49 protein-coding genes, 1 tRNA gene and 1 pseudogene (1 of these 51 cut by a window edge) are annotated in these 57,671 nt (G+C 64.9%); 28 read left to right on the plus strand and 23 right to left on the minus strand.

Going from position 1 to position 57,671, the window contains the following annotated elements; all coding sequences use genetic code 11:
- On the plus strand, positions 1-407 hold the 3' portion of the coding sequence (locus AC5Y6X_RS12810) for a molybdopterin-dependent oxidoreductase (protein WP_499987043.1). The gene continues 1,021 nt to the left of window position 1, outside the view; only the last 407 of its 1,428 coding nucleotides appear in the window; its start codon lies off the left edge, out of view; the stop codon is at positions 405-407.
- A 37-nt stretch (positions 408-444) separates the two neighbouring features.
- Here the strand turns inward: AC5Y6X_RS12810 and AC5Y6X_RS12815 are convergent, their stop codons facing one another.
- Positions 445-750 carry a hypothetical protein gene (locus tag AC5Y6X_RS12815; RefSeq protein WP_499986785.1) on the minus strand — a complete coding sequence of 102 codons (306 nt, stop codon included), beginning with the start codon at positions 748-750 and terminating at the stop codon, positions 445-447.
- 153 nt (positions 751-903) lie between these two features.
- Here AC5Y6X_RS12815 and AC5Y6X_RS12820 point away from each other — a divergent pair, with 153 nt between their 5' ends.
- The gene (locus tag AC5Y6X_RS12820) at positions 904-1,371 is read left to right on the plus strand and encodes an LppP/LprE family lipoprotein (RefSeq protein WP_499987044.1); all 468 of its coding nucleotides are present in this window, start codon (positions 904-906) and stop codon (positions 1,369-1,371) included.
- Positions 1,372-1,457: 86 nt separating this feature from the next.
- Here the strand turns inward: AC5Y6X_RS12820 and AC5Y6X_RS12825 are convergent, their stop codons facing one another.
- The 3 genes from AC5Y6X_RS12825 to AC5Y6X_RS12835 form a co-directional block, all read right to left on the minus strand.
- On the minus strand, positions 1,458-3,401 hold the full coding sequence (locus AC5Y6X_RS12825) for an acyl-CoA dehydrogenase family protein (protein WP_499986786.1): 1,944 nt from the start codon (positions 3,399-3,401) through the stop codon (positions 1,458-1,460).
- 61 nt (positions 3,402-3,462) lie between these two features.
- On the minus strand, positions 3,463-5,829 hold the full coding sequence (locus tag AC5Y6X_RS12830; RefSeq protein WP_499986787.1) for an ATP-binding cassette domain-containing protein: 2,367 nt from the start codon (positions 5,827-5,829) through the stop codon (positions 3,463-3,465).
- Positions 5,830-5,938: 109 nt separating this feature from the next.
- Complete coding sequence (locus tag AC5Y6X_RS12835; RefSeq protein ID WP_324680953.1) at positions 5,939-6,436, minus strand: MarR family winged helix-turn-helix transcriptional regulator; 498 nt, start codon at positions 6,434-6,436, stop codon at positions 5,939-5,941.
- Positions 6,437-6,623: 187 nt separating this feature from the next.
- Here AC5Y6X_RS12835 and AC5Y6X_RS12840 point away from each other — a divergent pair, with 187 nt between their 5' ends.
- Positions 6,624-8,594 (plus strand): DUF2232 domain-containing protein, encoded by a 1,971-nt coding sequence (locus AC5Y6X_RS12840; RefSeq protein WP_499987045.1) that lies wholly within the window; start codon positions 6,624-6,626, stop codon positions 8,592-8,594.
- Positions 8,591-9,442 carry a CbiQ family ECF transporter T component gene (locus AC5Y6X_RS12845; protein ID WP_499986790.1) on the plus strand — a complete coding sequence of 284 codons (852 nt, stop codon included), beginning with the start codon at positions 8,591-8,593 and terminating at the stop codon, positions 9,440-9,442. Before AC5Y6X_RS12840 ends, AC5Y6X_RS12845 begins: the two co-directional genes overlap by 4 nt.
- A gap of 57 nt (positions 9,443-9,499) precedes the next feature.
- On the opposite strand, the gene AC5Y6X_RS12850 is transcribed toward AC5Y6X_RS12845, so the two are convergent.
- Complete coding sequence (locus tag AC5Y6X_RS12850) at positions 9,500-9,946, minus strand: Rv2324 family transcriptional regulator (RefSeq protein ID WP_499986791.1); 447 nt, start codon at positions 9,944-9,946, stop codon at positions 9,500-9,502.
- Between the two features lie 121 nt (positions 9,947-10,067).
- Between AC5Y6X_RS12850 and ddaH the strand changes: the two genes are divergently transcribed.
- The 4 genes from ddaH to AC5Y6X_RS12870 are packed head-to-tail and all read left to right on the plus strand — an operon-like array spanning position 10,068 to position 14,524.
- Positions 10,068-10,934 carry a dimethylargininase gene (gene ddaH, locus AC5Y6X_RS12855; RefSeq protein WP_499986792.1) on the plus strand — a complete coding sequence of 289 codons (867 nt, stop codon included), beginning with the start codon at positions 10,068-10,070 and terminating at the stop codon, positions 10,932-10,934.
- The gene (gene rocD, locus AC5Y6X_RS12860; RefSeq protein WP_499986793.1) at positions 10,931-12,172 is read left to right on the plus strand and encodes an ornithine--oxo-acid transaminase; all 1,242 of its coding nucleotides are present in this window, start codon (positions 10,931-10,933) and stop codon (positions 12,170-12,172) included. The genes ddaH and rocD overlap by 4 nt, the downstream gene beginning before the upstream one ends.
- Positions 12,173-12,200: 28 nt before the next feature.
- On the plus strand, positions 12,201-13,649 hold the full coding sequence (locus AC5Y6X_RS12865; RefSeq protein ID WP_499986794.1) for an amino acid permease: 1,449 nt from the start codon (positions 12,201-12,203) through the stop codon (positions 13,647-13,649).
- Positions 13,646-14,524, plus strand: coding sequence for a universal stress protein (locus AC5Y6X_RS12870; protein ID WP_499986795.1), 879 nt, complete (start codon positions 13,646-13,648; stop codon positions 14,522-14,524). Before AC5Y6X_RS12865 ends, AC5Y6X_RS12870 begins: the two co-directional genes overlap by 4 nt.
- 2 nt (positions 14,525-14,526) lie before the next feature.
- Here AC5Y6X_RS12870 and AC5Y6X_RS12875 read toward each other — a convergent pair whose 3' ends face one another.
- Genes AC5Y6X_RS12875 through AC5Y6X_RS12885 form a run of 3 tightly spaced genes read right to left on the minus strand, consistent with a single transcriptional unit; the run spans position 14,527 to position 17,550 of the window.
- A complete protein-coding gene (locus AC5Y6X_RS12875; protein WP_499986796.1) occupies positions 14,527-15,870 on the minus strand; it encodes an extracellular solute-binding protein in 1,344 nt (447 codons plus the stop codon).
- Positions 15,867-16,691 (minus strand): carbohydrate ABC transporter permease, encoded by an 825-nt coding sequence (locus AC5Y6X_RS12880; RefSeq protein WP_499986797.1) that lies wholly within the window; start codon positions 16,689-16,691, stop codon positions 15,867-15,869. Before AC5Y6X_RS12880 ends, AC5Y6X_RS12875 begins: the two co-directional genes overlap by 4 nt.
- Positions 16,678-17,550, minus strand: a complete 873-nt coding sequence (locus AC5Y6X_RS12885; protein ID WP_499986799.1) for a carbohydrate ABC transporter permease — start codon at positions 17,548-17,550, stop codon at positions 16,678-16,680. The genes AC5Y6X_RS12880 and AC5Y6X_RS12885 overlap by 14 nt, the downstream gene beginning before the upstream one ends.
- A gap of 45 nt (positions 17,551-17,595) precedes the next feature.
- On the opposite strand from AC5Y6X_RS12885, the gene AC5Y6X_RS12890 reads away from it, so the two are divergent.
- The 5 genes from AC5Y6X_RS12890 (at position 17,596) to AC5Y6X_RS12910 (ending at position 22,298) form a co-directional block, all read left to right on the plus strand.
- On the plus strand, positions 17,596-19,113 hold the full coding sequence (locus AC5Y6X_RS12890; protein WP_499986800.1) for a TldD/PmbA family protein: 1,518 nt from the start codon (positions 17,596-17,598) through the stop codon (positions 19,111-19,113).
- A complete protein-coding gene (locus AC5Y6X_RS12895) occupies positions 19,110-20,483 on the plus strand; it encodes a metallopeptidase TldD-related protein (protein WP_499986801.1) in 1,374 nt (457 codons plus the stop codon). The genes AC5Y6X_RS12890 and AC5Y6X_RS12895 overlap by 4 nt, the downstream gene beginning before the upstream one ends.
- 153 nt (positions 20,484-20,636) lie before the next feature.
- On the plus strand, positions 20,637-21,464 hold the full coding sequence (locus AC5Y6X_RS12900; protein ID WP_499986802.1) for a carboxymuconolactone decarboxylase family protein: 828 nt from the start codon (positions 20,637-20,639) through the stop codon (positions 21,462-21,464).
- A 54-nt stretch (positions 21,465-21,518) separates the two neighbouring features.
- A tRNA-Ile gene (locus tag AC5Y6X_RS12905) sits at positions 21,519-21,592 on the plus strand.
- Between the two features lie 229 nt (positions 21,593-21,821).
- Positions 21,822-22,298, plus strand: a complete 477-nt coding sequence (locus AC5Y6X_RS12910) for a tyrosine-type recombinase/integrase (RefSeq protein WP_226057894.1) — start codon at positions 21,822-21,824, stop codon at positions 22,296-22,298.
- A 104-nt stretch (positions 22,299-22,402) separates the two neighbouring features.
- Here AC5Y6X_RS12910 and AC5Y6X_RS12915 read toward each other — a convergent pair whose 3' ends face one another.
- Entirely contained in the window at positions 22,403-23,059 is a 657-nt protein-coding gene (locus tag AC5Y6X_RS12915) for a hypothetical protein (RefSeq protein ID WP_141681816.1), read from the minus strand.
- 59 nt (positions 23,060-23,118) lie between these two features.
- The gene (locus AC5Y6X_RS12920) at positions 23,119-23,847 is read right to left on the minus strand and encodes a hypothetical protein (RefSeq protein WP_054585833.1); all 729 of its coding nucleotides are present in this window, start codon (positions 23,845-23,847) and stop codon (positions 23,119-23,121) included.
- Between the two features lie 1,564 nt (positions 23,848-25,411).
- Here AC5Y6X_RS12920 and AC5Y6X_RS12925 point away from each other — a divergent pair.
- The 4 genes from AC5Y6X_RS12925 to AC5Y6X_RS12940 all read left to right on the plus strand — a co-directional run bounded on the left by AC5Y6X_RS12925 (position 25,412) and on the right by AC5Y6X_RS12940 (position 30,989).
- The gene (locus AC5Y6X_RS12925; protein ID WP_072501266.1) at positions 25,412-27,571 is read left to right on the plus strand and encodes an AAA family ATPase; all 2,160 of its coding nucleotides are present in this window, start codon (positions 25,412-25,414) and stop codon (positions 27,569-27,571) included.
- Positions 27,572-28,518: 947 nt separating this feature from the next.
- Positions 28,519-28,776 carry a hypothetical protein gene (locus tag AC5Y6X_RS12930; protein WP_042911380.1) on the plus strand — a complete coding sequence of 86 codons (258 nt, stop codon included), beginning with the start codon at positions 28,519-28,521 and terminating at the stop codon, positions 28,774-28,776.
- Positions 28,773-29,507 (plus strand): recombinase family protein, encoded by a 735-nt coding sequence (locus AC5Y6X_RS12935; protein WP_042911381.1) that lies wholly within the window; start codon positions 28,773-28,775, stop codon positions 29,505-29,507. The genes AC5Y6X_RS12930 and AC5Y6X_RS12935 overlap by 4 nt, the downstream gene beginning before the upstream one ends.
- 78 nt (positions 29,508-29,585) lie before the next feature.
- Positions 29,586-30,989 carry a tyrosine-type recombinase/integrase gene (locus tag AC5Y6X_RS12940; protein WP_042911382.1) on the plus strand — a complete coding sequence of 468 codons (1,404 nt, stop codon included), beginning with the start codon at positions 29,586-29,588 and terminating at the stop codon, positions 30,987-30,989.
- A gap of 45 nt (positions 30,990-31,034) precedes the next feature.
- Here the strand turns inward: AC5Y6X_RS12940 and AC5Y6X_RS12945 are convergent, their stop codons facing one another.
- The 4 genes from AC5Y6X_RS12945 to AC5Y6X_RS12960 all read right to left on the minus strand — a co-directional run bounded on the left by AC5Y6X_RS12945 (position 31,035) and on the right by AC5Y6X_RS12960 (position 34,849).
- Entirely contained in the window at positions 31,035-31,379 is a 345-nt protein-coding gene (locus AC5Y6X_RS12945) for a hypothetical protein (protein WP_042911384.1), read from the minus strand.
- A gap of 73 nt (positions 31,380-31,452) precedes the next feature.
- Positions 31,453-32,712: a cytochrome P450 gene (locus tag AC5Y6X_RS12950; protein ID WP_054585831.1), complete on the minus strand. Its 1,260-nt coding sequence runs from the start codon at positions 32,710-32,712 to the stop codon at positions 31,453-31,455.
- Entirely contained in the window at positions 32,709-33,881 is a 1,173-nt protein-coding gene (locus AC5Y6X_RS12955; RefSeq protein ID WP_226057895.1) for an Rv3169 family protein, read from the minus strand. The genes AC5Y6X_RS12950 and AC5Y6X_RS12955 overlap by 4 nt, the downstream gene beginning before the upstream one ends.
- Positions 33,878-34,849, minus strand: coding sequence for a metal-dependent hydrolase (locus AC5Y6X_RS12960; RefSeq protein ID WP_226057896.1), 972 nt, complete (start codon positions 34,847-34,849; stop codon positions 33,878-33,880). Before AC5Y6X_RS12960 ends, AC5Y6X_RS12955 begins: the two co-directional genes overlap by 4 nt.
- A 142-nt stretch (positions 34,850-34,991) precedes the next feature.
- Here AC5Y6X_RS12960 and AC5Y6X_RS12965 point away from each other — a divergent pair, with 142 nt between their 5' ends.
- Positions 34,992-35,561 carry a TetR/AcrR family transcriptional regulator gene (locus AC5Y6X_RS12965; RefSeq protein ID WP_042911385.1) on the plus strand — a complete coding sequence of 190 codons (570 nt, stop codon included), beginning with the start codon at positions 34,992-34,994 and terminating at the stop codon, positions 35,559-35,561.
- Here the strand turns inward: AC5Y6X_RS12965 and AC5Y6X_RS12970 are convergent.
- Complete coding sequence (locus AC5Y6X_RS12970; RefSeq protein WP_226057897.1) at positions 35,558-36,397, minus strand: alpha/beta fold hydrolase; 840 nt, start codon at positions 36,395-36,397, stop codon at positions 35,558-35,560. The genes AC5Y6X_RS12965 and AC5Y6X_RS12970 overlap by 4 nt on opposite strands.
- Positions 36,398-36,481: 84 nt before the next feature.
- On the opposite strand from AC5Y6X_RS12970, the gene AC5Y6X_RS12975 reads away from it, so the two are divergent.
- On the plus strand, positions 36,482-37,531 hold the full coding sequence (locus AC5Y6X_RS12975) for a phosphotransferase family protein (protein WP_042911387.1): 1,050 nt from the start codon (positions 36,482-36,484) through the stop codon (positions 37,529-37,531).
- Positions 37,532-37,931: 400 nt separating this feature from the next.
- Here the strand turns inward: AC5Y6X_RS12975 and AC5Y6X_RS12980 are convergent, their stop codons facing one another.
- Positions 37,932-39,077: a hypothetical protein gene (locus AC5Y6X_RS12980; RefSeq protein WP_042911388.1), complete on the minus strand. Its 1,146-nt coding sequence runs from the start codon at positions 39,075-39,077 to the stop codon at positions 37,932-37,934.
- Between the two features lie 99 nt (positions 39,078-39,176).
- On the opposite strand from AC5Y6X_RS12980, the gene AC5Y6X_RS12985 reads away from it, so the two are divergent.
- The 7 genes from AC5Y6X_RS12985 (at position 39,177) to AC5Y6X_RS13015 (ending at position 48,152) form a co-directional block, all read left to right on the plus strand.
- Complete coding sequence (locus tag AC5Y6X_RS12985; protein WP_042911406.1) at positions 39,177-41,138, plus strand: flavin-containing monooxygenase; 1,962 nt, start codon at positions 39,177-39,179, stop codon at positions 41,136-41,138.
- Between the two features lie 37 nt (positions 41,139-41,175).
- Complete coding sequence (locus AC5Y6X_RS12990) at positions 41,176-41,958, plus strand: SDR family oxidoreductase (RefSeq protein ID WP_042911389.1); 783 nt, start codon at positions 41,176-41,178, stop codon at positions 41,956-41,958.
- 99 nt (positions 41,959-42,057) lie between these two features.
- Complete coding sequence (locus AC5Y6X_RS12995) at positions 42,058-43,833, plus strand: N-acyl-D-amino-acid deacylase family protein (protein ID WP_042911390.1); 1,776 nt, start codon at positions 42,058-42,060, stop codon at positions 43,831-43,833.
- The gene (locus AC5Y6X_RS13000; protein WP_042911392.1) at positions 43,826-44,740 is read left to right on the plus strand and encodes an alpha/beta hydrolase; all 915 of its coding nucleotides are present in this window, start codon (positions 43,826-43,828) and stop codon (positions 44,738-44,740) included. The genes AC5Y6X_RS12995 and AC5Y6X_RS13000 overlap by 8 nt, the downstream gene beginning before the upstream one ends.
- Positions 44,741-44,748: 8 nt before the next feature.
- Positions 44,749-45,897, plus strand: coding sequence for an aromatic ring-hydroxylating oxygenase subunit alpha (locus AC5Y6X_RS13005; RefSeq protein WP_042911393.1), 1,149 nt, complete (start codon positions 44,749-44,751; stop codon positions 45,895-45,897).
- Entirely contained in the window at positions 45,894-47,042 is a 1,149-nt protein-coding gene (locus AC5Y6X_RS13010) for an epoxide hydrolase family protein (protein ID WP_226057898.1), read from the plus strand. Before AC5Y6X_RS13005 ends, AC5Y6X_RS13010 begins: the two co-directional genes overlap by 4 nt.
- Before the next feature lie 96 nt (positions 47,043-47,138).
- Positions 47,139-48,152, plus strand: a complete 1,014-nt coding sequence (locus tag AC5Y6X_RS13015; protein ID WP_054585830.1) for a hypothetical protein — start codon at positions 47,139-47,141, stop codon at positions 48,150-48,152.
- Between the two features lie 155 nt (positions 48,153-48,307).
- Here the strand turns inward: AC5Y6X_RS13015 and dapF are convergent, their stop codons facing one another.
- The 3 genes from dapF to AC5Y6X_RS13030 form a co-directional block, all read right to left on the minus strand.
- Positions 48,308-49,183: a diaminopimelate epimerase gene (gene dapF / locus AC5Y6X_RS13020; protein ID WP_042911413.1), complete on the minus strand. Its 876-nt coding sequence runs from the start codon at positions 49,181-49,183 to the stop codon at positions 48,308-48,310.
- Positions 49,184-49,225: 42 nt separating this feature from the next.
- Positions 49,226-50,146 carry a metal-dependent hydrolase gene (locus tag AC5Y6X_RS13025; RefSeq protein WP_042911598.1) on the minus strand — a complete coding sequence of 307 codons (921 nt, stop codon included), beginning with the start codon at positions 50,144-50,146 and terminating at the stop codon, positions 49,226-49,228.
- 115 nt (positions 50,147-50,261) lie between these two features.
- The gene (locus tag AC5Y6X_RS13030) at positions 50,262-51,164 is read right to left on the minus strand and encodes a hypothetical protein (RefSeq protein WP_051445867.1); all 903 of its coding nucleotides are present in this window, start codon (positions 51,162-51,164) and stop codon (positions 50,262-50,264) included.
- A gap of 182 nt (positions 51,165-51,346) precedes the next feature.
- Here AC5Y6X_RS13030 and AC5Y6X_RS13035 point away from each other — a divergent pair, with 182 nt between their 5' ends.
- Both AC5Y6X_RS13035 and AC5Y6X_RS13040 read left to right on the plus strand, forming a co-directional pair.
- The gene (locus AC5Y6X_RS13035) at positions 51,347-52,831 is read left to right on the plus strand and encodes an FAD-dependent oxidoreductase (RefSeq protein WP_065479182.1); all 1,485 of its coding nucleotides are present in this window, start codon (positions 51,347-51,349) and stop codon (positions 52,829-52,831) included.
- A gap of 46 nt (positions 52,832-52,877) precedes the next feature.
- Positions 52,878-53,531, plus strand: a complete 654-nt coding sequence (locus AC5Y6X_RS13040; RefSeq protein WP_072501267.1) for a TetR/AcrR family transcriptional regulator — start codon at positions 52,878-52,880, stop codon at positions 53,529-53,531.
- Here AC5Y6X_RS13040 and AC5Y6X_RS13045 read toward each other — a convergent pair.
- From AC5Y6X_RS13045 to AC5Y6X_RS13060, 4 genes and pseudogenes are all read right to left on the minus strand, one after another.
- Positions 53,521-54,216: a TetR/AcrR family transcriptional regulator gene (locus AC5Y6X_RS13045; protein WP_042911415.1), complete on the minus strand. Its 696-nt coding sequence runs from the start codon at positions 54,214-54,216 to the stop codon at positions 53,521-53,523. The two genes, AC5Y6X_RS13040 and AC5Y6X_RS13045, sit on opposite strands and share 11 nt — an antisense overlap.
- A 148-nt stretch (positions 54,217-54,364) precedes the next feature.
- A complete protein-coding gene (locus AC5Y6X_RS13050) occupies positions 54,365-55,534 on the minus strand; it encodes an aromatic ring-hydroxylating oxygenase subunit alpha (RefSeq protein WP_051445869.1) in 1,170 nt (389 codons plus the stop codon).
- A 500-nt stretch (positions 55,535-56,034) separates the two neighbouring features.
- A pseudogene (locus tag AC5Y6X_RS13055) lies at positions 56,035-57,024 on the minus strand (IS481 family transposase).
- A 437-nt stretch (positions 57,025-57,461) separates the two neighbouring features.
- Complete coding sequence (locus tag AC5Y6X_RS13060) at positions 57,462-57,665, minus strand: hypothetical protein (RefSeq protein WP_499986810.1); 204 nt, start codon at positions 57,663-57,665, stop codon at positions 57,462-57,464.
- Positions 57,666-57,671: the final 6 nt, after the last annotated feature.

A 57,671-nucleotide genomic window follows, 5' to 3' on the forward strand; every position in this document is an offset into this window, starting at 1 on the left:
AGACGAAGCGGTACCACTACGAATGGGAGCGGGACGGAGGCAGTGTCCGCGAGCCCGTCCGGCTGCAGCGCGTCCGCGCGTTGATCGCCCAGCCCGCTGATGGCGCGTCCGTGTCATCCGGGGAATTCGTGGTGCGCGGTGTCGCGTGGTCGGGAGCGTCGCCGATCGACCGCGTCGACGTGTCGATCGGCGACGGCCCGTGGCAGGCCGCGCGTCTCATCGGCGAACAACGCCGCCACAGTTGGCAGTGGTGGGAGCTGATCACCAGGTGCGACGGTCGCGGACCCCGCAGCGTCCGGGCGCGGGCCACCGACCTGGCCGGGCACACCCAGCCCGAGCGACCGGACTGGAATCCCCTCGGTTACGGCGGCAACGCGATCCAGACGATTTCCGTCGTGCTCGAGTGAACGACGACGCCGTCGGCCACAGCGCCGGATGGGCACCCTACGAGCTGACGTAGTCCTTCGCCCCATCGAGGCTGGCATCTTCCGCGGCGATTTCACAGACGCATCGCCGTGCGCGGTCGTGTGACCATCGACGCAGCTGGGCCTGGCTCTTGCGCATCAGGTGCTGCGCGTAGACCTTATCGCGCTGCGCCGGGGAAAACGTCAAGTCCAGGTTGACCGGCAGTCCGGCCCAGTCGACGTGGTCCTGGTCACCTGGCTGATGGTCGGCCGCGCCATACCGGAGTCGACACCGGCAGACGGTCTTCGCGGCTTCGCTGTCCGGCACGTCCCATTCCCGTGTCACGCGGGTGCCCCTCTCTCGAGCACGTGACCAAATCCTCGAGTGAATGGTGCGACCGAGATGTTTCAGCCAAACGCGCTTGACGTTTCGGCCGTATTACACGTTCTGGGAGCCGCCCGGGATGGCTAGGCTCGCGGTGTGCGTCGCCGCCTGATCGTGCTTCTGCTGACCCTGCTGACCGCGGGTTGCGGCTCGAACGCCCCGGCGCCGCGCGCGACACCGGCCGACACCTGTAAGGACTCCGACGGGCCGACGGCCGACGCGGTGCGGCGGGCCATCGCCTCGGTTCCGATCATCGTCGAGGGCTCTTCCTGGGTCGAAATCGCGCGCGGGCACACCCGCAAGTGCCGCCTGTACTGGGTGCAGATCATCCCGACCATCGCCAGCGAAAACACGCCGCAGCAGTTGCTGTTCTTCGATCACAACACGCCGCTGGGCCCGGCCACGCCGAACCCGAAGCCCTACATCTCCGTGCTGCCGCCCTCGGATGACACGATCACGGTTCAGTACCAATGGCAGAAGGGCAACGACCAGCCCTGCTGCCCCACCGGAGTCGGCACGGTGAAGCTCCAGATCGGTCCCGACGGCAAGCTGCGGGCGCTGGGCAAGATCCCGAACCAGTAGCCTTGGCGCCCAAGCTGACCCGCCGAGCGTGGGCTCTATGGATGACTTCAAGCCGGTTGGCGTACTTAGGCCCCACACTCGGCGTGCTAGGAGTCGGGCAGGTTCTCCGGATGCAACATCTCGGCGTAGCGCAGCGCCTCGGGGATGCCGAAACCGTCGACCAGCGTCCTGGCATGCGGGCGCAGTGCCCGGCAGCGGTCGTTGATGCCGCGGGTGACGGCCTTGGCCCGCCCGGTGGACAGGTATCCGTGCTCGACGTACCAGGCCTTGTCGTCCTCGATCACCGACAACGCGTACAGATCGCAGACCAGCTCGAGCAGGTTGCGGGCGTCCTCGTCCGCGCAGGAGTCGATCCCGGCGACGAAGGCCTCCAGCACCACCCGGTCGATGTGTGCGTTCGCCGCGTGCAGCACATGATCCTGCACGGCGTTGAACGCGTCGAACGCCGACATCTCCTTCGACTTGCCCTGCAGCCGGCGCGCGACCGAAGACAGTAGGTAGTTCTCGCGCTCCTCGAACATGGTCACCTGGGTGCCGCGGTTGAACAGGCTGCCCTCTTCCTCGCTGTCCTGGCGGGCGTCGATGATCGTCTGCATGATCGCCTCGGCCGCAGTGCGTTTCATCACCCGCTCGCCGACGGTGTTGGCGGCGAACCGAACCCATTCGACCGGGCTCATGCTGCGGATGTCGTCGGCGTAGGCGGTCAGCAGTTCCTTGGCGACCAGTTGGGTCAGCACATGGTTGTCGCCCTCGAACGTGGTGAACACGTCGGTGTCGCCGCGCAGCGCGATCAGCCGGTTCTCGGCCATGTAGCCGGCGCCGCCGCAGGCCTCGCGGGCCTCCTGGATGGCCCGCGACGCGTGCCAGGTGTTGGCCGCCTTCAGCCCCGCGGCGCGTGCCTCCAACTCGCGCTGCTCCTCGGCGTCGGGTGCGTCCGCCGTCTGGACGTCGTGGCACTTGGCAACCAGCTCGTTCTGGGCGAACTGCAGCGCGTACGACTTCGCGATCAACGGGAACAGCCGGCGCTGATGCACCAGGTAATCCATGATCAGCACCTCGGTGTCGTCGTCGTCGGGTGCGGTGAATTGCCTGCGCTGCAACGCATATCGGGTGGCGATGTCCAGCGCCACCCGGGCCGCGGAGCCCGCGCTGCCGCCCACGGTGATGCGGCCGCGAACCAGCGTGCCCAGCATGGTGAAGAACCGCCGGTTGGGGTTGTCGATCGGGGAGCTGTAGGTGCCGTCGGCGGCGACGTCGCCGAACTTGTTGAGCAGGTTGACCCGCGGGACGCGGACGTTGTCGAACACGATGCGGCCGTTGTCGACGCCGGGCAGGCCGCCCTTGTATTCGCAGTCGGATGTGGTCACCCCGGGCAGGTCGTTGCCGTCGGCGTCGCGGATCGGGACCAGCAGGCAGTGCACGCCGTGGTTCACCGGCTTGCCGTCCTCGGTGGTGATCAATTGCGCGAAAACCGCTGCCATGGTTGCGGTTTGGGCAGCGCCACCGATGTAGTCCTTGCGGGCCGTCGGGGTGGGGGAGTGGATGACGAACTCTTCGGTCTCGGCATCGTAGGTCGCGGTGGTCTCCAACGACTGCACGTCGCTGCCGTGCCCGGTCTCGGTCATCGCGAAGCAGCCGCGCAGCTCCAGGCTGATGATCTTGGGCACGTAGGCCTCGTGGTGGCGCTCGGTGCCCAGGTTTTCCACGGCGCCGCCGAACAGCCCCCACTGCACCCCGGCCTTGACCATCAGCGACAGGTCCGACATCGCGAGCATCTCGATCATCGTGATCGCCGCGCCGACGTCGCCGGTCCCGCCGTGCTCCTTGCGGAAGTTGTCGGCGGCGGCACCGAACGCGGCCATGATCCGCATCTGCTCGGCCACCTTGGTCCGGGCGATCACCGTGTTGGGCGTGTAGTGCGGGCGGAACAGCTCCTCGGTCAGCGTCTCCCGCATCCGGTTCTTCACGTCACGCCAACGCCCGTCGAGAGCGTTGCGCAGGTGTTCGGCCGTGCTTATGTCTGGCGCCATGAAGCGACGGTAACCCGCTGCTCGCGTCCTTGAAACAAGATGACCCCCCGCCCGGCACGGCTCAGCGGCCGGGCGACCGCAGCCGGTACAGGACGAAGCCGATGCCGACCTTGCCGAAGCCGATCAGCATGATCATGTCGAACACCCACCAGCCCGAATAGTGCGTCCACATCTGGGCGTTGGCGGCCAGCGCGTCGACCCTGCGCAGGTCGACCGTCGACGCCGAGGCCGCAAAGCCCCACTGCGCCGGGACGAACCACGAGATCTGCTGAAACCCCCACATGCTCACCAGCTGAACCAGGCTTCCGTTGAACAGCGCCGACGCCAGGATCACCGGCACCAGCAGCGGCACGACCTCCCGCAGCGACTTGCCCAACGCCGACAGCGCAAGCCCGGTGATCGCGGACACGATCGCGGTGAAGGCCACGGTCACATACAGCTCGACGGTCGCGTTCTGCAGCACGACGGCGCCGTGCACCGGCCCGCCTTTGCCGATGACGACGAGCGCGAACATGACGGCCGTCAGGACCGCCGCGGCCGCGCTGAAGAAGATGGCCTTGCCCGCCACGTAGGCCGGCGTCGACAGCCCGACGGCCTGCTCGCGCCGAAAGATGCGGCGCTCGCCGACCAGCTCCCGGATGGTCAGCGCAACACCGATGATCACCGCCGCGACGTTGAGCGCGGCCAGGATCTCGATTGCCTCGTGCGGGTGGTGGCTGCGCGGGCCCGGCTTGCCCAGGCCGTGATTGCCGGGAATCAGCAGCGTCAGCGCCGCCAGCACGAGCGGCAGCAACAGCAGGAAGAAGAGGTAGCCGCGGCCGGCCACCAGCAGGCGCAGCTGGCGGCCCATCACCAACCGGATTTGCCGGCTCGCGCCGAGTTCGGCGGGCAGCGGCCACGGCGCGGCCACCTCCGGCGGCGCCGGCGGGCCCACCGCTTGCTGCCGGGCACGAAACGCGCGGTGCGCCCCGTCGGGATCGGCGCGCACCTGCGCGAGGACCGCCGACCAGTCGTTGGTGCCCAGCAGCGACTGGGCCTGCAGGGGCGTGCCGGCGAACGCCATCGTGCCGGCGGCGGTGAGCAGCAGGATCTGGTCGCACAGGTTGAGCTGGCCCAGCGCCGTCGGCGAATTCATCGCCACCACGACGACACAGCCGATGTCCGCCTGGCGTCGCAGCACCCCCATCACGTGATTCTCCTGTGCCGCATCCAAACCGGCGCCGGGCTCGTCGACCACCAGGAGCGTGGGTCGGGTGATCAGTTCGACCGCCAGCGAGGTGCACCGCCGCGCTTCCGGTGGCAGCTTGGCGATCCGCGTCGAGCGATGCGGAGTCAGCTCGAGTTCTTCGAGAACCTGATCCACCACCCGGTGGCGGTGCTCGGGCAAGGTGTCCGGCGGCAACCGCAGGGCGGCCGCGTAGCCCACTTCCTGTTCGACCGTGAGCTGCCGATGCAAGAGGTCCTCGCGGGCCACGATCCCGATGCGGGCGCGCATCGACTCGGGCTCGGCGCGCACGTCGTGGCCGTCCACGGTGATTCGGCCGGAGCTGAGTTCCCTTGTGCCGGCGAGCATTCCGAGCACCGCGGAGTTGCGCGCGGCCGACGGCCCGATCACCGCGGTCAGGGTGCCCGGGCGCGCGGCGAACGACAGATCCGTGAGCAGCTCGCGCCCGTCGACGGCGAGGCCCGCGTGATGCGCGGCGACGCCGATCGTGCGCGCGCCGGCGTTGAGCGGCAACCGATAGGTGGCCTCCGGCTGTTCGGTGCGGAACGACGGGCGCGCGGCGCGCAGCTTTCGGGTGATCATCCGCTCGATCAGGCCCGGACCCTGTGGTTGCTGATCCTCGGCGGCGGGCGCCGGGGGCGGGGGCGGTGGTGGCACAGCGGGCGGCTCGGACGGCTCGGGCGGAGGTGGCGGGGCCGCCTCGGCGTGCGGTGGCGGCGACGGGGCCGCGGGCGGTCCGATGGGGGGCACCGGCGGCGAGAACGGCCGGACCGGCGGCGGCGCCGGCTCAACCTGGTGCGATTGGGACGGCACCTGCATCGGCCCGGTGTCCCGCTCCGTGGGGCGCGACGGCGTGGGCGACGGCGACGGCGGGGCGGCGAGCTGAAAGACCAGCCGCGGACCTCGCTGCGGGTCGCCGATCATGATCGCCTGGCCGTCGTGGATGTCGACGGCCGGCACCCGGAAGCCGTTGATGAAGATGCCGTTCGGGCTCCTGTCGATGGCCACCCAGTGCGTGCCGAGGAACCGCAGCACCACCTCCGGGCGCGGCGCCTGCGGCGGTGGGCCGGCGTGGTCCAGCGGGACGTCGCGCCCGGGGCCGTAGCCCACCACCACGTCGCGGCCCGGCGCGAAGACGTACCTCGTCGGTCCGACCCATACGGTTAGCGGGGAGGCTGGGAGGGCCGAAGCCTCGGGCCGCATCAACGCCACCTTTCGTCGCCGGTCAGATTGAATTGATCGCGCCTACGGACCAATCAGGCGTTTGGTCAAGTGTCCACCTGCCACCGCTCGGCGAGCCACCGGGCCGAGATCACTGTGTCTGGCGACGCGGCGCGACCGCGGCGTTGTCGAGGAGCCGGCGCAGCACGCCGACCGCGTCGGCCAGCACCCTGCGGTCCGACGGCTCGAGCAGGGCCAGTTGCGGTTCGATCGCGGCGGCGCGGTCGGCCCGCACGGCGTTGAGGGTGCGCATCCCCTCCTCGGTGATGCGGATGCGGACCGCCCGCGCGTCGCCGGGGTCGACGGTCCGGGTGACCAGGCCGGCATCCTCGAGCCGCCGCACCTGCGTGGTCATCGTGGGCTGCGAGCAGTGATCGACGGCGGCCAGATCGCCGATGCGGGCTTCGCCATGGGCGTCGATGGTGGCCAGCAGCCGGGCCTGCGCGGCGGGCAACGGCATCTGGATGCGTTGGGTGGCCAGCCGATTGAGCCGCGCGACGACGGCGAGAAGGTCTGCTCCCAGGCCGGGCTGGGGATCGGAGTTCGCTGCGTCAACGACATCGGTGTGGTTGGCGGCGGATGCATTCATACCTACATGGTTGCATAGCTTTGCTAAGCGAGACGAGTTGCGGACGCCGTGACGCGGAATCCCAGATCACCAAGTGTGCTGCGGGGACTTGGCGCCGCGGCCTGGCAGAATCGTTAGGGTGACCGTTCCGAGACCACGCCGTCGGGGCGGTCCGCTGCGTCCGGTCGAATTGGCACAGGCCTCGGTGATGGGCGCGCTGTGTGCGGTCATCGCGATCATCTCCATCGTCATCCCGTTTGCGGCGGGCTTGGCGTTGCTGGGCACCGTGCCCACCGGGCTGCTGGCCTACCGCTACCGGCTGCGGGTCTTGCTCGCGGCGACGGTTGCCGCCGGCATGATCGCCTTCCTGATCGCCGGGATGGGCGGTCTGATGACCGTCGTCCACTGCGCCTACGTCGGCGGGCTGACCGGATTCGTCATGCGCAAGCGTTGGGGCACGCTGGCGGTGATGGTCTGGTCCCCGATCGCGGGGCTCGCCTTCGGCGCCATGTCGGTCGGCGCGCTGACCGTGATGACCCGGCTGCGTCACCTGATTTTCGACGCGATCACCGCCGACGTGAACGGCTTCGCCGCGTTCCTGGGCCGGGTGCACATGCAGGGACTCGGCGCCGACCTGACCAGGTTCTGCTCCTGGTCACTGCGCTACTGGCAGTGGTGGACGCTGGCCTATTACACCCTCGGGATCACGGCCGTGTCGCTGATCGGTTGGTGGGCGTTGTCGCGCCTGCTGGAGCGCCTGCGCGGCATCCCCGACGTGCACAAGCTGGACATTTGGCAGGGAAGTCACGACGACGAGGCCCCGGTCGGCCCGGTTCCGGTGCGGTTGGACAAGGTGCGCTTCCGTTACCCCGGCGCCAACCAGGACGCGCTGCGCGAGACCAGCCTGGATCTCCAAGTCGGCGAGCACGTGGCGATCGTCGGAGCCAACGGCTCGGGCAAGACCACGTTGATGCTGATCTTGGCCGGCCGCCAACCGACGTCGGGCAGCGTGCAGCGGCCGGGCTCGGTGGGCCTGGGCGAGCTGGGCGGCACGGCCCTGGTGTTGCAACACCCCGAAAGTCAGGTCCTGGGCACCCGGGTGGCCGACGACGTGGTCTGGGGATTGCCACCGGGCACCGAGATCGACGTGGCCGGGATGCTGCGCGAGGTGGGCCTCGAGGCGCTCGCCGAGCGCGACACCGGAAGCCTGTCCGGGGGTGAGCTGCAGCGCCTCGCGCTCGCCGCGGCCCTGGCCCGCGAGCCCGCGCTGCTCATCGCCGACGAGGTCACCACCATGGTGGACCAGCGGGGCCGCGACGCGTTGTTGGGCGTGCTCTCCGGTCTGACCAAACGACACCGGACCGCCCTGGTGCACATCACGCACTACAACAACGAGGCCGACTCCGCGGACCGCACCATCGATCTCAGCGATTCCCCGGACAACACGTGCATGGTCGAGACGTCGGCCGCGCCGGCGCCGACCGTCCCCGTGGATTTCCGGCAGCACACCCCGGTGATCGAACTCGTCGGCGTCGGCCACGAATACGGCAGCGGCACCCCGTGGGCCAAGACCGCGCTGCACGACGTCAACTTCGTCGTGGAGCAAGGCGACGGTGTGCTCATCCACGGCGGCAACGGCTCGGGCAAGTCGACGCTGGCGTGGATCATGGCCGGACTGACCATCCCCACGTCCGGCGCCTGCCTGATGGACGGCCGGCCCACCCATGAGCAGGTCGGCGCGGTGGCGTTGTCGTTTCAGGCGGCACGGCTGCAGCTGATGCGCAGCCGGGTGGACCTGGAAGTTGCCTCCGCAGCGGGCTTTTCGCACCGCGACAAGGATCGGGTCGCCGCGGCACTGGGTGTCGTCGGGCTGGATCCCGCCCTGGCCAAGCGGCGCATCGACCAGCTCAGCGGTGGCCAGATGCGCCGCGTGGTGCTGGCCGGACTGCTGGCGTGCTCGCCCCGCGCGCTCATCCTCGACGAACCGCTCGCGGGGTTGGATGCCGCCAGCCAGCGTGGCCTGCTGCGGTTGCTGGAGGACCTGCGTCGCGAGCGGGGTCTGACCGTGGTGGTGATTTCACATGACTTCGCCGGGCTGGAGGAACTGTGCCCGCGCATCCTGCATCTGCGCAACGGCACCGTGGAGCCGATGCCGATCGCGGCGGGAGGCATGACGTGACATCGACGGCGGCCACGGCGGACGGCGCGACCCGCCGGCCCTCTCGCCCCGTCGTGCTGCTGGTCCCGGTGCCGGGACGGTCGGTGATCCACGACCTGTGGGCGGGGACCAAACTGCTGGTCGTTTTCGGTTTTTCGGTGCTGCTGACGTTCTACCCGGGGTGGGTGACGATCGCGATGGCAGCGGCCCTGGTGTTCGCGGCGATCAGGATCGCACACATTCCGCGCGGCGTGCTGCCGTCGATACCGCGGTGGCTGTGGATCGTTCTCGCGCTCGGCTTCTTCTCGGCCGCGCTGTCGGGTGGCCGACCGAACATCCCAGTGGCCGGGCTGGAGATCGGGCTCGGCGGAGCGCTGCACTTCCTGCGGATAACCGCGCTGTCGATCGTGTTGCTCGGGCTGGGGGCGCTGGTGTCGTGGACCACCAACGTCGCCGAAATAGGGCCCGCCCTGGCGAAATTGGGCCGGCCGCTGCGCATATTCCGGATCCCGGTCGACGAATGGGCGGTGGCCCTGGCGCTCGCGCTGCGGGCGTTCCCGATGCTGATCGACGAATTCCAGGTGCTGCACGCCGCGCGCAGGCTGCGGCCGAAACGGATACCGAAGAGCCGCAAGGCCCGTCGCCGGCGGCACGCCATGGAGCTGATCGACCTGATGGCCGCCGCCATCACCGTGACCCTGCGCCGCGGTGACGAGATGGGCGACGCGATCACCGCCCGCGGCGGCACGGGTCAGCTGTCGGCCAATCCGGCGCGTCCGAAGCTGGCCGACTGGGTGACGATCGCGATCACCATTGCGGCCAGCGGGGCGGCGGTGGCGCTCGAGACGATCCTGCCTCCGCCGCTCTGAGCGCGAAAGTGGCCGACATTCAACGCATCTCGTCGGCCGACGACGGCGGCGCCGACCTCAGGACCGGATCCGGTCGATGAGGTTGGACAGCACGACGATGCTTTCGCTGCGCTCGATGTCGGCGCTCGACCGGATACGCTCGAGCGCGGCCTCCAGGTGCCGCATGTCGCGGGCCAGCACGTGCAGGATCGCGTCCGACGTGCCGGTCACCGTCGCCGCGCTGACCACCTCGGGCATGTCGACCCAGGCCGCGCGCAGCTGATCGGGCGCGATCGTGCCGTGGCAGAACACCTGGACGAACGCCTCGGTGTTCCAGCCCAGCGCATTGCGATCGACGATCGTGGTGAACCCTTTGATGACGCCGCTGTCCAGCATCCGGTCGACGCGGCGCTTCACCGCCGGCGCCGACAAATTCACCTGCTGCCCGATCTCGGCGAACGTCGCCCGCGCATTCTCGGTCAGCTCGGCGAGGATGCGCTCGTCCGTCTCGTCCAGCCGTTCCATGAAACCCCTCAGGCCCGTGCACAATAAATCGCCACTGTGCGGATTCTAGCGCAATAAATCACGCCTAGACACGCAAGAATCGTCGTTTGCGAGTCTTCAGCGGCGAAAATATCGTTGATTTATGACGGACTTCTATCTCGCCGAGCCGACGCCGGTCGCCACGCCAGCCACGCCCGGCCGCACGGTCCGCGCGGCCCGCACCCGCCGGTACGCCATGACGCCGCCGGCGTTTTTCGCCGTCGAGTACGCGATCAATCCCTGGATGGACGTCACCACACCGGTCGATGCCGGCCTCGCCCTGGCGCAGTGGCGGTCCCTGTACCGGACCTACCGACGGCTGGGCCACCGGGTCGATCTGATCGAACCCGTGCCCGGGCTGCCGGACATGGTGTACGCCGCCAACGGCGGGTTCATCGCCGGCGACGTGGCCATCGTCGCCCGGTTCCGGTTCGCCCAGCGCGCCGGCGAGTCGAGGGCGTACGCGGAATGGATGTCGTCGATGGGCTATCGGCCCATAACCACCCGGCACGTCAACGAGGGGCAGGGCGACCTGCTCAAGGTCGGTGACATGGTGTTGGCGGGCTACGGCTTTCGCACCGACCGGCGCGCGCACGACGAGATCTCGGCCGCGCTGGGCGTGCCGGTCGTGTCGCTGGAGCTGGTCGACCCGCGGTTCTATCACCTCGACACCGCGCTCGCCGTCCTCGACGACCACACGATCGCCTTCCATCCACCGGCCTTCAGCGACGCCGCGCAGGAGCAGCTGCGCGCGCTGTTCCCGGACGCCATCGTGGTGGGCAGCGCCGACGCGTTCGTGCTCGGGCTGAACGTCGTCTCCGATGGCCTGCACGTCGTGCTTCCCTCCGCCGCAACGGGTTTCGCCGCGCAGCTGCGCGGAGCCGGCTTCGACCCGGTCGGCGTCGACCTGTCGGAGCTGCTCAAGGGCGGCGGTTCGGTCAAGTGCTGCACTTTGGAGGTGTTCCCATGACGCTCCTCGATGTCCCAGGTGTCGGCGCGAACGAGACCGAGACCGCGATCGCCCTGGCGGAAAGGTATGCCGCACACAACTATTCGCCGCTGCCCGTGGTGGCCGCCAGCGCCGAGGGCGCGTGGATCACCGATGTCGAGGGCCGGCGCTACCTGGACTGCCTGGCCGCCTATTCCGCGGTCAACTTCGGCCATCGCAATCCCGAGATCACCGCGACGGCCCACGCCCAACTCGACACCGTCACGCTGGTCAGCCGCGCGTTCCACTCCGACAACCTGGGACGGTTCTGCGCCGCCCTGGCGCGGCTGTGCGGCAAGGACATGGTGCTGCCGATGAACTCGGGCGCCGAGGCGGTCGAGAGCGGCCTCAAAGTCGCCCGCAAGTGGGGCGCCGACGTCAAGGGCGTTCCCGAGGGCCACGCCAACATCATCGTGGCCGACAACAACTTCCACGGCCGAACGATCAGCATCGTGAGCTTCTCGTCCGACCCGACGGCGCGCGCCGGCTTCGGGCCCTTCACGCCGGGATTCCGCTCCGTGCCGTTCGGCGACACCAAGGCACTGGCGAAGGTGATAGACGACAACACCGTCGCGGTGCTGCTCGAGCCGATCCAGGGCGAGGCGGGCATCATCGTCCCGCCCGACGACTACCTCCCGGCCGTCCGCGCGCTGTGCAGCCGGCGCAACGTGCTGATGATCGCCGACGAGATCCAGTCGGGGCTGGCCCGCACGGGTTACACGTTCGCCTGCGACCGCTGGGGCGTCGTGCCGGATGTCTACCTGCTCGGCAAGGCCCTGGGCGGCGGCGTGGTCGCGCTGTCGGCGGTGGTCGCGAACCGCGAAATCCTCGGCGTCCTGCACCCGGGCGAACACGGCTCGACGTTCGGTGGCAACCCGCTGGCCGCCGCGATCGGCACCACGGTGGTTTCGATGCTGGCGTCGGGCGTATATCAGGCGCGCTCCGCCGACCTCGGCGCTCACCTGCACCGGCGCCTGCAGGAACTGATCGGCGACGGCGTCGTCGCGGTGCGCGGCTTCGGATTGTGGGCCGGCGTCGACATCGAACCGGCGCTGGCCAGCGGCAGGGAGATGAGTTTGCGACTGGCCGAGCGCGGCGTGCTGGTGAAGGACACCCACGGCGCGACGCTGCGCTTCGCGCCGCCGCTGGTGATCACCGAGCGGGAGATCGACTGGGCGGTTGACCAGTTTGCTTTGGCGTTGCGGGAGGCTGCCTCATAATCAGCTGATCCGGCAACAGGAGGGGCAATTGCCTGCCACGTCGATCAGCCTGACAGCGCAGATGCTGCGGCGTCGTCCCGTCGTCGGCGCGCACGCCGCACGCGGGGCCGCGGACCACCTCAAGCGCAGCCTCGGCACGTTCCAGCTGACCATGTTCGGCGTCGGCTCGACGATCGGCACCGGAATCTTCTTCGTCATGTCGCAGGCGGTGCCCGAAGCCGGCCCCGGAGTGATCGTCTCGTTCCTCATCGCGGGGATCGCGGCGGGGCTGGCGGCCATCTGCTACGCGGAATTGGCCGCCGCCGTGCCGGTTTCGGGCTCGGCGTATTCCTATGCGTACACCACGCTCGGGGAGGTCGTCGCGATGGGCGTGGCGGCGTGCCTGTTGCTGGAATACGGGGTGTCCACCGCGGCGGTCTCGGTCACCTGGAGCGGCTACCTCAACAAGCTGCTGAGCAATGTGTTCGGATTCCAACTGCCGCATGGCTTGTCGGCGGCGCCGTGGGACTCGCAACCGGGCTATGTGAACGTGCCGGCGGTCATCCTGATCGTGATGTGCGCGCTGCTGCTGATCCGGGGTGCCAGCGAATCGGCCAGGGTCAACACGGTGATGGTGCTGACCAAGCTCGGCGTCCTGATCATGTTCGTGCTGCTGGCGTTCACGGCCTTCGACGCCGGCCGGCTGCAGGACTTCGCCCCGTTCGGCGTCGCGGGCATCGGCTCGGCGGCGGGCACGATCTTCTTCTCGTACATCGGCCTCGACGCGGTGTCGACGGCGGGCGACGAGGTGAAGGATCCGCAGAAGACCATGCCGCGCGCCATAATCGCGGCGCTGGCGACCGTCACCACGGTGTACATCCTTGTCGCGGTGGCGGCGCTCGGCACCCAGTCGTGGCGGGATTTCGCCGGCCAGCAGGAAGCGGGCCTGGCCACCATCCTCGACAACGTCACGCACGGCAGGTGGGCCAGCACGATACTGGCCGCCGGCGCCGTGATCTCCATCTTCTCCGTCACGCTCGTGTCCATGTACGGGCAGACCCGCATCCTGTTCGCCATGGGCCGTGACGGGCTGCTGCCGTCGCGATTCGCCACCGTGAATCCGCACACCCTGACCCCGGTGAGCAACACGGTGATCGTCGCCACCGCGGCGGGGGGCCTGGCGGCCTTCGTGCCGCTCGACAAGCTGGCGGACATGGTGTCCATCGGCACGCTGACGGCGTTCATCGTCGTATCCGCCGGGGTGATCATCCTGCGAGTGCGCCAACCCGACCTGCCACGGGCGTTCAGGGTGCCCGGTTACCCTGTCACGCCTGCTCTTTCGGTGCTGGCGTGCGGCTACATCCTGCTCAGCCTGCACTGGTACACCTGGATCGCGTTCACCGGATGGGTCTCGCTGGCGCTGGTCTTCTACTTTGTATGGGGACGCCACCACAGCGCGCTCAACGAGAGCGAAGGCGAGCCGAGGGGGGTGTTGTGACCGTCGTCGTCGGCTACCGGGCCGGTGAGGTCGGCCTGTCGGGCCTGTACCTGGCCGTGCGGGTCGCGCGGACGCTTCGCACCTCGCTGACGGTGGCGACCATCGTGCCCAAGCCCTGGCCGACACCGTCCTTCGCTCGTGTCGACGCGGAGTACGAGCACTGGGCGAACCATCTGGCCGCGGACTCGGCCGCGGAGGCCCAAGGTTTTCTGCAAGGCTTGACCGACGGGCTCGAGGTCACCTACTCCCACCGGGCGCATCGGTCGGTGTCGGGTGGATTGATCGAGCTGATCGCGGACGTCGAGGCCGAGGTCCTGGTGTTGGGGTCGCTGCCGAGCGGTGGGCGCGGCCAGGTGGTGATCGGCTCGACCGCCGACTGGCTGCTGCACGTGTCGCCGGTGCCGGTCGCGATCAGCCCCCGCGAATATCGTTCGTACGCAGGCGGATTGACGCGACTCAGCTGCGCCTATGCCGCCACCCCGGACGCCATCGACGTGGTGCGCCGGTGCGTCGCGTTCGCCCAGCGGTTGGGCCTGCCGGTCCGGGTGATCACCTTCGCCGTGCGCGGCAAGACGATGTATCCGCCCGAGGTGGGGCTCGACGCGGAGGATTCGGTCCTGCAGGCGTGGGCGTCGCAGGCGCGAGAGGTTCAGCAAAGCCTGAAGGCCGAGGGCGTTGTCGGCGACGAGGTGGTGCTGGAGGTGGTGACGGGCCAAAGCTGGAGCGAGGCGGTGGCGAAGGCGGATTGGCAGGACGGGGAGATCCTGGCCCTGGGCACGTCGCCGCGCGGCGACATCCGCAGGGTGTTCCTCGGATCCCGCAGCGGAAAAATCATCCGGGAGAGTTCGGTGCCGGTGGTGGTGCTGCCCGGCTGACGCTATCGGCGCGCGGCGGCGTTGGCCGCCTGTTGCGCCCGTCGCAGGATGTCGGCGACATCGCCTCGGCCCAGGAACATTTCGTCGAAATAGCTTTGCAGGGCGGTGTCGCCGGCGGCGAAGCCCGCGCCGCCCGGCGCCGGAATGCGCGGCCCGTCCAGGACGGAGAAGAAGGGTTTGACGTCGACGCCCCGGGCGGCCCAATAGTCGAAGTAGACCGGTTGCGCGGACAGCACCGCGGGAATGGCCGCGCCGCTACGGCCCAGGTACGCGTTGCCCTCGCGGCTGCCCATCCAGGCCAGCACCTGGCGAACCGCATCCGGGTGCTTGGTCGCCGCATTGCCCGCCGCGGCAATGCCATTGGTCACGCTGACCCGGCCCGCGGGACCGGCCGGCAGCATCGCCACGCCCCAGCGGAACCGGGCATCGCGGGCCACCGGCGCCAGGTTGTAGGTGCCGGACTGGAACAGCGCCATCCTGCCGGCAAGGAACTGGTTGCGGGAAAAGTCGCCGTTGTCGTTGGTGTCCGAGGCGGGCGGGGCGACGTGGTCGACGTTGATCAGGCCGACCAGGTAGCGGAAGGCCTTGATCGCCGCGGGGTTGTCGAACGCGAACTCGTCGCCGCGCTGGAACGCGCCGCCGGCCGACCCGATGTAGTTGAGATAGATGGCCTGGGCGTCGTTGGCCGCGTTGTAGCCCCACTGACGCACCCGTGTGGCGTCGAAACCTGAAGTGCCCGCGGCATGTCCGTCGGCGTCGATGGTGAGTCGCGACAGCAGCGGCCGCAGCGTGTCGTCGCCGTCGGGGTTCCATTGCAGGCTGTTCAGCTGGGCCGGGTCGACGCCGGCCGCCGCGAGCAGGTCAGCGTTGTAGAACACGGCGATGCCGGCGTCGGTCAGCTGCGGCACACCCCACAGCGCCCCGTCGCGGGTGAACTGATCGACGACGGCGGGTTCCCACGCCGAGGCGGCGCCGGGGCCGAGCGCCTTGCCGATGTTCAGCAACCGGCCGCTGTCGGCGTACCCGGCGAGGTATGCGTTGGACAGCCAGAAGATGTCGTCGGCGCTGCCGCCGGCCACGTCGGTGCGCAGGGTGTTGAAGTACGTCGAGTAGGCCACCATGTTGATGTGCACCTCGATACTTGGGTGCGTGCGGGTGAATGCCTCGAACGATTGCCGGTATGCCGAGGCAATCTGGTCGGCCCAGATGCGCACCGTCACAACGACCTTGCCGCCATGGGTTTCGCCGGAGTAATCCAACAGCATCGCCGTCGCGGCCAGCAGCACCGCGACGAGGACGACCGCCCCGGTGACCAGCGTGGAGAAACGCGGCCGCGTGAGTCTCACTTGAGCCCCGAGACGACGATCGACGCGACGATGTGGCGCTGGAAGAGCACGAAGAGCATGATCAGCGGCGCGATCGCGACGGTGGTCGCGGCCATGACCAGGGTCCACTGGGAGTTGAACCGCGACTGCAGATCCGCCGTTGCCACCGTGAGCACCCGCCACTTGTGGCCACTGGTGATCACCAACGGCCACATGAAGTTATTCCATTGCGAGACCACGGTGATCAGCGTCAGCGCGGCCAGCACCGGGCGACTGGAGGGGATCACCACGTGCACGATCACGTCCAGCGTGTTGGCGCCGTCCAGGCGCGCGGCGTTGATCAGGTCGTTCGGAATGATCCGAAAGTGCTCGCGCAGCAGGAAAATCGCGTAGGGCGAACCGAACATGAATGGTAACACCAACGCCCAGAACGTGTTCCGCAGACCCAGCTGTGCCATCATGAGGTACATCGGAACCACCGTGACGGTCCCCGGCACCATCAGCGTTGCGATGTAGACCCAGAACAGCGCGTCGCGCCCGGGAAACCGCAGCCGCGCGAACGCGTAGGCGGCCAGCACCGAAAAGGTCAGCTGGCCCACCAGGATCACCGCCGTCATCAACGCGGTCACCGCCGCGGCCCGACCGAACCCCGCCCCGGCCAGGTCGGCATAGTTCGACAGCGTCGGCGGCCGCGGCCACTGCAGCGGCGTGCCGGTCACAAACTGGTGAGCCGACGTGAACGAGGTCAGCAGGCCAAGCGCGAACGGTGCCAACGTGATCAGCGCCCCCAGCGTCAGGCCCGCGTAGATCACGGTGTTGGAGACGCGACTAGGTGAGGTCATAGCTGATCCGCCGACGGAAGTACCGGTGCTGAACGACGGTCACACCGACCAGGATGACGAACAGCACCACCGCCATGACCGATGCTCGACCGATGGCCGCCGAGCCGAACGCCTCGGCGTAGATGCGATGGGCGACCAGGTCGGTGCTGAGACCCGGCCCGCCGCCGGTCAGCGCGTAGACGGTGTCGAAAACCTGTGCCGTGCTGACGATCCCGGTCACCAGGACGAAGAACATCGTCGGCCGCAGCATGGGCAGAGTGATGCGCCAGAACCGCTGCCAGGCGGTGGCGCCGTCGGTGCGCGCGGCGGCGTGGATATCCGCCGGGATGGCCAGCAGGCCGGCGAGAAAGGACAGCGAGACGTAGCCGACGTTGGTCCAGACGACAACGGCCGAAACCAGCGGCAGCGCTAGTCCGGGATCCGTCAGCCAGTCGATGCTGTGGCCGAGCACGGTGCTGACGGCGCCGTCGGTGGGGGCCAGGATCCAGCGCCACAACACCGCGATAGCCAGTGGCGCGCAGATCCACGGCAGCACGTACAGGGTGCGAAACAGCCCGCTGCCCGGCATCCGGCGGGCCAGCATCGAGGCGGCCAGCAGCCCGAGCGCCGTCTGCGCCGGAACCACGATCGCCACGAACACGGCCGTGACGATCAGCGAGTTGCCGAAGCCGGCGTCGGTCAACACCGAGCGCCAGTTGGCCAGGCCCACATAGCGCAGCGGCCCCAGCAGGTCCCATCGGTACAGGCTCAACCAGACCACCACGAGAATCGGCAGCAGCAGGAACGCGACCACGCCGAACAGGCTGGGCGCCAGCAGCGCGTAACCCAGCGCAATCGGTCGGCGGGGCGCGTCGGCCATGGGTGTATTAAAGCCGGGCGGTTGCGGTGGACATAGGCTGGATTAGTGACACCGAACCGGGGGATCGATGCCGACTTCCTGGACCTGCCCCGCCACCAACTTGCCGACGCCGCGCTGTCGGCGGCCACCAAGGCCGGAGCCAGCCATGCCGACCTGCGGGTTCACCGCGTCAGCACCGAGATCATCCAACTGCGCGACGGCGAGCTGGAGACCGCGGTCATCAGCCGCGAGGTCGGGTTGGCGGTGCGGGTGATCGTCGACGGCACCTGGGGATTCGCCTCGCACGCCGAGTTGGCGCCGTCGGTCGCCGCCGAGACCGCGCGCCGCGCGGTGCACGTGGCCACCACGCTGGCAACGCTGAACAGCGAGCGCGTCGAGCTGGCGCCCGAGCCCGTGTACGCCGACGCCTGCTACGTGTCGGACTACCGGATCGATCCGTTCGACATCCCCGCCGCCGACAAGATCGCCGTGCTCGAGGACTACTCCGGGCGACTGCTGGACGCCGAGGGCATCGACCATGTGTCGGCCGGTTTGACGGCGGTCAAGGAGCAGACGTTCTACGCCGATGCCTTCGGCTCGTCGATCACCCAGCAGCGGGTGCGGCTGCAGCCGACGCTGGAGGCGGTGACCGTCGACGCCGCCGAGGGCAGCTTCGACTCGATGCGCACGCTGGCTCCGCCGGTGGGCCGCGGCTGGGAGATGGTGGCCGGCGACGACGTGTGGAACTGGACCGACGAGCTCGCGCAGCTGCCGTCGCTGCTGGCCGAGAAGGTCAAGGCGCCCAGCGTGACCCCGGGCCGCAAGGATCTGGTGATCGACCCGACCAACCTGTGGCTGACCATTCACGAGTCCATCGGCCACGCAACCGAATACGACCGCGCGATCGGCTACGAGGCCGCCTACGCCGGCACCTCGTTTGCCACTCCCGACAAGCTGGGCACCCTGCGCTACGGCTCGCCGGTGATGAACGTGACCGCCGACCGCACCGTCGAATTCGGTTTGGCCACTGTCGGTTACGACGACGAGGGCGTGGCCGCGCAAAGCTGGGATCTGGTGCGCGACGGGGTGTTGGTCGGCTACCAGCTCGACCGGGTGTTCGCGCGGCGGCTGGGCCAGCCGCGCTCCAACGGCTGCTCGTATGCCGATTCACCGCACCACGTGCCGATCCAGCGGATGGCCAACGTGTCCCTGCAGCCCGGCCCCGACGACATCGGTACCGCCGACCTGATCGGCCGGGTCGAGGACGGCATCTACATCGTCGGCGACAAGTCGTGGTCGATCGACATGCAGCGCTACAACTTTCAGTTCACCGGGCAGCGGTTCTTCCGCATCCGCGACGGCCGCCTCGACGGCCAGTTGCGCGACGTCGCGTACCAGGCCACCACCACCGAATTCTGGAATTCCATGGAAGCCGTCGGCGGCCCGTCCACCTGGCGACTGGGCGGCGCGCTCAACTGCGGCAAGGCCCAGCCCGGCCAGATCGCCGCGGTCAGCCACGGCTGCCCGTCGGCGTTGTTCCGCGGCGTAAACGTGCTCAACACGCGCACCGAGGGCGGCCGATGATCTCTGCTCAGCACGTCGTCAACATCGTCTTGGACGAGGCGGCCAAACACGGCGGGGCCGACGAAACCATGGTGCTCGTCACCGACCGGGTCGAGGCGACGTTGCGCTGGGCGGGCAATTCGATGACCACCAACGGCGTTTCGGTCAGCCGCAGCCTGACCGTCATTTCGGTTGTGCGCGAAGGCACTAGCGCGCGGGTGGGCACGATGGTGTCCGCCGAGGTCGACCCGCGGGTGATCCCCGGGCTGGTGGCGGCGTCCCAGGACGCGGCCCGCTCCGCGCCGGAGGCCGGCGACGCCGCGCCGCTGCTCGCCGATACCGGGGTGCCCGGCGATTGGAATGCCCCGGCGCCCGGCACCGGCCCGGAGATATTCGCCGACCTCGCCGGGTCGCTGAGCCGCGGGTTCAAGGGCAGCGACCGGTTGTATGGCTATGCGCACCACAGCGTTTCGACGACATTCTTGGCGTCGTCGACGGGGCTGCGCCGACGTTTCACCCAGCCCGCCGGCGCGGTGGAGATCAACGCCAAACGCGGCGACGCCAGCGCCTGGGCGGGGGTCGGCACCCCCGATTTCGTCGACGTCCCAACCGATCTGCTTCTCGAGCAGTTGTCGACGAGGCTGGGCTGGGCGCGGCGGACCGTCGAGCTGCCGGCGGGGCGGTACGAGACGATCATGCCCCCGTCGACGGTGGCCGACATGATGATCTACCTGGCGTGGTCGATGGCCGGTCGCGGCGCGCAGGAGGGCCGCACCGCGTTCTCCGCCCCCAGCGGCGGGACCCGGATCGGGGAGCGGCTCACCGATCTGCCGCTGACGCTGTTCACCGATCCGATGGCGCCGGGCCTGGCGTGCACCCCGTTCGTCGCGACGAGCAGCTCCTCGGAGACGGTGTCGGTGTTCGACAACGGAATGGAGATCGGTCAGGTGGACTGGATCCTCGACGGGGTGATCAACGCGCTGGCGTATCCGCGGGCCATCGCCGCCAAGTACGACGCCAAGGTGGCCGTCGCCGCCGACAACCTCGTGATGACCGGCGGGTCGGCCGAGCTCGCCGACATGATCGCCGGCACCGAGCACGGCCTGCTGTTGACCACACTGTGGTACATGCGCGTGGTCGACCCCACGACGCTGTTGCTCACGGGGCTGACCCGCGACGGCGTGTACCTGATCGAAGACGGCGAGGTGACCGCGGCCGTCAACAACTTCCGGTTCAACGAGAGCCCACTGGACCTGCTGCGGCGGGCAACCGAGGCCGGGGCCAGTGAGAAGACCCTGCCGCGCGAGTGGGCCGACTGGGCCACCCGGGCGGCGATGCCGTCGCTGCGCATCCCCGACTTCCACATGTCGTCGGTGAGCCAGGCGCAGTAGACGCGGACAGCTTTCGCCGAGCGTGAAGCCGTTGCGAAAAATCGGCGGCGGATTCGCAACAGTTTCACGCTCAATGCGGCTTTGGCTGCGCCGGTCGACTCCGCGCGCCGCAGCCGATTGCCCAGCGGCTGGGCGGGTTCTAGCGTGTGAGAGATGCTGACGCGATTGGTGGCTCTGTCCCCGGGCGATGGGCGCATCACCGGCCTGGTCCGGCGGGTGTGCGCGCAGACGCTGTCGTTGCCGTCGTTGCCCTCTTGCGTCGAGGTTGGCGAACCCGAATCGGAGGCCGAGGCCGTCGTGGCCGAGTTCGCCGAGCAGTTCAGCGTCGACGTCTCGGCGATCACGGGTGAGCAGCGGTCGCTGCTGTGGAAGCAATTGGGGGACAGGGCTTTCAGCGTGGTGGTGCAGATGTACATCGCCGACTTCGTTCCGCGGGCGCGGGCCGGGTTGGAAGCTCTGGGTGTCGGCTCGGACTATCTCGATTGGGTGAGCGGGCCGGTCGAGTGGGACCACGCCACCGATCCCTCCGATGTGGTGTTCAACGACTTTCTACCCGCGGTGGCACGGATGCGCGCGCTTGATCCCGTCACCTCCGAGCTGGTCCGGCTGCGCGGCGCCGCGCAACACAACTGCAGGCTGTGCAAGTCGCTGCGCGAGGCCACCGCCCTGGACGCCGGGGGTTCGGAGACTCTGTACGGCGACGTCGAGTGCTACGAGACGTCAAAGTTGCTCGACGAGCGCGCTAAGGCAGCGCTGCGCTATACGGATGCGTTAATTTGGACGCCTGCGCACCTCGTCGCCGACGTCGCCGCCGAGGTGCGCGCCCGGTTTTCCGAGGAGCAGGCCGTCGAGCTGACGTTCGACGTCATGCGGAATGCCAGCAACAAGATCGCGGTGTCGCTGGGCGCCGACGCCGCCCGCGTCGAGTCCGGTACCGAGCGTTACCTGCTCGACGCCGATGGTCAGACGATCTTCAGCTGACGTGGCGGGTGCCGGCGTTGCGGCGGCATGGCACCATGGGTGCCGCGCCAGCCGGGGGCGGTAGCTCAGTTGGTTAGAGCCGCGGACTCATAATCCGTTGGTCGCGGGTTCGAGCCCCGCCCGCCCCACCGTATTTTGCCTGGTCAGAGAGCTTTGTGCGCGCGTGGGAGGCGCGGTTAAGGCGCTCACCCCGGCGTCACCCCGGCGACTGGGCGGAGTGCTTACCATACGCGGCAGCGCTAGCTAACCTCGCGGCACGCGGACCGGGTGAGCGGGCATAGCGGTCGACCCGCTCGACGGACGGAGGCGTGCTGATCGCCATCGAAATGTCCAACGACCGTTGCACCTTGCGCCGCCTTGCTGCGCGACTACCTCGCCGAACACCCGCACCGGGACGAACCTGACGCCCCGCTGTGGCCCGCGATGGTGCTCATCCGGCCCCGGCCTACCGGAGTGCGGGCGACGCCCGGCGAGCCAGGAGCGGCCACGACGGGTGTGGAAGAGATTGCGCCGAGCACCACCGCGAAGTCCCGCGCCCCGCGGCAGGCCAACGCCCTGGCCGACCTATCGGTGGAAGACGCCGAGAAGCGATTGGTGCTCGACTGGGACCAGCCGCTCCGCCACACGACGTTCTACATTGCCGTCTACCGACCGGCGGTGCTGCGGGCCAATAGGCTTACGCCGACCACGAACGTAGACCCTGACCAGTCGTTCCATTCCTTACGCCACACCTACGCGAGCCTGTGCCTCGCGGCCGGCATCCGGCCCATCGACATCGCGGAGCTGATGGGGCACCGCGACGTCGAGACGACGCTGACCGTCTACGCCACCTGATCAACACCGACGACCACACCGGCAACATGGCGGCGCTGGGCGCGCTGGCGGCGCCGAAGCCGTTGCACGCGGGAAATGTTGTAGCGCTTCATGGTTAAGCGTTATCAGAACCATCCGAATCGCTCGGCAGTTGCAAGGACCTCGTAGGCGAACTGCCGGAGCAGCGCCAGGTGAGCATTCTTCGGGTACTGGGTGACGCCCTGTTCGAATGGCGGCGGGCCGTCATATGTGAGGTTGCCAGTGATTCCTAAAGACCAGTTGGCGTGCATCAGTTCCTCGTAGAACCGTTCTAGCTTGCGGTCGACGTGGGCCCCGCCGTCTTTGTTGGCGGCGTTCGTTATGAGCCGCCGACGTGAGACCGATGCCTTGGCTCTAACCGAATCTGAATCCCACCAAGTCGTAAACGGGATTTCGATCAGTTGGAGGTCCAGTCTCGGCACGAGCGAGCTCGGCGTTGCTGAATTTAGGTCGATCTTCACGGCTAGAAAATCCCTCCAGTCCGCGAGCTGAGTGGGGGGTGTGGTGAGCATGGTGCAGCTTTCCCGCATCCCGAGGTGGGTCAACAGGGAGATGCTGTTTGGCTTTCCAGTCTTCGGATGAAAGGTGTCGTGGAAAAGCACCCGCATCACGGCGGCCAGGCGAACGCCCTCATCCTCGTGCCCCTCGTCAAACAGCTTCGCGGTTCTTCCAAGGAACCCGAGTTGCTTACGTAGCTCGGCGCGAAAACGGGCGTTGGTCGCTTCATCCACGTCACCTGTCATGCGCCATATCGTCCACTGCCTGGCCGACATCTCCGGCCCCATGCGTCCGAACTGAGCTGTTAGGAGTTTGCGATCACCCAGTCGGTCCACTTCGCGATGAGATCGTTGATGAAGGCTCGGCCCTCATCGATCGTCATCGTTCGCGTCGGTGGTGTTGGACTCGTCGGGATCGCGTGGCGCGCGTCGTCCCCGCTGACGTCGGGGTTGTTCGCTGATTCCCTGAAGGCTTTCTTGTCACCCTCGGTTATCCACTGGAGCTGATTCACGAGAGCATTTGTGCCGCCGACCGCCTTGCGGATCGTCTCGTACACCTTCCAGAGGTCATCCCAGTTCCGGTCGCCGGCCATTAGCGTCAGCACCTTGGCGACTTGATCGTTCGACGCGGCGAGGGCGACGCGAGTTACAGCGGGTGGCTGCGGTGATGGCTTCACTGCGCCGTCCGGGCCGCGCACCTCCGCGCTAGCGGTCACACCCACTCGGAGCCGCAGAACTGCTGCGGCGGGTTGAATCACTTGGTCGCCGTTAGCCGTGGTGTAACGCCCGGCGTACGTCACGTCGTGAAAGTCCGGAATCTCCACCTTCGCCGCGCCGTTGATCCATCCGAGCAGAAGTTGAACTGTGGGGTAGACGCGGTTCACCTCGTGTGCCTGGTCGAGGCCCACCGCTGTCAGGTAGTAACGACCGTCCTCGTCATTGTCTGGGACGACCCGCACATCGCCATCTGAGAAAAGAGCAGCAAGGCGCTGGAGGTCGAGTTGCTCACCGGCGAGCCAGACCTTCAGTGGCATGCCTGGGATAGTAGAGCCGAGTACGGGACCGCTAGGGGACCGCTGCCGCGCGTCGGGCGTTCCGGGTGCATAGCCCTGCTCAAACGTAAAGCCGATGTCGGGAATCAAACCGCGTATTTCAGCTTGGGAACAACCCGTCAAGTTTCTGCTGGGCCGCGGAGATCGACGGGCACGGGTGCCGGTGCTCAAAGTGCTTCTGTAGGCGCTGTTCGAGCCCCGCGAGAGCTCCTCTCGTCATGACGTCCCCTGTCCCTAGCGCCATAGTCCGCGGATTGCCGAACACACCGTGCCGATGCTCCCGCCGCGGGAATCGGCGATCGCAAGCATTGTTTGGCCCGAACCGGGCCACCGGCAGCGCGCATGCTTCCTTAGATTCTCTATATGTATAGACGTTCGTGGCCCGGTCTGACCCAAAATTCCGTCGAATTGTATTGCCTTGCGGTCGAATCCGAAACGATGTACATTGACGTTGCCGAGCCCAGAGTGGGATTTGGCTCCAAACTTCAGATCGCTCACAGAGTCCAAAGAGGCCAGAGGCTAACCCTAATGAGGGTGAGCTCCTGGTCTCTTTTTTGTTGGGCGGGGCGAGGTTTGGGCTACCTGCAACACAGTAGAGGAGGTGAAATAGCATGACAGCACTAAACGAGCGGCGTACCTACCGACTCGGGCCGGGTGAAAGGTTTGAGTGGGCCCACCACAACGAACCGCCGCGGAGCCTGAGCGCCAACAAGGTAAACGGTTTATGGCTCGTTACAAAGATGGGTGCGTACGCAGACACCCCTGCGCTCACGGACAAATTAGTCGAGATGTTGCAGTACCACGATAGCGACGCCGGTCTGATCAATGTCCGGCTGAGTTTGTGGGCGCCCTGGTGACGGCCCAAAAAAGTTCCGGCGCAGTCGAAACCAAAAGGAGGTGGTCGCACAACTCATAAGGTGACCCGTTTCCGCCGTCGCCGCGTTCGCCCGACAAACGGGCGCGGCGGCGCGCGGTTCGGGTAAAGTCTAAGTACCGGCCCTTCCGGGGTCGGGTGACAGTAGACCGCTCGTGTTGCGCGCCCCTGCGCTCTTGCAGGTTGTGCGCTGCGCCTCCCGAGTCACGTTGTCCCGTCAGCGTTTATCGCAGGCGAGACCGAATGTTTGGAGGCGTCCGTGGATGACATGGATAAGCCCGTGCTCACCGAAAATGAGCTCTGGGAGTACCTGCATTGTGAGCAGGGCCTGCCGGTAACCCGTCGAAGCATAAAGCACGCGGTGCTCCGCAGGGAGATCGTTCCGACGCGGTTGGGAAACTGCAATTTCTTCTCGAGGCGCGATGGCCTGGATTGGATCGTGTCGCGGAAGCAAACCGGAACGTATCGAGCGAAGTCTGGTGCTGTCCAATAAAATCGCCGCCCCCGGATTTGGCGGGCCGGGGGCGACTACCCGAATCAGATGGCAAGAAACAGGCGACCCAATGAAGGGCATTACCGATGATACCTGAGCCGACCAACCGCCGAAAGGCGAAGCGGGACAGCTCAGACACGAACGGCCACAGATCCATTAACTACCGCGACCTAGCGCCCGTGTATCTGCGGCAAGGCTATCCGGCACCAATTCCGTTGCCGCAAGGGCGGAAATCGCCGCCGCCGAATGGCTTTACCGGGCATCACAACACACGGCCGCCGTCCGACGAGCAGATCGAAGAATGGCGGCGGGCGCGCGGCGACGATGGCATCGCATTCGTTTTGCAGGACGGACAGATCGTTATCGACGTTGACAACTACGCGAAGGGCGAGTGGCCGGCTGGCACTGGTGCGGCGACGATTGCCGAGCTTGCACAGCGGGCGGGGTGCGAACTGCCAATTGGACCGAAGCTGCGGAACAGGACAGACGGTAGCGAGAAGCGACCCTTTCGCGTGCCCCAGCGGCTGAAGTTCCGGAAGGGCCTGGGGCCGTGTGTAGATGTGGTTACGCCAACTCACCGTTACGTAAACGCTGGTATCAATCCCGACACCGGCAACCCCGAGCGGTGGTTCGACGCCGACGACAGGCCTTTGGACGAACCGCCTCCACCTGATACATGGCCAGATTTGCCGGAAGCGTGGCTGCCGTTGTGTATTCAGGGCTACCGCGACGGACCCACGTCGCTAGCGACCGAGGAACAGGCGCAAGCCTGGCTGGACGGGATGCCCGAAGGGCCGGTCGGGCCTCTGGTGCAGGAACAGCTCGATTACGCGCTGGCTGGTCTTCGCGGCTGCTGTCGCAATCCCAATCACGTTGCGCGGCACGACTGCTCGCAAGAACACATCCGCTGGCTGGTGGAGATGGGTGCAGCGGGGTTGACGGGAGTGCCTGGGGTTCTGGTGTTCCTGCGCGACCAGTTCATTGGTGCCGTAGGGCCAGATCGAAATGGCGGCGCAGATGAGGCCGCGGCTGAGTTCGACGGCATGGTGGCATGGGCCGCTAGGGTGTGCCGACCCGACGTGTTCTACGCGACGCGCGCAATGGATCGGAATATGGCCGCCCACGGTGAGCCGATCAGGCTGAACGACACGACCCCCGACGACGTACCTGAGCCGGCCAACGACAGCGGCGGACGTTACCGGTTGGTGTCAGCCCGCGAGCTGGCCGAGCCGGTGGAGCCGATGCGGTGGCTGGTGCGGGGAATCTGGCCCGAGCGGTCGGCGGGGGTGCTTGCGGGAGACAAGAAGTCGATGAAGACGTGGACCCTACAGACAATTGCGGTCGCGGTCGCGGCGGGCAGGTCGCTGTTCGAGAAGTACCACGTCACCTCGCCCGGGCCGGTGTTGTATCTGGCGGGTGAGGGCGGCCGCAGCACCTTTGCGAACCGACACCAGGTAATCGCGGCGCGCTACTACATCGACCCGGAAACGCTGCGCGATTTGCCGTTCGGCGCGGAGTTCGGAGTCGGTGCGCTCGACAATAGCGAGTTCACCGAAGCGGTCAAGCGACACCTGGACACGTTGCAACCGAAGCTAGTCATCCTGGATCCGCTGTACGCTTACCATCCCAGCGACGTGGAGGTCTCGAACCTGTACGCGCGCGGGCCGATGCTCGCAAACCTACGGGCGTTGATTGGTGACGAAGCGGCGCTGATTGTCGGCGACCACTTCAACAAGACCGCACCGGAGCGACTGGACCTAGACAACGTCGCTCAAGCCGGTATGGCGCAGTGGGCCGACTCGTGGATCCTGCAGAAGCACCGCGACGCACCGAATCTCGACGACGACAAGTACTGGCTGCAGGTCGAGACCGGGACGCGCCGAGGCGGTGGGAAACGCCTTGAGGTGGATTGGACATTAGATCGCGATAAGAGCGACCCGGACGTGATCGCGTGGACTGGCGTTGACTGGGAATGTCGACCGATGGACGTGAAGTCGCCAGGAGCGCGGGCCGACGACACGATGACCGCGATTCTGCAAGTCGTCGCGGACCACCCATTCGAGCTGACCGAAACGAGCGTGTTGAAACTGGTAGGCGGCAACCATGCGAAGAGGCGTGAAGCGTTCCAGAGCTTGAAGATAAACGGTGGCGTCGTGATCAAGAATTGCACCGCCGACGAAGGTGGCCGGTCAGTCAATCGTGACCGAGTAGGCCTGGGTCCGAACGCCGAGAGTCTGCGTCGGAAGCGTTTCCGGCGAGAAGACCTTCAAGACGGCTCGGAGGCGGCGAAGCCAACAGATACCGACGACGGTACGGGTTCGGAACGGGTTGCCGAATGATCGGTGAAAACTATCTGCTAGAAGCAAACTTTCAACCCGTACCGGTAGGGGTACGGGTTGTCCCTCGCGGCGGCCTAGGCCGGGCGGGGTACGGAATCGAACCCGTACCCGCCCCACGCCTATAGGTACGGGTTCGGTTGCCCCCCCTGGCGGAAGATCGAAGAAAAAAACCTATTAGTAGAGGACTTTTGTGACCTATGAGTAAAGGTTTGGGGTATGAAGGTCGCCTGCGCTACACGAATCGCTGTAGGGCGCATCGGCAGCGCGACGGAAAGCCCTGCGGGGCTTGGGCAATGCGGGGCACGACGGTTTGTCGTGTGCACGGCGGCATGGCGCCGCAAGTACGGGCTAAAGCAGCCGAAAGGCAGGCCGCCATGACTAACTACATCGCGAATGCGCTGATTGATGCCATGGACCGTGCAGGCGCCTTGCGCGACGGCCGTGGCCTACCCGCGCCGTGGGGTGAACGACTCCTCGTGGCTTTGGGAATTATTGACGGCCACTACCTGGAGCCTGAGCCGCCAGCAGCCACACCGCCGCGGGAGGCGCACGCGTACCGGCCTAGCGGCCCCGTAGACGCTGCCGAACATACCGACCGGCCAGAACCACCCGTCGACGAATCGGCAACACCTACGGCCCCGGTACGACCTCTACCGAGGTCGCTTAACCAAGACGAAGCGGCCGCGCTAATGCGGGCGTCTTGGCTGCGAAACAGCAAGGTCCGTCGAAGGCGCCGGGGGAGCCGCCTGCGGTAGGAGTCAGGCGCACACCCGCAAATCGGGGTCCAACTCCGAGGAGAATTTGCTATGGAAGATAAAGCCACAGATAGACCGATTATCAAGATGTGCTATCTGGCGTAGGCTCCGGTAAGGGCGCCGCGCAACCTAAAGGTTCAGCGGCCTACCTGGTCGCGAACCTGCGGCCGACACGCGGACGAGAGGAACGATGTGGAAAACGTCCAATACCCAGCCGATTGGCTCGCTCACGGCGGCCCACCCTTCGAGTCACTGGGCCTTCGCCGACTTCCCGCGCCGCTAAGCGACTATGCCGCGATAACGCTCATCCGCGACAACGGCATGTGGAAAGTCGTTGCAGGCGAGGAAAACACGGTGCTGGCCGAAGCCGACTACGAGAACATCATGGAGTACCTCGCGACTTACGCCTGGCACGTCGAACACGCCGAGCAACAGGCGGCGCGGTCATGAAACTGGTTGCCTATCTGCGAGTCTCGACCATCGAGCAAGCTGACAAGGGATATGGGCTCGATGTCCAGCGCGAGGCTATCCGCAAGGCCGCCAAGTCGCTGGACGCGAAGATTGTCACCTGGAGCGTCGACGAGGGCAAGAGCGGTGCCCTCGACGCTGCCAAGCGCCCCGGCCTACTCGACGCCCTGACGATCGTCCGCGACGGCAAAGCCAATGGGCTGATCGTGCGCGACCTCGACAGGCTTGCCCGCGCGGTGAGCGTGCAAGAGGCCGTGCTGGCGGAGGTCTGGGGCAAAGAGTCGTGCGCGGTGTTTACGTCCGTGCCGCCGCAGGAGGTCCCCCGCGATGATCCGGACGATCCCATGCGGACGGCCATGCGCCAAATGCGAGGAGTTTTCCACGAATTGGATCGCCGACTCATCGCTAAGCGGCTCCGTGACGGCCGAAATGCCAAGGCTGCGAAGGGCGGGCACGCCACAGGCTCGCCCCCATACGGTTGGCGGGTCGACAAGCCGAACCCCGAGAACCCGCACGGCGCACTGGTGGCCGAATCCGCCGAGCAAGCGGCCCTGGCTCGGATGAGAGCCCTGGCAGAGCAGGGCGCGTCAACGCGTGAGATCGCGCGCGTGCTCGCCGCTGAAGGTCACCCGACCAAGCGTGGCGGAGGGTGGACCAGTCCCGTGGTCGCGCGCATCTTGGCCCGCACGAGCAGACAGAACACCGCCGCATGAGGCGCCCGATAGGCAACATTCTGCGCGGCATCGTCTGCAGCTTCGTGCAGCCCAACTCCCCGTAAAGGAAGTCGTGACATGGCGTACATCCGCAGCTACGACACGACGCAGAAGCGTAAAGGCAAGACGGTAAAGCGCTATGAGGTGGTTTGGCGCGAGCCGGTGCGCGACCAGTTCGGCCTACCGGTGCCGGCGAACCCAGACCATCCGGACGGTCCAAAGCGGACGCGCTCGCGGCAGGAAAGCTACCTAACCCGCGAAGCCGCTGAGGCGCGCCGGGACGAGCTCAACGCCGCCAAACACACCAGCGGTACCGGTGTTCTGGCTGACGCAAAGAGAGCGGGGGAGTTGCCATTCGGGCACTACGCCCGTGCCTGGGTCGAGTCACAGAGAGTCAAGGCCGCCAGCGGCAAGGTGAAGGCGGATACAGTCGACGGCTATCAAGGCCGCCTAGCGGTGTATGCGCTGCCGGAGTTCGGCGGCAAGGCAATCGCGTCGATCACCCCGGCTCACTGCGAGCAGTTCTTGGCGGCGCTCGTAGCGCGGGGTATGTCGCCGGCCACGCTCAAGCACCATTGGTCGACGCTTCGCGCCGTTTTCGTCTATGCACAACGGCACAAAGCCATTACGTCGAACCCCGTTGACGGGGTGGACTACTCGGGTAACAGCGCCAAACGCCGCAACAAGCGGCACCACCCACTAAAAGCCGTCGAAGTCGCGGCCGTGTCAGCGAGCGTCGGCGAGCGGTACCCGGTGTACGAGTTGATGACGTTGTTCGTGGCGTACACCGGCCCGCGCGCCGAGGAGATTGCCGGGTTGGAGGTTGGCGATCTCGTCTTCACGCCGGGGCCGGACGGCGTGCGGGCGCGCATTGAGATCGACCGCGCCAAGAAGCGCAAAGGCGGCGTGTGGGTTTCGGACACCCTCAAGAGCGAGAATTCCCGGCGCACGGTCCCGTTACCGGGGTGGCTGGCCGCGCGGATGGAGAAGTACCTGCTCACCGAACACCCATCCGGCAACCCAAACTCGCCCGACTACGACCGCTACGCGCCTTTGTGGCCGAACCGTGCGCTCGGTGGTGCGCGACGGCGGGGGTGTCGGGCGGTTGCGCCGTTGGACTACTCGGAGCCGGTGGACCCCGGCGCGTTCTACAAGAACCTGCTGCGACCTGCCTTGGAGGCGGTGGGGCTACCGGCGAGCCGACCCGCCGCGAAAGATGCACCCGCCGTGCAGGGTGTGCGGCTCCACGACCTCCGGCATACGGCGGCAACGTTGTGGCTGTCCTCGGGCGTTCATTTCATGCAGGTGTCGAAGTGGTTGGGGCACAGCACTTACACGCTCACGCTCGATGTGTACGGCGACTGGATTCCGGAAGAGGATGGCGGTGCGGGGAACCCGCTGCCAGAACCAGCCACCGCCAAGGCCAAGGTTGCTGAGACGCCAAGCAACGTTGTGAGCCTGTTCGAGCGGACAGCCACCTAACATTGGTCGATAGCGTCGACTCGCGGCACACGAAATCCACGATTGTCACCTTGCACTGGGCCGGGCGCAGCAGTCAGAGCGGTGTCGTCGGGCAAGGATTGTGCGCCCTTCGATGCCTTCGTCGGCACTAGCGGGGATCGTCAGCCAGAGGTAGCCCCAGACGATCGCGCTCGGAATCGAGATCGCGGAGTAGATGCAGGCGGTAACGACATTGAGTAACAGCACATGTCGTTCGTTCAGGGCGGCGCCGGAGGGAAGTGCCCAGAACATCATTGCGGCAATCAACGCGGACGCCAGGATCGTCGGGATAATGGCGCCCGACACCAGCAGCGCCCGGGCGGCCCGGCCCGCCGGATGCTGCCTGCGGCGCACGCCCCGCCCCAGCTTCATGACGACGCGATTCCGAGCCGAATTCCGTGGGAAGCCACTCCTTTTGGGGCGTCCATCAGGAATCCATCGGTCGTCATTCGATCGCCAGCTCCAAGCTTTCCCGTCGACGCACCAGGATGCTGGGCAGCCACGGTCCGACATTGACCGCTTCGATCCAGGTGGTGCGCCGCAGCAGCATCCGGAACACGATTTGAGCCTCAAGACGTGCCAACGCGGCTCCTACACAGAAATGAACGCCTTTACCGAATGTCACATGGGTTTTGCCGCTACTGCGGTCAAGGCGGATTTCGTTTGGCGCCTCGAACTGCACCGGATCGCGGTTGGCTGCTCCCCACATCAGCAGGAGATGCGCGTTCGCCGGCACCTGGACTCCGCCGAGTGTGGTGTCGCGCCATACGTGGCGGTAGTGGCCTCGAAACGGTGGTTCATACCGCAGCGCCTCTTCGATGAAAACACCCAGCAATTCGGGATTCTCACGAACCTGCTGTTGAATCTCGGGGCGATCAGTGAGAATCCATGCCGCGCTGCCCAATAGCGAGGCAGTCGATTCGCCGGCTGCGCTGAACAGCGTGAGCATCATCCCGAGCGCCGCGGTCTGCGCCAGTTCGCCGGAGGCAAAGCGCGCGGCCAAGTCGCTGATGAGACCGGGTTGCGGGTTCTCGGTCGCTTTATCGAAATGTTCCATGACGTAACTGGACAATTCGAACGCCGCAGCCCCGGCCGCCTCGAGCTGGGCCGGAGTTACGATCCCGTCGAGCAGCGTGGTGGTGGCGTAGCCAAGCCGAATGAGATTGTCGACATCGTCATCGGGCAAACCCAGCAGCCTGGCGACCACCATCATGGGAAGCCGGTTCGCCATGGCACTCATCCACTCGATGTGTCCGTCGCGCAGATTTTCATCCCATAAGCGGTCGGCGGTCTGGGCGGCGAACCCTTCGATGATGCGAACGCGCTTGGCGGACAAGTGCGGTAGCAAAATTTTGCGGTGCATGGCATGCACTGGATCGTCGGCAGTGGCCAGCGCGTGCATTTCGGCCCCGGGCTCGCCCATGCAGAACGCGGCAACCGAACCGTCATCGTGATACACCATGGTCGCAGTGAGGTTGGAAGAAAAATCCTCCACCCGATTGACAGCGTCGATCACCGCATCCCAGCCGCAGACGGCATAGAACTCCGAATCACCGATGCGGTGCACCGGCGCCTCAGCACGCATGCGGTCATAAACCGGATAGGGATCCTGAAGAGTATCGGAACCGAAGAACTCGGCCGGATCTACGCGGGCCGCAGCGTTGTCTGATTGACCCGCACGAGCGGCCGTCGGCTTTCCGGTCACAGGAACGAGTTCTCCGCGCTCAAACCACGCTCAGGAACGGCGCCCAGCGCGAAGGTCTCGGCGTTGCCCAGCCCGATACCCCCGCCGACGGAATCCTCCACCCGCACAAGCAGATCCCTGAGCTGGTGTAACTCGCGAGCGTTCTTTGGGTGATCGCAGTCGGTCACGTGGCTGCCTTCCACTTTGAGGTCGCCCACCCATTGGCCGAGCACCCAGTCATTCCAGCCGTAGTATCCGGCGGTTCCGAGGTGAAAGCCGGTGGGGCCAGCGGCGGTGATAGTCAACGGTCGCTTGGTACCGTCGGTGTCGATCAGGGTGATCGTTCCGTGGGTGAAACGACGATTGTCGTCTTGAAAGTGCAGGTCCTGCTCAACGGACGCAAACCGCTGACAGGTGCCATCCTCGTTCTGCTGCTCTGCCTGGCAACGTATCTCGGTGAATCCGTCCCCGCGCTCCTCTTGATAAAAGACGAACAGGGAGTAAGCCGAACCATCGGAGCGCGTTAGTGTCATGGGCAGCCAGGTCATAAACATCTGCTTGATTTTCCGGCCGCCACGCGGCAAGCCCGGTATCGGCTTGCCAACGCCCGGCCGGAGTCCCCATGAGTGGTCCCGGATCGAGACCCATTTGTTGGCGTCGATCTCGGTTCTGACGCCTTCGACCTCCACCCAGCCGGACGCAACGCCGATCTGGTGGTAGCGCAACACATTGTGGGTGACGCGATACCCGTCCGGGCTCCGATCCGGCCATGGATCTTCCAGCGCCGCATCGAAACTGCCTCGCATCACCACGTCGAACGCGATGGGGGCGTGCTCGGTGCTATCGAGGCTTACTCGCACTGAGCGCAGGGGCTCCTCGACGCGGTAGTGAATCGGCCCCACGTGGGTGCCTGCCGGGTCCGACGACAACCGCCGCCCTGCCCGAACGGTCCACTGCTCCGTGCCACGGCACACGCCGGCAGCCCCATCGAACACGCCGCGATTGGTGTACTTGCCGATCCCGAGCACTACCTGCAGAGAGTTGTCTCGCGCATGCGCGATCGTCCAGATCTTTTCGGTCCACGACGGATCCGACTGGCTAACCGTGGCAAACGTGTCCACGATCTGATGGGTGAGGAGTTCGTCCTCGGGGACCAAACCGCCGTAGTTCGTTGACAGCAACGCGGTCACCTTTCTTCGATGTCTGAGGGCGCGGCGCCGAAGAACGATGTCATGTCAGTGCCCCGTTCGTATTCACGTATCCAGGTATCGACCCATCCTGGAAGTGGCTGATCGGCCGGATCATGGTTGGGCGTCTGCGACAGCACCAGCCGCCATACCATGTTTGTCAACTGACGTGTTGGCACGGCATGGAACAACGAGGACGGCCCGCTGCGCCGCGCACGCCGACGGTTGCCGCCCGGGATGCGGTATTTAAACTCACTGAGCAGCGGCGAGTTTGACATCAATTCCTGTGCCGAGGCACCGCGGTCCTCGAACGGAATGGTTTCGTCAAAGGTCCTGGCCACACGCGCGGACAGCGCGCCGATGTGGCGGAAGGTGCGGCGGACCTGCTTGACGCGATACCACGGATCAGGGTTGATGTGCCGGCACAAGGTGAGCCCAGAACTGCGGTGCTCGATCTCCTCGACGAAGTGCCACATCATCAGTGAGGCGACGCGCCGGTCTCCACCACCGAACAATGAATCACGGTTGTCGAGAATGACTTTGAAGAGCGGCGTGAATGTCGCCTCGAGATTGGCGATGTAGGCCGCGTGGAATTCTACGGGCTGCTCATCGATGAGTTCGTCATAGGCGTTGCAAGCATCCTCGTACACGCGTTCCAGGTCGGGGTAACGTGCCACGAGAGCCAGCATGTGCTTGCGATGCGCCGCCGCGTGTTGTGCCTCCTGCCGCAGGAACGCCTCGGCTTCGGCGGCGACATCGGGGTCCTCGTTCAGGCGGTCATGTGCTTTTCGGACCGCAGCGACGATGTAGCGCTCGAAGGGCACGGCAATGAATGTGAAGGCATTGCAGAACAGGCCGAAGTTCGGGTTGGCAGGCTGCCACATGAACGGCACGGTCGCGTCGAATTCCCACGGAATCTTGCGAACCACGAGTTTCGTCAGTGGTCGCCACCTCCCGATCGACGCGCCCATGCGCCCGCCGCTGGATGTCGCGATCGCGGCGTCCCGGGCCTTAACATTGGCATGCGCGATGTCTCATAAGCAATTTGCACAGCGAGGATAAACCGATAGTGCTAGTGTGACATTCGACTGCTGATATGTAAAGGAATCGATAGTGGTTTCTCGTCCGGTCACAGATGTCGAGCCGTCGACGAGACGACGGATCCTTGCGGCGACGTTCGTCGTGCTGGCCCGCGACGGACGCCGCAAGTTGCAGCTGTCAGACGTCGCCGCCGAAGCCAAGGTCTCGCGCCCGACGCTGTACCGGTACTTCGGCTCGAAGGAAGGGCTCCTCGAGGCGTTCGGCCTCTATGAGCAGGACAATTTCGACGCGGGTATTGCCGCCGCGGTGGCGGGCTTGAGCGGCGCCGACCGACTGGATGCCGCCCTGCAGTTCATCGTGGATTTCCAAAGCTCGTATTCACTGGGCTCGCTGGCCGACACGGAACCCGACCACGTGCTGTACCAGATGAAGCGCGTGCTGCCCATCATGCACGAGCGCATTACCCGCCTCATCCCCGGCGACAAAGGAGACGTCGCGGCTGCGGCAGTCGTGCGAATCGCAGTCTGCCACTACATGATTGGCGGCGGCAGTCCAGATCAGTTCCTGGCTGAGCTGCGTCATGCTGCTGGCCTCGACCCGACTCGAAGGCGGCTGCCACGGTCCGCCGTGGCAGCAGGCTAACCCTCGAGCCAGCCGGCGACCCTGGCCGCGACCAGCTCGGGCTGCTCAAGATGTAGGAAATGACCCACACCGTCGAAGATTTCGAATGCCGATCCGGAGGCGGGTAAATGGGCGGCGAGATCACCGAGAAGATCAGAACCGATCGCGCCGTCGTTGGCGCCGTGCAGGTACAGAGTCGGCACGGGTGGCGGCCGCATCGACGCTGACGCTTCGGTGTGCGCCTCCGGATCCGCGAATCGTGTGTTGAAGGACGCACGGTAGGGACAGATCACGCTGGCAATGTTGTCCTCCGTCACGTATCGACGCAGCTCAGCCACGTCGCCGCGCGAGTCGTACCCCGGCGACCAGTCCGCCCACAGCCCTTCCCAAAAGCCGGGCGCGATTAGCGCGGCCTCGGCGAGTCCGACTTGCTGGATAAGCCAGATGTAGAACGACCGCTTGATCTGGGCATAGGTGAACATGCCCGTCCCAAGAGCGGCGATCGGGGGAACCGCCAGCGCGACGAAGCGGCTGAACGCCGCAGGGGCGGTGGCGATGACTCCGTATCCGGCGTTCGCACCCCAGTCGTGACCGATGAGTACCGCCCGCTCATTTGCCCGGTACATCCGACGGACCTCGAGGAGATGGCGTACGTACGTCCCTACGCTGACGGGTTTCGACACCGGGGCGTCGTATCCGGGCAGCCATGGCGCCACCACCCGGTATCCGCGCGCGGCGAGAAAGGGGCCAAGGTGTCGCCAGGTGCTTGGCGTGTCCGGGAAGCCGTGAACAAGCATCGCAAGGGGTAAGCTCGCGTCCTCGATATCGCCGAACGTGAGTGGTTGGGGTCGGGTCACCTGCGGGAGCATATTACACTGACACCCACAGACGTAAACTTGCCTTCTTTTACATTCGGGGTGCTGTGTGTAATTCTAGTTGGCATGGCTGGCATCGCCCTTGCTCAACGCGACCTAGCCGAGACCCGCAGGCAACTCGAGTTGTGGTTCGAGCACAGGTTCGGTATCGAAACCGCAGTGTCGGAACTGCGCGCGGCAAATAGAGCCGCGGGATGGTCAAGCGAGAGCCTGTTGTTTGATGCGAAAGTAGGCGAACGCATAAGTGAGTACGTGGTGCGGATTCCGCCCACAGGCGGCGGCATCTTCCCCAACTACGACCTGGGTGCACAAACCCTTACCCAGAACTTGCTTCACGAGCATGGGATCGCGACGCCGTCGCCGATCCTTTATGAACCTGACAACTCATGGATCGGCTCCAAGTTTCTGGTGATGCCGCGGATCGTCGGTCACACGCCGTCAGATACCTCGTATGCGACGAGAGGGTGGCTGCACGACGCCGGCCCCGACGTGCAGCGGCGGGTTCACGACTCGTTCCTTACGACAATTGCGGATCTGCAGCAAGTTCCGATCACCGACGCAACCTGGCTGGAACGCCCCAGCGGTGTCGGCACCACCGCGGAACTTACCTGGTGGCGTGAGTACGTGAAATGGGGAACCGAGAACCAGGTTCCCGATATCATGGCCGAGGCGTTCGAGTGGCTCATGCACTACCAACCTGAGGAACCAGCCGAGCTGACGGTGTGCTGGGGCGACGCCCGGCTATCCAATGCGATCTTTGACGACACCGGCCAGATCGTCGGGGCCTTGGACTGGGAGCAGGCCTGCATATGCCCCGCCGAGACCGACTTCGCGTGGTGGCTAGCGACCCGTCGGCAAATGTTAGAGGTCAATGGCCTCGACATCGACCCTGAATTGCCAGGATTCGACACCCGCGCGGAGGTCATTCGACGGTTTGAGGTGATGATCGGCCGACCACTCGTCGATCTCGGCTGGTACGAGATCTTCGCCATGGTGCGGATGGGAAGTTGCATCCTGCGAACGCAAGTTCTGCTAAGGCAGATCGGCCAGGGAGACCACTTTCTCACCCGGGCGCCGATCCTTCCAGCGTGGACGATAGCGACCATCCGCAAATAGCTGGGTCGCCTGCTGCCGAAAATCCGAGCGGTCACATTGGTTCGGGCGTTCGAATCAGAACAGCAGCCCCGGGCGGACGCTGTCACGGTCCGGGCCACCGACTTGCCGCGGCTAGCTAACATCGCCTTGCACCCCTCGCCCCGGCTTTACCCCGGCGCCCAGGGGCGATGCTGGGCGTCTCCCGCGCCACGGTGTATCGCCATCTCGCCCAAAACGTCGCCTGACGCGGACTCGCTTGAGACACTGTCAATTACGACTCGCCGACCAATTCGCCTCGCATGCCGGCCAGTTCGACCCCACGGTCCCGAGATCAGGGGATCGCCAACGCGCGCTGCCATTGCGGAGGCCGAGCCAATCTAGAATCTGCCATCCGCGGGGTCGATTTCCGAAGTGCTGGTGGTCATTCGACGTTGACTCGAGATTCGGGGGCGTCGGGAACGGCCGCTGACCGGGTGCCCCCCGCATATGCGGCCACCGTGAATGCGATTGCGACCAGAAACGCCGCCCCGCCGAACGCGAGATTGCCGATTCGAAGGCCCGTGTCGGTGAAACCGTTCTGAGCGGCAAGGTAATCGGGCAGTGCCGCGGCCCAGAAAATCACACCGAATACGAGGTATACCCCGACACAAACAGCACCGAAGTGGTCGTGATCAACGCCTGCCGGTGCGAGCTCAGGGTTAGATCGGCGCGCCTGGTAGGCCCCGCGAAATGCATACGCGGTGATGGCCAAGCATCCGACGATCAGCGTCCAGAGCCACACCGAGCGCGCGGTCTCCAGGGACAGGCCGACGAGATCGAGCAGTGTGGGCACCATCGAGGATGCCATCATGACGGGCCACACCAGAACACTGACTACGACGATATCCCGGGCGATCTTCCTACCGGTGCGTGGTTGTTTGCGACTCACGAGCAGGGTGACGAATGCGATAGCAAATGGTACGGCGATCGAAAAAAGCTCGATGCTGGTGAACGGGATTGGGCCCATCGACGGATGCGACTGTGGCACTTGGTCGTTCCAGATCCACCAGCCCCACTGGGGCCCGACGGTGTCCACCACCTCGAACAGCACGAGGAAGCCGGTCGCTACGGAAGTGGCACCGATGAACGCGTTGTACTTCTTGAGCACTCCCGTTCGCTGTACGAGGATGAACGCCACATACCCGTAGACCGGGTACATCGCCACGATGTAGAGGGGCAGTCTGTTGTACAGGAACTGCACCGTGAACTGTCCGTGGGCGAAGGTCAGGCCCATGTACGCTTCAAGACCGAACCATTGCGGGAAGTACGTGATCGGTTCGATCAGCAGGAGCGCGAGCACCAGCGAACCCCACACCACAAGATTCATCGAGTCGCGTCGCTGGCGGTACCAGCGGATGGCGTGGACCAGGCAGGCGATCGCACCGGCCGTCAGCAGGAGTTCGACGATTGGCAGGGTCCAATTCTGCAAGTCAAATGGATTCGTCAGTGTCAAGAATGGGTTGCCGTCGCACTGCAGGTGCTTGAGCGGAGCCGTCAACCGCGCAAACGAATCGGTACAGGTTTCCATGGCGATGCCTCCTCGATCTGATAAGGCAAGCTACACCCGGGGCCAAACCATTGACCATACGCATAAGGGGGACTGTATGGTGAAGCGGTGAGTCAGCCCATGGTAGATAGTGCCAATATGGTCGGTCCGTCGGACGTCAACCGTCTGATCGGACTGCCATTCGATGCCTCGGATGACGCGATCCGCGCCGCGATCGACGAGGCCAGCGTGCCCGCGTTGCTGATGTCGATGGTGCACATGACCGGCGATATGAGCCTGCTCGACGAACTCCCGAGACCTTTCATGCTCATTGCGATGGACCTGCAGGGCGGTATGAGCGAGGCCGATAAGGAAACGGTGCGTGCACGGGCCTTCGATGTGGTGCGCGACTACCGCGACCGCGGCTGCCCGCCGCCGTTCGTCCCGGACGCTCGCCAGCTGCAGGCGATGCTTGACGTGGTGTCGGTCGGACAGGTCACCGGTGAATTCGTCGACTACGTGGCCGCGGATCTGCGCTTCAGCGATGCCGATCAGTCGGGTCCGAGGCTGGCATCCACACCGGCACAGCGCAGCGCCTTCCCCGTCGTCGTGATCGGCTGCGGGGAGGGCGGACTGCTCGCCGGAATCAAGCTCCAAGACGCGGGCATTCCCTTCACCATCATCGAGAAGCAGTCCGGCGTCGGTGGGACGTGGCTAGCCAATCGATACCCGGGGTGCCGGGTCGACATCGCCAACCAGTACTACTCGTACTCATTCGAACCCACCGACCACTGGACTCACCATTACTCCGAACAGCCCGAGATCCTCGAGTACCTCAACGACGTCGCCGATCGTTACGACATCCGCGCGAACACGCGGTTCGACACCGAAGTCGTGGCGGCGACCTGGGATGACGCCTCGGCGACCTGGCGAGTCGAGACGCGTGCGTCCGACGGCAGCCGCGACATGCTAGAAGCGCGCGGACTGATATGCGCAGTGGGCCAGTTCAGCAACTCTGTCATTCCAAACATAAAGGGCGCCAATACCTTCGGCGGACCCACCTTCCATACCGCGAACTGGCATGGCGATGTTGAGCTAACGGGTAAGCGAGTGGCCGTCATCGGCGCGGGCGCCAGTGGATTCCAACTCGTCCCCGCGATCGCGGAGCGCACCGAACACGTGAACGTTTACCAGCGCACTCCGCAATGGATGGCGCCCAACGTCAACTACCACGCCCCGGTCAGCGACGCCGCACGCTGGTCGATCCGTCATCTGCCCTACTACGGACGGTGGCTGCGGTTCGTGTCCTGGTGGCCGATCGCCGATGGCGCCGCGGACCGCGTGATCATGGACCCGGAATGGGATAACGGCGGGCTGTCCTGCAGTGCAGCCAATCACGAAGTGCGCGAACTGTTTATCGCGTGGATGCGTGCCTTTACTGATGACGAGGAGCTACTGGCGAAGATCACGCCGGACTATCCGCCCATGGGCAAGCGCACTTTGCAGGACAACGGTACGTGGCTCAAAACGCTGCAGCGTGACGACGTCGAATTGATCACCGACCCGATCGCAGAAGTGACAGCCGACGGTGTGAGAACGGCCGACGGTGTGCATCGGCCGGCGGACGTTTTGATCTGGGCCACCGGGTTCGACGTCAACCATCAACTCGGGCCGATCAATGTGTGCGGATTGGACGGTCTGGCGCTCAATGATGCGTGGGGCGAATCCGCGTATGCCTATCTCGGAGTGACGGTTCCGGGGTTTCCCAACTTCTACTGCATATATGGTCCTGGCACGAACGCGGTCAACGGCGCCAGCATCATCTACAACTCCGAGTGCCAGATGCGTTACATCATGGGGTGTATCGACATGGTGTTGGCCAGCGGCGCGAGGTCGGCGGTGCCGAGAAGCGACGTCTGTGACAACTACAACCGGCGTAACCAGGAACGGCTGAGGACGATGGTCTACACGCATCCGGCGATAAAGAGCAGCTACTACAAGAACTCCTCAGGCATGGTGCCGACATTGTTCGGTGGGCGCATTTTCGACATGTGGACGTGGACGAGGCAGACGAACCCCGACGATTACGAGCTGCGGCCCTAGGGGCTCGCGCGAAACCCTGCAAGAAAGGTGAGAACAGGTGACGGGACGTTTGGCAGGCAAAGTCGCCCTGGTCAGCGGCGGAGCACGGGGGATGGGAGCCTCGCACGCGCGGGCGCTGTCGGCCGAGGGCGCGAAGGTCGTGCTCGGCGACATCCTCGACCATGAAGGCGAATTGGTGGCGAAGGAGCTGGGGGAGGTCGCCCGGTATGTGCACCTCGACGTCACCCAAGAGATCGACTGGGAGTCAGCGGTCGTTACGGCGATCCGCGAGTTCGGTGGTGTCGACATCTTGGTGAACAACGCCGGAATTCTCAACGTCGGGACCATCGAAGAATACGACCTTGCCGAGTGGCAGCGGATCCTCGACATCAACCTGACCGGCGTCTTCCTCGGCATCCGCGCTGTCGTCAAGCCGATGAGGGAGGCCGGCCGCGGGTCCATCATCAACATCTCGTCCATCGAGGGCATGGCGGGCACGATCGCTTGCCACGGCTACACCGCCTCCAAGTTCGCCGTGCGCGGGCTGACCAAGTCCACAGCTTTGGAGCTCGGGCCCAGCGGAATTCGGGTGAACTCGATCCACCCGGGATTGATCAAGACGCCGATGACGGACTGGATTCCCGACGACATCTTCCAAACCGCCTTGGGCCGTGCCGCCGACCCGAAGGAAGTTTCGAACCTCGTCGTGTATCTGGCCAGCGACGAATCAAGCTACTCGACCGGTTCGGAGTTCGTCGTTGATGGCGGATGCACAGCGGGACTGGGCCACAAGGATTTTTCCGCAGTCGAGGTAGAGCAGCAGCCCGAGTGGGTCACGTAGTCATGTCCCTCCGGTGAACCGGCCAATGATTCGGTGACCATACAATATTGTGTAAGTGTATTGTGCAGGGAGCATCCGACAGTCAGGGGAGCCGACTCGATGAGTTATGACCTTGTCATCAAGAACGGCCGATTCTTCGACGGTTCGGGCGGCCCGTCCCTCATCGGGAATGTCGGCATCCAAGACGGTCACGTCGCGGCGGTCACCGACGAGGAGATCACCGGGATCGAGGAGATCGACGCGACCGGACAGTGGGTGATGCCGGGGCTGATCGACATTCACACCCACTACGACGTCGAGGTCCTCGACGGGCCCGGGCTGCCGGAATCGCTGCGCCACGGTGTCACCACCATCATGGTCGGCTCCTGTTCGATTTCGACGGTTCATGTCGGCGGCGTCGACGCCGGGGACCTCTTCGGCAGGGTGGAGGCCATCCCGCGCGAGTACGTCATCGGGGCGATCGACCAGCACAAGAACTGGTCGAACGCCGAGGAGTACATCGCGGCGATCGAGAACCGGCCACTCGGGCCTAACGTGACCGCGTTCATCGGGCACTCCGATATGCGGACTGCGATCATGGGCCTCGATCGCGCCACCAGCAAGGATGACCGGCCGACCAAGGCGGAGCAGGCGCAGATGGAACGCTGGCTCAGCGAGGCACTCGATGCAGGATTCGTCGGAATGTCGTCCCAGCAGCTGCTCTTCGACCGGCTCGACGGCGATGTCTGCCGATCGCGCACATTGCCGTCGACATACGTGAAGCGGCGGGAGATGCGTCGCCTGACTCGTTTGGTGCGCAAGCGTGGGCGAGTGTTGCAGAGCGGGCCGGACATCACGCATCCGCTCAAGATGGGTTCGCAGCTGCTGCGGTCGATCGGCGGCCTGAGGCGTCCGCTCAAAATCAGCTTCCTGGCCGCAGCCGATGCGAAATCCAACCCCCTCGGCTACCGGATCCTCAGTGTGGCGGCCCGCGTGATCAATGCTTTCGACGGCAACTTTCGCTGGCAACACCTCCCGGTGCCATTCGAGGTGTATGGCGATGGCATCGACCTGGTCATTTTCGAAGAGTTGGGCGCCGGTGCGGCAGCACTCCATCTGCGTGACGAAGTCGAGCGGAACGAACTGATGCGCGATGAAGCGTACCGGAGGCAGTTCCGCAAGGAGTATGACGACAAGTTCGCCCTCGGAGCCTGGCACCGCGACTTCTTCGACGCCGACGTCGTCGACTGTCCCGATCCGTCGCTCGTCGGGAAGACCTTCGGCCAGATCGGACTCGACCGCGGTATCCACCCCGTCGACGCCTTCCTGGATCTGGTCATCGAACACGGCCGCGCGCTGCGGTGGCGCACGGTCATCTCCAACCACCGGCCCCAGGTATTGAAGAAGCTTGCCGTCGATCCGGGAATTCAGGTCGGCTTTTCGGACGCCGGCGCGCATCTGCGCAACATGGCCTTCTACAACAGCGGGCTGTGCCTGTTGCGCCATGTCCATCAGGGCATCGAGGCGGGCGCGCCATTTATGACCTTGGAGCATGCGGTACATCGGCTCACCGGTGAACTCGCCGACTGGTATGGCCTGGATGCCGGACATCTCAACGTGGGCGACCGCGCGGATGTGGCCGTGATCGACCCCACGCACCTTGACGAATCCCTCGACACGTATGCCGAGGAGCGCGTCGACCAGTACGGCGGGCTGAGCCGAATGGTCAACCGCAACGACGAAACGGTGACCGCCGTCCTCGTCGGCGGTCGTACGGTGTTCCGGAAAGGCGTGGCGACCGATCTGGTCGGCAAGGTGCGTACGGGCAGCTTCTTGCGGGCGGGCTTTACGAAGGGAACGCCGGCCTCACGGATCGCGGTGGCTGCCGGTGGGTGACATCGACTACGGTGCGTTCGACCCCGAACTGAGGAAACTGGCCCGACTTCTGCCGAAGGGCTACGCGCTGCACAGGGGGCTGAAAGTTCCGCGGGCACTGATGAACGTTGCGGGCGCCGCAGGCAAGATTCGCGGGCTCAAACCAATACCCGTCAATCCGAACGTGTCGGTTCGCATCCACCGTCCCAGACGTACGACCGAAGCGGGCCCGGCAATGCTGTGGATCCATGGCGGCGGAACGCTGATGGGAACCGCTGCCCAGGAGGACCGGTTCTGCCGCAAGGTCTCCAACTTCACCGATATAACGGTGGTCGCCGTCGAGCACCGACTCGCACCTGAGCATCCCTATCCCACGCCGCTCGAGGATTGTTATGCGGCGCTGGTATGGCTTGCGCGTCAAGAGTGGGTCGATCCGAACCGGATCGCGGTCGGAGGCGTCAGCGCAGGTGGCGGGTTCACCGCCCGTGTCGCACAGCTTGCTTATGACCGCGGCGACGTGACGCTTGCCCTGCAGATGATGGTCTACCCGATGCTCGACGACCGCACCGGTGCCGTGTACCCCCAGGAGAAGCGCGTGATGTGGTCAGCCCAAGACAACCAGCTCGCGTGGCAGTGGTACCTGGGAGGCGCGGATCCGAACAAGGCCGCACCTGCTCGACGCGAGGATCTGTCGGGGCTTGCCCCGGCCTGGATTGGAGTGGGCACCCAGGACCTGTTTTACGCAGAATGCCGCGAGTACGCGCAGCGGCTCCGAGAAGCCGGGGTGCCGGTGCACGAGGAGATCGCCGAAGGAGCCTTCCACACGTTCGATCTCGTCGGCGCGAACGCCTCAGTGTCACAACACTTCTTTGCGAGCCAATGTCGCGCGCTTCGGACGGCGCTGGTCGATGTGACCAGCCGGAGATAGGAGACATCGTGCCGCGACAGGAATCGCTGGAGCTCACGCGACGGGTACTCAAACATTTCGAGAACGACACCCTCGACATCGTCGGCGATGTCTGGCGCGAGCCTCGGGAGGCCTTCGTATCTCCCGAACGCCACGACGCCGACGTGAAAATGATGCGCAACGTGCCCCACGTCATCGGATGGGCCGGCGAGGTTGCGGTGCCGGGTGCCTACACGACAAAGGACGTCGCGGGCGTTCCCGTGTTGGTGGTTCGCGGAAAGGACGGCATCCTGCGGGCTTTCATCAACGGCTGCGCACACCGCGGCGCGCAAGTCGCCAGCGACTGTGGTAAGACGCGGTTCTTCACGTGCCCGTACCACGGATGGTCCTACCGACTGGACGGGCGCCTCGCGGGAGTTCCGGCACGGGAGATGTTCTCCGGGGCCGACTTGGATGACCGCCGCCTGACGCCGCTGCCCGTGTCTGAAGAGGCCGGGTTGATCGTCGTCGGTTTGTCCGACGGGGTAAACGTCGGCAATTTCTTCGGAGAAGCCGCAGAACCGTTGGCGCAGTACGACTTCGCCACCAGGCACCACGCCGAGACGCGACGCTTGGTAGTGGCTACCAATTGGAAGCTGTCGATCGACGTCAACTTCGAGGGCTACCACTTCCCCTACGTCCACACCGACACCCTCGATCCGATCGCGTCGAACAACTCGGTGTGCGACGTCTACGGTCGCCACAACCGGTGGGCATTCCCGTTCCGCGACATCGTCAATTTCCGCGACATGCCCGAGATCGACTGGCCCGACCAGTTCTTCGGCACCGTGGTCTACGGTCTGTTCCCCAGCTGTGTGCTGATCGAAGCCCCGGCGTCCTATCAGATGCTGCGAAGCTATCCGGGCCGCCACCCCGGCGAAAGCGTCGTCATCGTGACCTACGGTTCACCGGACCCCGTCACCACCGACGAGCAGCGGGAGTGGTATCGCATGTCGATGGACGCGGTCTGTAATGTCTTGTTCAATCAGGACTTTCCGATGGCCGAAGCCTGCCAGCGCGGGTTGGACAGCGGAGTTGACCACGTCGTCTTCGGGCGCAATGAGCCGATGCTGCACCACCTGGCTTCCGAATGGCAGAAGGCAGTGACCGAGTCACCGGCCGTCGAGGCCGTCAAGTGACGGCGGTGCAGGCGATGACGCCGTACACCATTGCCGTACCGGAGGCCGAACTCGACGACCTGCAGCGCCGACTCGACGCCGCACGGTTTCCTGCCGAACTGCCGGGTAGCGGTTGGGATTACGGAACCGAGCAGGCGTTTCTGCGATCGGTCATCATGCGTTGGCGAGACGGATACGACTGGCGGGCGACCGAAGCAGAGCTCGACGGTTGGGGCTCATACGTCACCACAGCCTCCGGACAGCGTGTGCACCTGCTGCACGTCCCATCGAGCGATTCTGATGCGATTCCGTTGGCTCTGATCCACGGTTGGCCGGGGTCGATCGTGGAGTTCCTGGACGCGATTCCGTTGCTACGGGAGCGGTTTCACGTGGTGGTCGTCTCCATGCCAGGCTACGGCTTCTCCGGGCCGACCACTGAACGGGGGATAGACACGGCACGGGTTGGCGCCGCCGTCGCCGACGTGATGGCACAACTCGGGTATTCACGGTTCCTGGCGCAGGGCGGCGATTGGGGCGCACTTGTCGTGCGCCACTTGGGCGAGCACCACCCGCAGCGGGCCGTAGCGATCCACACCAACATGTTGTTCGCTCCGTTTGAAGGCGACCCTTTGGAAGCCACTGCGGGAGTCACCGAAGACGAACTGGCTGCGATGGTCGCGTCCGCCGAACGAATCGCCGACGGCACCGCGTATCTGGAGCTGCAGTCGACACGACCGCACTCGCTCGGATACGGCCTTGACGACTCACCACTGGGTCTTGCCGGATGGATCCTGGAGAAGTTTCACGCGTGGTGCGACACCTGCGGCGGAATGCCAATCCGCACCGACCGCCTGATCGACAACCTCATGCTGTATTGGCTCACCGGCACCGCGACCTCGGCGGCACGGCTGTACTGCGAGGCAAGACGCGCGGGTACCGGTGCGTTGAACGAATGGGAAGGCCGAGTCGACGTTCCGACGGGCTACGCGGTGTATCCGTACGAGCTGTTGCGGACGCCACGAGTGTGGGCGGAACGACGCTACAACCTGGTGCACTACAGCGTGCAGGACCACGGCGGTCACTTCGCCGCGTTCGAGCAGCCTGAACTATTCGCCGCCGACCTGAACGTTTACGGCGGAACGCTGCGGGAACTGGGCGTCTTTTGAGAAAGCAAAGCTCAGCTGTGGTCTGTGGCCATACGCTATTGACATAGCGTATGGTGTCAGCTACGTGATATCTCGGCCGAAGATTCGGAGCGCCGGATGAATCTGCTCATCTTCAATGACCCGTTTGATTTGTCATGGCAGGCGAACCTCTACGACGTGTTGATGCTGTCGATCTTCGTCACGGTTGTCGTCCATGCGATCGTCCAATGGCGACGTGGAACGCGGACGTGGATGTTCCTGCTGATCGCCTCGTTCGTCTACGGGCAAGTCATCGAATTGGGCGGTATGGCGACGCTGAACATGTATCAACAGGGCGACTTCGCGGTGATGCTCAACTACCCAGCGATACCGTTATTCGAAGGCACGACGGCGATGCCGTTCTACGTGACCATCTTCTACCCGGTGATCTTCGCGATCGGCTTCAAGGTCGTCGACGCGCTCGGAATCGCGTCACGAATCAAAGCCGCGATTACCGGCGGACTTTTCATGGTTCTGCTCGATGCCCCATACTCAATCGAGGGCGGCCTCCGTCACGTGGTGTGGTGGACATATGACCCCGATTTCAAACTGTTCGAGTTCTGGTTGGGTTGGCCGCTACTGGAGCTGACGTGGCAGGCGATATGGGGAGCGGCCTTCTACTACTTCATGTTGCGTCACATCCCACGCGTGGACGGGCCGGTCGAGGAACGTGTGGGGAATGGCCGGTTGCTGGCAGTGCAGGCACCGCTGGCCGCACTGTCGGCGATCGCGGTGGGCCTGGTTGCCATGTCCCCGATCACCATTACCAGCCTCCTCGGCATCCCGCAGTGGATCGTCGTGTCGCTCCTGATGATCGGCTATGTTGCGGTCGTCGTCCCCGCGATGCGCGGTGCAACCCCACCGCGGGGCTCCGTCGACCCATGGTTGATGGGGTGGGCGGTATGGTTTGCCGTCGCGTTCGGGGCGATGGTCATCGGCAATCTGGTCTACGAGAACGGGATGACCCTCTATCTCACCGTTCAGACCCTCGGCATCGTGGGGGTGCTGGCGCTCGCGACGTTCCCGCTCTGGGCGCCGGGACGCGCGACCGCAGATGCCAGACGAGAAACAGCCGCGGCGAGTCGAAGCTGACGGCGAAGCCCGCGGGTCGGCCAAGAAAGTCGACCTCGTAGATCGCCACACGTATTGATTAGTCTGTCTGCGCGACGTCGAACACCTACTACATCAACCGCGGAGCAATCGCGGTTCCCGCTCAGCGATTACCGCTTTGCGTAAGGAACTGATGATCATGCGCTTTGTGCTCGCCACCATGCGTCCGGCAGGCGCCCGTGCGCCATGATGACCGATCGGCCTTGGACGTGAACGGCGGCGTCGGAGACAGTCACAACGACGTCGTCCTCCGGCGTCCGAACGGTGGTCGTGCCGGTGTCGGCGGCCCCGTGATTCAGCGTGGCCAATCCGACAGCCATTGCGCCCGAAGCACTCACACACTGGGCCGGCTCGCCACCGCGAAAGGCCCACATGCGCACGGCGCCCTCGGTCGGTGTAGTGACGAGATCGACGGTCACGTCTTGCGCGGTCCCATAAAGTTCAACGTCAACTTTCGGATGGTCGTTGTCCACGTCGATCCAACCGGCCTCCGCAAGGTCCGGATCCACACAGACCAGGTGTGGCTCGCCGACATCGATGAGCAGCCCTCCTAGACGCCGATCCGCGACGATCGCTCTTCCTGTTCCGCGCACGGTCGCCCTGCGCATTTCAACGATTACATCGGCTGCCGTGCCGTCGACGGCCTGCGCTTCGACGATGTGAGCCCCGGTTGCGGTACCGATGACGAAGCGTCGTCTGCGTTCGAGCCCAAGTACCCAAAGATAGTGCGTGACCAAGCGCAGGCCGTCTCCGCAGGTCTTGGCGATCGAACCGTCGGGATGACGGTGGTCCATGAACCAGTCGTCAGTTGTCACACCACTGGGCAACTCGTCGAATACTCCCGCCTCGCGGGCGGATCCTGCGACAGTTACCCGCAGCACGCCGTCGGCGCCGAGGCCCCGGTGCCGATCGCACACCGCCGACAACGCTGCGCCATCCAACGGTATGGCGGCGGGAAGGTCGCGCAGCAGGATGAAGTCGTTCTGTGCCTCATGGCCTTTGGCGAAGTCCATCGGCTCGCGTCCGCCGCTGCAGAAGTCCCGGCTCGAGTCGCGTCAGGCGCCCACGCCGACGGTGTACCAATGTGCCGCGCTTTTCGGCTCTTCGTCGAACCGCTTGAACCAGCGCCCGGCAAGATCGGGTAGAACTTCTAACTCAGGGTCGTGGTTGGGGCCCTGAGCGATCACCAGACCCTTGAGCATCGCTAACATCTCGCGCTTGGGCACGCCTGCATACGTCGCCTGATCAGGTCGCTGTAGTTCCTTGGCTGCTTTCATGGAGTCGCGTAATGCCTTCACGGAGAATCCCTTCGGAAAGAGTCGCGCAAGCTCCCCGCCGTCTTCGGCGGGTACGTGCTTGCGGAACCCCTCGTGGGCGATGGCAAGGATGGTTCCAAGATGCTTGATGACCGATGGAATTGTCTTGGCCCGGAACCGGAAGTCGTTGCGAATCGCGTTGTACACGACCAGCGCCGAACTGCGGTGCTCGATCTCTTCGACGAAGTGCCACATGAATAATGACGCCACCCGCTCGTCGGCTGGCTCGAACAGTTTGTCGTCGTGGTCGAGGAACACCTTGAAGTACGGCGTGAAGGTCGCTTCGACCACCGCGGTGTAGGCCAGGCGCCAATCCAGCGGTTTTGTGGCCGTCAGCTCGTCATAGGACGCGATGATGTCATCGGCCACCTGCTGCAGACCTGGCCAGCGTCGGCACAGGGCGTTGATATGACGCACGTGGGCCGAGGAATGCTGCGCCTCCTGGCGCAGGTACAGATTGGCTTCCTCGATCGCGGCAGGATCGGTCATCAGCGGGATGGCCTCACGGGTGGCGTCGACCACGAACTTCTCGAACCCGGGTGCGAAAAATGAGATCAGATTGCATTGCATGGCGAACGCGGGACGCTCGGGCTGCCAGTTGAACGGGATGTCATCGCCGCCGAGGTCGAAACGAACGCGGCGGACTTTCAGGTTGGTCATCGAGAAGCCGTCCTCCCTGATCGCAACGTCGCCGGCGATCTTCTGATGACAATACACTATAAAAAATACGTATGCTCTGATTAGCCACCCAGATTTGCCAGGACATCCTCGCCGATCAGCCGTGATGCGCAGGCGCCGGCCTCGGCGAGACATCCGCGTCGGTCGGAGAATTGTCGCGGTTCTGCGTGCGCATGAGGTCGACGAAGCGGTAGCCGACGAATGCGGCAAAGAATCCCATTGTCCACAGGACGACGTTGGCGACCGTGGCGTTGTTGACGGGGTTGAAGTAGTTCTGCAGCGCCAGCACTCCCCAGAACACAATCGGGGCACCGTCGGACCACGCAAGTCGGCGTCGCGCGGCTTTCGCGAGCGAGTCCCGCCCGACCAGGGGAATCATCACGAAGGTGAACACGAGCATGGCCGCGACCACGTAGATCAGCCATCCGCCCGGTGCCGATGGGTCACCGAGGAACATGTCTGCGGCGGGTCGTTCCGCTGAGTGCCCGACCCAGCGGTACACGCCCCACTTCACGCAGAGTTCGTTGCACATCAGCATCATCCACGAGTGGACGAATCCGTACAGGACGCAACGCCATACGTTCTGCCACCACGTCATGGCGCGAGGCTCGACGACCACCCGCCCGTCCAAGGCGAGGTTGACCACGGCGTAGGTGGGCCACAGGATCACTGCCATCAAGATCGGCACCACGAGGGGCACGCTGCCCAGATGCACACTGAACACGGTGATATCGCCGTAGCGAAGGTCGCCCCAGATGAAGCCGCCGTTGCGAATGTTCGTCTCTTCGAATATCCACTCAACCGCCGATGCAACCGCGAAGAACGCGACGATGAGCCTCCAACCGAGGTGCTTCCACATGTGGCCCAGCAGCAGCACGCTCATTGTCAGCACCATCACGAGCATTGCGACGGGTGGCAGTAAATCTCCGCGGGTGGTGACCGACCAGGCGCTCAGTGCGACATAAACCGCGCATGAGGCGGCAATGATCTTGTCCAGCATGCTGTGGCATCCCCTTCCGTAGGCGACAGACCAGAGTTTGTCTCCTTGACGCGGCCGTCCCTGGAACGCGTCGCCGTCGAGCATACGTCTGTCTAGAAATGTATGGCCAGGGTCTTGACTCGGCGGCATGGGCCAGATAAAACAAACAAGTCTGTTGGTTTACTGGCTGAGGAGTGGCGAGTGTGGCAAGTACAGATCACGCGGTGGTGATCGGGGCCAGCGTCGGGGGTTTGTGCGCCGCGCGGGCGCTCCAGGGTCGATTCGGCAAGGTGACGATTCTGGAAGCCGACGTGCTACCCATCGAGCCGGCCGGTCGGCGGGGGACGCCACAGGCGTGGCACAACCACTTCTTGCTCGCTGCCGGTCGGCTAGCGATCGAGAGCCTCTTCCCCGGCTTCACCGACCGCTTGTTGGCGAACGGCGGTTGTGAAATCGATCCGGGTATGCAGGCGGCGAACTGTCTCATCAATGGGTGGGCCCCACGATCCCGAACCGCCATGCGGATGTACTTCGCTTCGCGGCCGATGATTGAACTGACAATCCGCGAGTTCGTCGCGGTTGACACGGACATCACGCTGATCCAGGGATCCCGCGTCACTGGTCTGCTGTCGGCCTCGGATACCGACGGCCCGGTGATCACCGGGGTCTCCTATCGCGACGCGGATGGGAGGGAGCGGGAACTCCTCGCCGATTTTGTTGTGGACGCTGCAGGGCGCGGAAGCAAGGCTGCCAGCTGGATGGCACAGTTCGGCCAGGACGTCGAGGAGATGACACTCGATGCAAAGGTCAGTTACTCGTCGCGCTGGTACCGATGGCCAAAGAATGATCTGCCCTGGTATCGGTTCTTGACCACGTTTCCGAACCCGGACCCTCGTGCGCCAGAGCAACACCAGTACTTGTGTTCGATCTTCCCGATAGAGAACAACTCCTTCATCGCGGTGATGGGATCGTGGGGACTGGATATGCCCAAAGACGTCGAGTCTTACGAAGCGGCGGCCGGCCAGACCCGAACGCGCGAATTCCCTCGGATTCTGCAGGCGTCAGAGCCGCTGTCCGACGTTCACCACACCCGATCAACGCGCAACGTATGGCGCCGGTTCGATCGCCTACGGCGGCCACCCCGTGGATTCATCGCGCTCGGAGACGCGGTGTGCGCGTTCAATCCTATTTATGCTCAAGGTATGTCGTGCGCCTCCACCGCCGCGGTCTATGTGCGCGACCTGTCCGAAACGCTCGATCCATGCTCTGCTGAGTTTCCGACGACGTTCTATGCGGAGCAGGCAAAGTTCCTCAAAGGTGCCTGGACGTTGGCACTGTCACGAGACGGCGGTTACGAGCAAGCGACAGGCACAGAGGCGCTACCCGACGGCATGCGCAAGCGGTTGCTGCGCAGGACTACTTGGCCGTTGTTCCACTTCGTTTCGCAGGCGTGCTGGGAGGACGACGCTGTGCAGTATCACTTCGATCGCGTCTACAACTTGCAGGAGACGGTGTTCGATCTGTTGAAGAATCCGAAGGTTCTGACCGGCCTGGTTCGCTATGCGGCGAAAGCGTCGCTCGGCCTCAGTAAGATTCCGTCCGCAGTCTCGCCCGAACTTCCGCCGCCCGATACCGACTACACGGAGCTTCGCGACAAAGTGATGGGTAAAACACCGGTACTGCAATGAAATACAGCAAGCCAGCATCGTGCAACCCGTATGAGTAGGAATTGACATGGCGCAGGCAGCGCAACAGCGCAGGGCACGCGATCGACACGTTCCGAGGGTTGGTCGCCCGCCGGGACGCAATGGCGAGGAGACCATCTGCCGACTGGTCGAGGCGGCAGTGGTCAACTTCGGCGACCGCGGGTACGCGGGTGCGCGCATGACGGAAATCGCGGCTGCGGCGGGTATCACCCATTCCTCGATCTACCAGTACTTCACCTCCAAGAAGGAGCTCTACCGGGCGGCGTTCGAAGCCGCGCATGCGGAATTGCTGCCCGAGTATGTCGCGGCGATTCAAAAAGCAGACACCCTCAAGGGGCAGATCGGGGCCATCTTCAAGGCGTCGACACTGGTACACGAACGGCATCCGGCGATCACACCTTTTCTCGCGTCAATTCCCGTCGAGCTACGCAGGCATCCCGAACTGCTGGCGTCGCTCCAGGCGGAGAGCAGCCCGATGATGACCGTTGTCCAGGAGATCTTCGACGGCGGCCGCAGACGCGGCGAAATCCCCTCGGGCGCAAGAGATGAGGATATGGTCGTCGCCTTCGTAGGCGCCGCGATGGGCCTCGGCCTCCTCAGCCACGGGATGCCGAACGGCCGCATGGGCGCGGCAGTAGAGATCCTGCTCGAAGCGTTCGACGGGCGCTTCTTTACGGCCTGACCGACGCCGTGCGCTGGAACCAGGAAGCGGACTTGCGTCGTGTGCGACTGGTCGGCGCGGGCGACAAACCGCTCATCGCGCTGGCGAGGCGCGGGTAGACGATGGCGGGGCCGATCCAGCGCGTCAGGAACTGACGCAGGGGTTCACCCTCACGCGGTGGGTGGCCCGGGTCGATCAGCATTGAGTGCAGGATGCGCATGCAGAACTCGGACAGTTGGTTGAGGTCTTCGTCATGGAATCCGTGCTGTTCCCAATTCACGTCGAACCTGTGCAGCATGGCCCGTCCGAAGGTCAGCGCCGTGTCAGAGGTGATCGACACGATGCCACCGCCGCGCTTAGGCCTGCTGAGAAGGAGTCCGATCTGGCTGTCGTGGCCGAGGGTTTCGATGGTGTATGAAATGCCCTCGACCATTGCCCTCACGGGATCGACTTCCCCTCGGAGGTGCTCGGCCAGACGGTCGAGAAAACCGTCGGCCGACCGCATCGCCGTGGCCACGATGAGAGCCTCGGTTCCGGGAAAGTAGCGGTAGACCGTCTGCCGTGTAACGCCCAGAGTGCGCGCGACATCGGCGAGTCTCATCGACGTGCCACGTTCCGCGATGATGTCCTCAGCCGCGTCGAGAATACGGTTGATCGCTTCCTCATCTGACGACGGCGTGTTACCGGACCATCCGTGACTGCGCACCGTTACCCGCCGCTCACGTGCAAGCCCCCGACCGCATGCGGTAATCATATCGGCCAGCGTGTCGTTGGTCGGGCGTCACACGCATGCCGTGGTTCCGGAATGGCCGATGGCGACGGGCCGGGATCGTCGCGTCCAACGTCCACGTCTCCTAGGCCAGCGCCACGCCGAGTTCTTCGGCGAACACCCTAATCATGTGTTGTACGGCAATCTCGTTGCGGCCGATGATCATGTGATCGTGCTGGCCCCTGCGCACGCCCTCGCCGCATTGGGGAAGCATGGCGAAGTCTTCGTCGCGCACCGCGGCGTGCACGGCGTCGTAAATCGTGTCGTAGACGCTGCGCATATCGTCGCTGGTCGCAGGTATGCGCGCCATCCAGGTGTGGCGTACCGTGCAGCGCGTCGGTGAACCGGCGGGCAGCATGTCGATGATCTCAACGCCGACATTGCTATTCGCGAGAATCAAGTTGGGATATATCCAGTAGATGACGCCCATGTTGTCCCGGACGTCCCACGACGCATTCGGGTCGTCCGCGAGGTTGGTTATCCAGGTAAAGGGAAATCCGATCCGATGGTGCTTGCCGTACTCGTCGTAGATAGCGGTGTTGGCCATGGCGTTCATCCCGATGAGTGATTCACCGTGCACGAACGGGAAGTGGTAGCCCTCGGCGAAAGCCTCGAGCGCGCCCTTCCACGAAACCTCCGATTCGAACTCCCGATGATCGTGATAGCCGAACGAGGGGTAGTCGATTTCGGCCAGTTGTGGGGCGAGCTCGCCCAGGTGTGCATCGACGTCGATCGTATCGCCCGCCGTCAACACTGCCCACACGAAGCCGTACCGTTCGTCTGAGGGAAGCTCAAGTAGTCCATAGTCAGCGAAGTCCATGCCGGTGAACCCGGATTTACCTGGCACGCTGGCCAGCTCGCCGTTGTTCTTGTACGTCCACGCGTGGTACGGGCACGTGAATCGGCTCGCGTTACCCGTGCCGCATGCTGGCATTGCGCCACGATGTCGACAGTAGTTGAGAAGGACGTGAGCACGACCGTGCCTGTCGCGCGTCACCAGCAATGAGTCACCGAGAATCGAACGGACCGCGTAGTCGTTCACCTCGGCGATCTGGGCACTGGGCAGAATCGCCAGCGGGGTGCGACGAAGGATCTGCGACTCTTCGATCTCGGTGAGCTTCGCGTCGTTGTAGTAGTGAAGCGGTACTCGCAAGACGTCATCGGCCATGACGGTGGTCTTGGCCACTGCCACCGCCAGTGCCCGCCGGGTGAGATCGTCGGTCAAGAACCGGGTACGGCGTTCAGGGTTGGTCACGTGGGCTGCCTCCAATCGACCATACAGCCATGATTAAATGTATGGTCAGGGAGACTGCGACGTCAAGCCGAAGCGACCGCGCCATTTAGATATTGCTGATTCAAGCTGACACAAACCGCATACCGACGTCGGATTGAGACGGTGTGCAGTAGAGCGGCCAGTCGCACGCCGCGTGTAATCGGGAGCTCTTGCGAGCGCAGTTGCGCTGTCAACCGCGGGGTTGGCTGGGCACAATATGGGCACACTCGGTGTCCATACAGGTCAATTCTGGTGAATCACAATCGATGTCATTCCGCAGCTCAGTGCCGGTTCGACTCACAGACCAGCACCCCGAAACGGGTTCGATTCCCGGCAGATCCACTTCCTCGACTTGAGAGGTTTTATTCGAATCTTTGTCGGCGGGCTCGGAGGCGACGACGGGTGCGGTCGTCACGGGAACGTGCGCTGGCCCAGCTAGCCCTCGTTCCACCGGAGTAGCAACGGCATTGCGGCGTGCCCGGCTAGCTGTACTGACCCGAGGGGTTAGGTACCCGCGTGGCGGGTGGTTGGCCGCCGAGTGCGGTGTGGCCGCGGTGGTGATTATAGGTGTGCAGCCAGAGGCTGAATTTGTTGCAAACGTTCGGCGTCGCTGCGGTAGAGCCGCGCGTAGGCCCATTCGTCGGCCAGGGTGCGGTGGAATCTCTCCAATTTGCCGTTGGTCTGGGACCGATAGGGCCGAGTCCGGCGATGCGTGACGTCCCCGAGCGCATCGCGAAGTGCGTGCGAACGATGGCATGAACCATTGTCGGTCAACACATTTCGGACCGTTATGCCACATTCGGAGAACCAGGAATTTGCCCGGACCCAGAACGCGGCGGCAGTCTCCTTGCGCTCGTCGCTAAGCAGCTCGCTGTAAGCCAAGCGCGAGTAGCCATCAATAGCGGTATGGAGAAAATGATGACCACCCAGCGGGTAGCCGCGCTTGCTGCGCCGGCCAGAACTTTGTCAGCCCACGAGTTGTGATTACCGGCAGTGCGCCCGAGCATGCGCCAGCCGCCACCAGCGGGGATCTTGCCCAGTTTCTTGACATCGATGTGCACGATGTCCCCGCACGCAGCCGGCTCCATCCGACGGACCACATGCCCGGTCGAGCCGTCCAACCAGCGCAGTTTGGCCAACCGATACCGCGTCAGCAACCGATGCACCGTGGACGGATGCAACCCCCACAGATAGGCGATGCGATGCGGTCCCCAGCGGCGCAGCACCCGAACCTTGATGATCCTGCGCTCGGTTCGCGTCGGCGTCTGATTGGGGCTCTGATGCGGGCGCGAGCTGCGATCAGCCATCCCACCGACTCCCTCGCGGCGGTAGCCACCCGCCCACCGACTCGCCGTTGTCGCCGACACCTGAAACCGTTCGGCGGCCCGGCGCAGCGGCCAACCTTCCTCGACGACACAACGGGCCAGCCTCAGGCGACCAGTTTCGGACAGCGGAGCATTATGGTGGACCACGAAGACCTCCTGGTGAGAAATGCGTTCCTAGACAGCTCGCACTTCAATCGGAGGTCTTCGTCATGTCACCACGCCACGCCGTCACCAACGTCCGTGGTCAGTACAGCTAGCTAACATGCCACGTCTGCCTCGCACCCCGGCGTCGCCCCGGCGCCCGGGGGCGATTCGCAGCCGTACTCAAGACGGACCGGAACCGTACTGAGAACGCGCAGATTCGTTGCTTTGCAGGCGATTTGATGCGCCAAAGCGAACTATTTCGCCTGGTCGCGCGAGCGCTGAAAAGGGACTCATAATCCGTTGGTCGCGGGTTCGAGTCCCGCCCGCCCCACCGCAGCCCTGTATGACCTCGGTTGATGCTTGACATTTGGTCGTCGACTGATGGGTGACAGTGTTTCGGCTGATGCTTGACAGCTACTTCGGCTGATCCTTGACACCCATCACATCCACCTCTGGAGCCCTTCCAGGTACAGCCTGATCCGTTCCAGGCTGACACCGGTCTTGTGCCCGCCAGACTGGCCTCCCAGGAGCAACTGATTGGTGCCATTTTCGTACAGCAAGTACTCGTCATCGCGTAGCCGGGTTACGACCATGTCGCACTGGGCGGCCAGCCGCTGAATCTGGCCAGGGTCCTCGGTGGTCAATGCCTG

Source organism: Mycobacterium sp. NGS26, from assembly GCF_059813025.1.

Excerpts from the sequence above, each read along its gene's own strand:
- AC5Y6X_RS12920 (WP_054585833.1), bottom strand. The coding sequence starts at position 23,847 with ATGCCACTGAAGGTCTGGCTCGCCGGTGAGCAACTCGACCTCCAGCGC.
- AC5Y6X_RS12830 (WP_499986787.1), bottom strand. The coding sequence starts at position 5,829 with ATGCGGCCCGAGGCTTCGGCCCTCCCAGCCTCCCCGCTAACCGTATGG.
- AC5Y6X_RS13015 (WP_054585830.1), top strand. The coding sequence starts at position 47,139 with ATGAATCTGCTCATCTTCAATGACCCGTTTGATTTGTCATGGCAGGCG.
- AC5Y6X_RS12960 (WP_226057896.1), bottom strand. The coding sequence starts at position 34,849 with ATGGGCGCGTCGATCGGGAGGTGGCGACCACTGACGAAACTCGTGGTT.
- ddaH (WP_499986792.1), top strand. The coding sequence starts at position 10,068 with ATGACGGACTTCTATCTCGCCGAGCCGACGCCGGTCGCCACGCCAGCC.
- AC5Y6X_RS13040 (WP_072501267.1), top strand. The coding sequence starts at position 52,878 with ATGGCGCAGGCAGCGCAACAGCGCAGGGCACGCGATCGACACGTTCCG.
- AC5Y6X_RS12880 (WP_499986797.1), bottom strand. The coding sequence starts at position 16,691 with ATGACCTCACCTAGTCGCGTCTCCAACACCGTGATCTACGCGGGCCTG.
- AC5Y6X_RS12835 (WP_324680953.1), bottom strand. The coding sequence starts at position 6,436 with ATGAATGCATCCGCCGCCAACCACACCGATGTCGTTGACGCAGCGAAC.
- rocD (WP_499986793.1), top strand. The coding sequence starts at position 10,931 with ATGACGCTCCTCGATGTCCCAGGTGTCGGCGCGAACGAGACCGAGACC.
- AC5Y6X_RS12850 (WP_499986791.1), bottom strand. The coding sequence starts at position 9,946 with ATGGAACGGCTGGACGAGACGGACGAGCGCATCCTCGCCGAGCTGACC.
- AC5Y6X_RS12840 (WP_499987045.1), top strand. The coding sequence starts at position 6,624 with ATGGGCGCGCTGTGTGCGGTCATCGCGATCATCTCCATCGTCATCCCG.
- AC5Y6X_RS12825 (WP_499986786.1), bottom strand. The coding sequence starts at position 3,401 with ATGGCGCCAGACATAAGCACGGCCGAACACCTGCGCAACGCTCTCGAC.
- AC5Y6X_RS12945 (WP_042911384.1), bottom strand. The coding sequence starts at position 31,379 with ATGAAGCTGGGGCGGGGCGTGCGCCGCAGGCAGCATCCGGCGGGCCGG.
- AC5Y6X_RS12915 (WP_141681816.1), bottom strand. The coding sequence starts at position 23,059 with ATGACAGGTGACGTGGATGAAGCGACCAACGCCCGTTTTCGCGCCGAG.
- AC5Y6X_RS13025 (WP_042911598.1), bottom strand. The coding sequence starts at position 50,146 with ATGACCAACCTGAAAGTCCGCCGCGTTCGTTTCGACCTCGGCGGCGAT.
- AC5Y6X_RS12985 (WP_042911406.1), top strand. The coding sequence starts at position 39,177 with ATGGTAGATAGTGCCAATATGGTCGGTCCGTCGGACGTCAACCGTCTG.
- AC5Y6X_RS12995 (WP_042911390.1), top strand. The coding sequence starts at position 42,058 with ATGAGTTATGACCTTGTCATCAAGAACGGCCGATTCTTCGACGGTTCG.
- dapF (WP_042911413.1), bottom strand. The coding sequence starts at position 49,183 with ATGGACTTCGCCAAAGGCCATGAGGCACAGAACGACTTCATCCTGCTG.
- AC5Y6X_RS12975 (WP_042911387.1), top strand. The coding sequence starts at position 36,482 with ATGGCTGGCATCGCCCTTGCTCAACGCGACCTAGCCGAGACCCGCAGG.
- AC5Y6X_RS12885 (WP_499986799.1), bottom strand. The coding sequence starts at position 17,550 with ATGGCCGACGCGCCCCGCCGACCGATTGCGCTGGGTTACGCGCTGCTG.
- AC5Y6X_RS12980 (WP_042911388.1), bottom strand. The coding sequence starts at position 39,077 with ATGGAAACCTGTACCGATTCGTTTGCGCGGTTGACGGCTCCGCTCAAG.
- AC5Y6X_RS12940 (WP_042911382.1), top strand. The coding sequence starts at position 29,586 with ATGGCGTACATCCGCAGCTACGACACGACGCAGAAGCGTAAAGGCAAG.
- AC5Y6X_RS12895 (WP_499986801.1), top strand. The coding sequence starts at position 19,110 with ATGATCTCTGCTCAGCACGTCGTCAACATCGTCTTGGACGAGGCGGCC.
- AC5Y6X_RS13030 (WP_051445867.1), bottom strand. The coding sequence starts at position 51,164 with ATGCTGGACAAGATCATTGCCGCCTCATGCGCGGTTTATGTCGCACTG.
- AC5Y6X_RS12935 (WP_042911381.1), top strand. The coding sequence starts at position 28,773 with ATGAAACTGGTTGCCTATCTGCGAGTCTCGACCATCGAGCAAGCTGAC.
- AC5Y6X_RS12900 (WP_499986802.1), top strand. The coding sequence starts at position 20,637 with ATGCTGACGCGATTGGTGGCTCTGTCCCCGGGCGATGGGCGCATCACC.